Genomic DNA, 57,083 nt, shown 5'->3' on the forward strand with positions numbered 1-57,083 from the left:
TTGGGCTTCATGATTTATCCCCATTATGTCGTTTTACAGTCCAACATTATGGGTTCAGTCCATCGGCACCGGTCCGTTAAGGCAGACGAGTGAAGTGAAGGCACCGCGTAGCGGCGCGAGGACCGCCAGCCCCGGTGCGACCCCAGACGGCGTTATCGTCAGTCGCTTAACTGACGAGTAATTTGCCATAATTGGCGGCCCGACAAGCAAGGATACGGATTTCTGGGGTGTGCATTCATGCGCACTAGCAGAAAGCCAGTCAGTTAATCCCCCAACTTCCGCCCACCTTGTGAGATTTTCTCACACCTCATCTATCTCAAATTTACATCTTGAAACACAGCCTACTAAAAGATAATAATTATCACTCTAATATCGACTCTTATTCTCACATTTGAGGTGGTGCTTTTACATGTGCTGCCATTTTGCCTGCTTTCAGTTAAAGGATTTCTGATGTCGCTTTTTACCCTCAATCGTGGCCGCGTGCTGTGTGCGCTGGCTTTAGCCCTGCCTGGAGCCACCTTCGCTGAAGAGTCCATCGTGGTAACGGCACAACCGCAAGAGAGCGCCAACTCACCGACACAAGGTTATCTCGCCACACGCAGTAGCGGCAGCAGCAAAACCGATCAGCCCTTAATCACCACGCCACAGTCGATTTCAGTGGTAACGCGACAGCAAATGGAAGACCAGGGTGCCCAGGATCTTAACCAGGCGCTCAACTACACCCCTGGCGTGTTTACCAACTTCGGTGGTGCGGCAACGCGTTACGACACTATCGCTTTACGCGGCTTCCACGGCGGCGATGTGGATAACACCTTCCTTGATGGCCTGCGCATCATGAGCGATGGCGGCAGCTTTAATATCCTGCAGGTCGATAACTGGTTCCTGGACCGCGTGGACGTGATTAAAGGCCCCTCCTCCGCGCTGTACGGCCAGACTGTACCGGGTGGATTGGTAAATCTGGTCAGCAAGCGCCCGCAGTTTGCCGAGGAGGGTCACTTCCGCCTGTCGACTGGCACCAATGCCACCAACAGCGCCGCGTTTGATTACACCAACGCCATCAACGATCAGTGGGCATTTCGTCTGACCGGCATCACGCGCAACAGTGATACCCAATATGACCATACCCGCGAAGAAAAATACGCCATTTCACCGCAGCTGATGTGGCAGCCGAGTGAAGACACCAACCTGGTGCTGCGCGCCTATCTGCAAAAAGATCCTTCCGGTGGGTATCACGGTTCCGTACCTGCAGAAGGGACGCTTTATAGCCACAATGGCCGTAAACTGAGTGACAGCTTCTATGAAGGCGACAGTGCGCTGGATCAGTTCAAACGTAATGAACAGATCTACAGCTACGACTTCTCACACCGCTTTAATGATGTGTGGTCGTTCTACTCCACCGCCAGCTATAGCCACTCGAATGTCGATCTCGATCAGGTGTATCAGATTGGTTGGGATGCCACCAACCCCGATTTGCTGACGCGTTACTATTCTGGCGAACGATCATCACTCAGCGCCTGGGCCAACGACAACCGCCTGCAGGCCGATTTTTCCACCGGTGCAGTGCAGCACCGTGTGATTTTAGGTGCGGAGTACCACCGATATAAGAACGATCTCAGCAACGCCAGCGGCTACGCCAGCTCACTGAATCCATGGACGGGCGAAGCTGTTGGCACCATGCCGGATTACAGCTGGACAGAATCGACCCGCCGCTACTATCAAACCGGGATTTATCTGCAGGATGAGTTACAGCTGGATCGCTGGCATTTGGATCTCTCTGGCCGCTATGATCGCATCGTGTCGAATAATGGCACCAGTCGCCGCCAGGATGACCATATCAGCGGTCGTGCTGCACTGCTGTACGCCTTCGACAGTGGCATCTCGCCTTATGTCAGTTGGAGTCAGGCGATCACTCCCGCCTCACTCACTGACCCGTACGGCAATCAGCTGAAACCCACCACCTCGGAACAGTATGAGGCCGGCGTGAAATACCAGCCGGTTGGCACGCGCGATATGTATTCAATTGCGTTGTATGACTTGACGCAGAATGATGTCGCCAACCGCAACGTCATCGACAGTACCTTCACCCCTTCTGGCAAAGTGCATTCGCAGGGAATTGAGCTGGAAGCGCGTAATCAGCTGACACCGCGCCTGAGCACCATCGCGGGTTACACCCTCAACCACCTGCGCTTCAAAGACTCGGTGGATGGTAACGAAGGTCATACTCCGTATGTCACCCCCAATAGCATGGCGTCCTTCTGGGGACATTATCAGTTCGATTACGGCTTGAGTGCCGGTGCCGGTGTGCGTTACATCGGTAAGCAGTGGGCGGATAATGAAAACACCACCCGTTTGCCGTCAGTGACGCTGTTTGATGCCTCGGTGCGTGCCGATCTGGGTGCCTGGAATTCACAGCTGAAAGGCGCGTGGTTGCAGGTGAATGCCAATAACCTGACCGATAAAAAGTATCTTACCGCCTGTTATGGCACTGGATACTGTTATCGCGGTGCAGAGCGTACGGTGATGGCGACAGTGGGTTATGATTTCTGATAAGACGGGAGGCCTAAAGGCCTCCCGCGCATAAAAAAACCGCACCCCATGAGGTGCGGTTTTCTTTAAATCAACGCGTGTTATCAGGCACGCACTTTGCGGTAAATCCACAACACCACAATGGCACCAATTACCGCCACCACGAAGCTGCCAAAGTTGAAACCGTCAACTTTACCGAAGCCAAACAGGGTACTGATCCAGCCGCCGACGACCGCACCGACGATACCCAACACCACAGTGATGATAAATCCGCCGCCATCTTTACCCGGCATGATCCACTTAGCGATAATCCCGGCAATCAAACCAAAAATAATCCATGAAAGAATACCCATTTACTGCTCCTTACGTTATGAATCAAGGTGTTCACTGCGATTAGTATAGCCTGGAATTTTCATTGTGCCGGGGGAGCGCAACGGTAAAATAATCGTTAGCACGCTAAAGCTTTTTTAGGCCAGGCCGATAACAAATCGGTAGCATTGGCACTCGTGATAATAACAATCGGATAAGTGGAGCAGGACGTGAAAGACGCCGATAAAGAACAATACCTCAAACGAGGCACGCTGGCAGTATTGAACGTAATGAAGGACTTGCTACGTTACCAGACCCCGCTGATGGTGAGCTTTGCGCGCGGACAGTTTATTAGCCGCTTACTGGCTGCCGACGAAGACCAGGTGATCTTCGATCTTGGCAGCAATGCGCTGGATAATGATTTAGCCTTACAGGGTGGCGAATTAAATATCGCCGCCGAAACCCAAGGAGCCAAAGTGGAATTTGGCCTGACGGGATTACAACGTGTCGAGTTCGAAGGCTTACCTGCTTTCTCCGCTCCCCTTCCGGAACTGCTGTGGCAAATACAACGCCGTGAATTCTTCCGCGTGAATGCTCCAATGGAACCGGTGTTCTATTGCCACAGTGAATGGCCAGATGGCAGCAAAGCGCGCTTCCGTTTACAGGATCTGTCGCTGGGCGGCGCAGGTGTGCTGCTGGATGGAGCGCTGCCAGAAGGCTTGAATCGTGGAGATACCTTTAAAAAACTGCGCGTGGAGCTGGGTGAATATGGCCATTTCGAGGTCACCGCACAGCTGCTGCACATCGGTGAACGCAGCACCATCACCAGCAAAAATGAAACCCGCACCACACCCCGTTTGAGCTTCCGCTTTACCACTATTGAACCGGTGCAGGAGCGTCAGTTACAACAGGTTATCTTTGCGCTGGAGCGTCTGGCGCGGGATAAGGCGAATCGTTTTCAGTGATGGGCAAAGGTCGCTTAAATGGCGTCATGCTCGTCAGTTAAGCGCCTTACAGTCGCCGTAAATGGCAACCCTACGACGATCGAACGCGGTTTTCGTAGGGTGCGCACTTGGGTTCTTCGTCCTTCAGTGAGGCTGATAACGGCATCGCGCCACCGCATCCAGCCAACCGCGATAAGTTTCCTGCATCATGACCGCCCGTTCTGTTCGCGGTTCAATCACCGAACCTCCTTGCAATGCCTGCATTTCACTGCCCTGCTGCCACCAGCCTAACAAACGCCCGGCCAGTAAGGCTGCCCCCAGCGCTGAGACTTCGGCTGTGGGAACACGTTTCAGCGGACGCTGTAACACATCGGCCTGCAACTGCATCAGCCAACCGTTCTCGGTGGCGGTGCCGTCGACACACAGCGCCGGGAGCTGCACACCGCTGGCCTGCTCCATGGCGAAAAACACATCGGCAATCTGGAACGTGATGGATTCGAGCGCCACCCGCGCCAGCACTTCGGGCGTGGCGGCATCGGTCAATCCACACACCATGCCACGCGCCTTTAAATCCCACCAGGGTGCGCCCAAGCCAGACAGCGCTGGCACAAAATAGATCCCCTGATTGTGCTCACTGCGCTGTGCCATTGCCGTCAGCTCACGCGGATCGCTGATACCGAGCATACGCCCCAGCCACGCCGCCCCTGAACCGGTGTGAGTAATATTGCCCTCAAACGCATAGCGCAAGGTGCCATCGTGCCATGCCACCGTGGTACTCAGGCCGTTTTCCGTCAGCAGTGGCGTGGCCATCGACATCATTAACGACGAACCCGTGCCGTAGGTGGCCTTCACCACTTCTTCACCGGCACTGCGCTGTGCCTGCAAAGCAGCGTGAGAATCGCCAATTCGCGACAAAATCGGCGTGCCGGGTTTCAGACCCGCAATATCATTAACCGTCACCACACCCTGCGCACTCGCGGAAGGCACAATCTGCGGCAGTGCCGCCCGTGGGATATGGAACAGCGCGAGCAGTTCATCATCCCAATCGCCGCTGTGCAGGTTATAAAGTTGGGTGCGCGCGGCGTTGGCATGGTCGGTGACAAAGGATTCACCACCGCTTAATTGCCAGCTCAACCAGCTGTCTACCGTGCCGATACACAGTTCACCGGCTTGTGCACGCGCCAGGCCATCGGGCAATGTCGCCAACATGCCGGTAAGTTTTCCTGCCGGGAACATCGGGTCGACCGCTAACCCGGTTAGACCGGTAATGCGCGGTGCTTTGCCCGCGACGCGCAGATCGCGGCAAAACGCTTCGGAGCGGCGATCTTGCCAACTCACCAGCGGTGTCAGCGACTGCCCATCCGCACGCTGCCAAATCAGCACCGATTCGCGCTGGTTGCTGATGGCTACAGCCGCCACCTCCGCCCCGGCACACTGAGCCAGACAACTTTCAATCGCCTGTTTTACGGCATGCCAGATGGCTCGCGGATCTTGCTCCGCCAGACCCGGCTGCGGGTGCGCCAGCGTTAACGGCTGGCTGCCACGTGCCACTACCTGACCTGCACCATTCACCGCAATCGCTTTGGCGTTGGTGGTACCTTCATCAATTGCCAGTATTAACGGTCCCGCCATGTTTATGCTCCTGCCACCATGCCCACTGCGCTATTCACTACGCTGGCGGCATCAATTCCGTGATGCGCCCGCGTCGAGGCGCGATCGCCCGCTATCGCATACTGCCCATCCGGGATGCCCAAACGCTGCAACGGAATACCACAGCCACCTTCCGCCAGCACTTCGGCCACCAGGCTACCGACACCACCGTTAACGTTATGCTCTTCTACGGTTATCACCGCGGAGTAATGATTTAGCAGCTCTCGCAGCCGTTGGGTATCACAAGGGCGAATCGATGGAATGGCGATCACACCTGCGTTGATGCCCTGCTCTTTAAGCTGCTCTGCAGCCTCAACCACCTCGTGTACCGTCGAACCCATCGCCACCAGCGCAATCTCTTTGCCTTCGCGCAGAACATCAATTTGTCCTGGACGGAACTGGTAGTTTTCATCGTGCAGTTGCGGCAGGTCTTTACCATCCAGACGGATATAGACCGGCCCAACGTGTGCCAGGGCGTACTCGATGATTTGCCGGCACTCTAGCGGACAGGATGGTGCATAAATTTCGATATTGCCGAAGCCGCGCATCACCGCAATGTCATCAATACTGTGGTGGGTACTGGCCAGCGGACCATAGCTGGCACCGGCATTCAGGCCAAACAGTTTGACGTTGGTGTTGTTGTAGCAAACATCGACTTTGACCTGCTCATTCGCACGGGAAATCAGGAAAGGTGCGGCGTTGCAGGTCACCGCCACTTTGCCACCAATCGCCAGGCCTGCCGCCGTGCCGACCAGGGTTTGCTCAGCGATGCCAACGTTGATCAGTCGATCGGGGAATGCCTTGATAAAAGGCGCAATTTTGGCGGTTGAGGTGGAATCTGCCACCACCGGGACTAAATCGACACCCCGATTCACCGCATCGATAAAGGCTTCCACCATCACCGTCGCCAGATGTTTTGCATTACTCATCTTTCAATTCCTCCAGTGCCAATGCGATCTCTTCCCCTTTAGGTACACGGTGATGCCACTCCGGCTTGCCTTGAATAAAGGAGATGCCAAAGCCCTTCTCGGTATGCGCCACAATCACCTGCGGCTTGCCATTGCGTGGCAGGCTCTCTATGGTTTCCACCACCGATGCCATATCGTTACCGTTGCATTCGGTGACCTCTAAACCAAAGGCACGCCATTTATCCGGTAGCGGATCGGTATTCATGATGTCGCGCGTATGGCCCGCCAGTTGCAGCTTGTTCTTGTCGTTGATGATCACCAGGTTATCGAGGCCGTAATGCGCCGCCACCAGTGCGGCTTCCCAGTTACTGCCCTCTGCCAGTTCACCGTCGCCCGTCACCACAAAAATACGGCGATTGCTGTTGTCCTTCTTCGCCGCCAGCGCAATGCCCACCGCAACCGGTAAGCCATGCCCGAGCGCGCCGGTGTTTAACTCCACGCCTGGCGTTTTCTGCCGTACCGGATGGCCAGGCAGATGTGAGTCAGAGTGCTGATACGTCGGCAGCCACTCGGTTGGGAAATAGCCCGCCTCAGCCAGCACGCAGTAATAGCCGCCCACCGCATGACCTTTCGACTGGATATAGATGTCGCGCTGCGGATCGTTAGTGCGATCCGGCGCGCAGTTGAGAATGCGGAAATAGAGTGCGGTGAGGATCTCTACCTGAGAGAGATCGGCCCCGGTGTGGCCGCCTGCCGGGCTACCCGCATTAAGCTGGATAATACGGCGGCGTACGGCTCGCGCTTTCGCTGCCAGATCGGCTACCGAATATTTGAAAGGATTCATAGACACCTCTGAATTTTCAAGCGTTATTGAATATATATTCAATCTGGATAAAAAAAGAGGGAGCAAGCAAGTGTGGCTCGCTCCCAACCGATTAACCTTTGGTATCAGCCTCCTCGATCAGCGCCTTTTGCGCTACAACGGCGGCCTTCTGCTGCATACGGCTCTGCATTTGGTCGATGATCACCGCCACAATGATCACGATGCCCTTGATCACCATCTGCCAGAATTCACTGACGCCCATCATGATCAACCCGTCGGCAAGGAACCCGATGACGAATGCCCCCACCAGTGTACCTAAGATGGTGCCGCGACCGCCTGCGAGTGAAGTGCCTCCCAGTACCACCGCAGCGATGGCGTTCATTTCAAACGAGGTGCCGTTAGCCGGATGGCTGGCCACAAGTTGTGAAGAGACCACGATGCCGGCAATGGCAGCGCAGAAACCGGAGATGGTGTAGACCCAGATTTTCACCGACTTCACTTTGACGCCCGAAAGTTCAGCCGCCCGCTCGTTGTCACCAATCGCATACACCTGGCGACCAAAAGGCAAGCGCCGTGCGACATAAGCAATCACCAGCGCCAGCACCACCATCATCCAGATGGCCCACGGCAGGCCGAGAAAATAGCCCGCGCCAATTTTGTCAAAGCCGGTATTGCCAAGTAACTGATTGCCCTGCAAGCCCGGGAAAGTCTCACCGCCAGAAGTCAGCATCGCCGCACCACGCAGGATGTACATGGTGCCCAGCGTGCAGATAAACGGTGCCACATTGTATTTGGTGATAATCCAGCCGTTGACCGCACCAATCAGCCCACCAATCACTAACACCAGCGGCACAATCACCCAGACACTGGGGAAAATGGCGATGCCAAACATCGGCAGGACAATCCCTTTGGTAATCAGCCAACCGGCAATCATGCCGCACAGCCCGAGTGTCGCTCCGATCGAAAGATCAATTCCGGCGGTGATGATGACAAAAGTGATGCCCAGCGCCAGAAAGGCATTGATGGCGATATGTTTCACCATGATCACCATGCTACCCACCGCGAGGAAATCCGGCACCGTGATGGCAAAGAAGCCAACAATCAGAAACAGCGCGATAAAGGTACGCAGTTTGAGCAGCAGCAGAATCAAGCCTTCGCGTGAGTTAAAGGCTTTACCTGGTGTCGCGAGCGCCATGGCGCCTTGATTTTTCATGTTCAGAATCCTTGTGCGCTTGCTTTCACCAGCGCCGCTTCTTCCGCTTCTGCTCGCGGGAGATCGGCGGTTAATTTGCCGCCAGACATCACCAGGATGCGATCGGCGACAGCCATAATTTCTTTCAGATCGGAAGTGGAAAACACCACCGCAATGCCCTGCTCTGATAACCGCACCATCATGCGGAACACCTCGGCTTTGGCCCCCACGTCAATGCCGCGACTGGGTTCATCCAACAGCAGCAAACGCGGATTGGTGAGCAAAGAGCGACCAATCACCACCTTCTGCTGGTTGCCGCCGCTCAAGGCGCTGATGGCGACATCAGGCGAGGAGATTTTAATCGCCAGATTGCCAACCGTACTGGTGACGGCCTCGCGCTCTGCCTGTTCAGAGATCACTGTACGGTGAGATAAACGCCGCCACAGGCTGGCGATGGTGAGATTGCTGGCCACTGACGACACCGGAAAAATGCCCGCCCGCTTGCGGTCTTCTGGCACCAGACTCATGCCCATGCGGATGCGTTCGGCGGTAGGCAGGCGCGTCGGCAAGGGTTTGCTGTCCAGCCACAGTTTGCCGAGATAGTTGCGCTGGCTGCCGAGCAGGCACTCAAATAATTCGGTACGCCCGGCACCCATCAAGCCATAAATGCCGACGATCTCCCCTGCACGCACGTTGAAGCTGACATCGTCCACCAGCGTATTGCCATTGGGACTGACGCAGGTGATGTGCTCAGCCTCCAGCACCGCGGCACCAAACTGGCGGTTCGGCGGCAGGAAATTACTGACCGGTTCGCTGCCGAGCATCTCGCGCACGATCCACGGCACATCAATATCGCTGACCTTGGCCTCCGCCTGAAAACGGCCATCACGTAGGATGGTAATCACATCGCCAATTGCCATCAGCTCTTCCAGCCGATGTGAGATATAGATGATGGAGACACCCTGACGCGTCAGTTCGCGGATCACCCGGAACAGGATTTCGACTTCGGTTTTGCTCAACGCAGAGGTCGGTTCGTCGAGGATGAGAATGTCAGCGTTTTCCGCCAGCGCTTTGGCAATTTCGACCAACTGCTGCTGGCCGACTTTCAGGTTGCCCACCGTCTCATCCGGCGAAATCGGTTGGTCGAGACGTTGCAGTAAGGCGGCGGTACGACGCTTCTGTTCTGCCTCATTGATCGGGCTGATACCGCGCTGGATCTCGCGACCCAGAAAAATATTCTCCGCCACGCTGAGGTTTTCAAACAGGTTAAGTTCCTGATGCACCATACCGATGCCGTGGCGGGCCGCATCACGCGTGCTGCTAAACGTGACCTTCTGCCCATTAAGGAACATCTCTCCGCTGGTGGGTTGCTGTACCCCCGCCAGGATTTTCATCAGCGTCGATTTTCCCGCGCCGTTTTCACCGATAATGACGTTCACTTTGCCGCGCCATACGCGGTAATCCACCCGATCCAGCGCCAGTGTGCCAGGGAACAGCATCGACATCTGGTTCGCCTGCAAGATGATTTCATCGCTCATCATGGATTCCCCTGCTGCAACTGAATCGCTACCACGTCATCCACCTGGTTTGGTTTCATACTGACCGCCAGCAGCGCCTGCACGGGTTTGCCCACCCAGCTCGCATCTACCGCAGGTAACTGCTGCACGGCATGGCGGTTCAGCGCTTTGGTCAGCTGCGCGTACTGCACCTGGTTGGTAAACTCCTCGAAGCGGAATCCGGCCGCATCACGAATCGCATTGCTGCGCAGCACCGGGCCAATCAGCACCTGAACCGGCTTGCCGTTGATGGTCATGGTTAAACTGCGCTCACGATCGTTACTGTTATCAAACGCCGTCACGGTTCCAGCCGCACGCACAAACACACTTTCACTGGTGCCGGCTTTCACGGTATGGCTTTTGGTTTCCATGTCCGCCCAGCTCAGTGCCTGTTTTTCTGCCGGTTGTTGCACGCGACTGGCCCAACTGGATTCGGCAATTTGCTGCGGGGTTTGATCGCTGTAGCCCGGTTTCGCGTTAGGATCTTTCGGCATGATGGGATTGCCATTAGCATCGAGATCCACCACGGTGCAGGCGGTTAACACCAGCGTCATCAGCGCAACCACTAGCCCGCCAGCTGTTTTTCCCTTCATGCCGACCTCCGTCTTATTTCGCCAGGTTGAAGTTTTTCAGCTTTGAGGCGTTGCTGTCGTCAATCAGCACGCAGTCCATCAGCTGCTTCTCTTCTTTCTGCGCTTTGCCGTTTTTCAGGTAGTAATCCACCTGCTCAACGGCCATTTGCGCCTGGGCCCAACCCGGCTGCAGCACAGTGGCTTTGATGTTGCCTTTATTGAGGATGGAATCACGGGTGTAATCACTGCCGTCGAAGCCCACCACGATGACGTTGGTTTTACCGGCCGCTTTCAGCGCGGCTTCAGCACCGAGCGCCATGGTGTCGTTGCCAGAAATCACGCCGACGATATCGGGGTTTTTCTGCAGAATGGTTTCCATACGGCTGAAGGCTTCGGTCTGGCTCCAGTTGGCACTCTGCTGAGCCACCATTTTCATGTCTGGATAATCATCCAGCACGTCGTGATAGCCCTGAGAACGCACGCCCGCATTGGTATCAGACTCTTTCCCCAGTAATTCAACGTAGGTGCCTTTGCCTTTTAACAGCTTGGCGAACTTCTCTGCGCCGAGCTGTGCACCCTGATAGTTGTTGGAGACGATCTGCGCCACGGCGACGCCGGTTTTGTTGATCTCACGGTCAATCAGGAAGGTCGGGATACCCGCGTCTTTAGCTTTCTGTACCGGACCCACGGTGGCGTCAGCGCCGGCATTATCCAGAATGATCGCTTTGGCTTTACGCGCAATCGCGGTTTCGATCAGTTGGTTCTGCTTATTCACGTCATCATCGTGTGAAGCCACCAGCGTGGCGTAACCGAGCGCTTTGGCTTTTTCCTGCGCGCCATCCGCTTCGGCTTTAAAGAAGGGGTTGTCGTGTGAGGGAGTGATGATGGCGATCAAGCCTTTATCTGCAGCCAGTGTCGCCGCCGATGCCAACATCATTGAAGCCAGTAGGGTAACTTTCAGGACAGATGCTTTCATTGATTTTTCTCCGCTTGAATATATATTCAATTGCGATTTTATATGCATAATGACTATGCGCTGGCTTATCGAGCACGTCCATCACCCGATCCTGAAAAAGCGAAAACGATCACAAAATGTTCTGCGTTGTTATTTATGACAGGCTGATTAACAATACCAGGCAGCTTAAGAGAGAGAAAAAACCATGGCAAAACAGGACGAACAGCGGCTGATGGTGAAAATCGCCACGCTTTATTATGTGGAAGGCATGAAGCAGTCCGACATTGCGCACTTGCTGAAGCTGTCGCAATCCTTTGTCTCACGCATCCTGAACCGCAGCGTGAAAGAAGGCGTGGTGAAGATCAGCGTGGTGCCGCCCGCTAATGTGTTTCCCGAACTGGAGAAAGCCATTGAGCAGCAGTATCAGCTGCCGCAGGTGATCGTGGTGGATGTGCCGGATCAGGCTTCGGCGTTGCAAATCAAGCAATCCATCGGCTCGGCCGCCGCGCACTATCTGGAAACCCGTGTGCGCGCGGATGAGTTGATTGGTATTTCGTCATGGAGCGGCACGATTCGCGCGATGGTTGATGCCCTGCATCCACTGAGTGCGCCCTGCAAAGGCGTGATTCAGTTATTGGGCGGTGTGGGTGCAAACGGCAACGTACAGGCCACGATTCTGACGCAGAATCTGGCTGCGCTGCTGGATTGCCCGGCGTGGTTGCTGCCTTCGCAGTCAATTGAGCATTCAGTACAGGATCGTCAACGTCTATCGGTGAACCCCGACGTGGCGGTGGTGCTGGAGAAATTTGATCAGGTGGACTTAGCGATTGTCGGCATTGGCGATCTGGAGCCATCTGCGTTGCTGCGTAATTCTGGCAACTATTACGATCAAGAGATGTTACGCACGCTAGCGGAACGCGGTGCCGTGGGCGACATCTGCCTGCATTATTTTGATGCGGATGGAAAACCAGTGTTAAGTGCGGAGGAAGATCCGGTGATTGGCATGGAGCTGGCTCAGGTGAAACAGTGTTCTCAGGTGGTGGCGCTGGCGGGAGGCAAAGAGAAAGCGCAAGCTATTCGCGGCGCCTTGCGTGGCGGCTACGTCAAAGTGTTGATTGTGGATTACCCCACGGCGCGGCTGTTGGTGGATTGATACGGCCAGGCGGGTCGTTATTGCTTTCGTGCGATGATTGACTGGTCGCCATAAATGGCGACCCTACAGTGTGTGGTGTGCTTTCGTAGAGTGCGCATTGATGCGCGCCAGGACCTGTTAACCAATGGTGCGGTACGCGGTGGTGACTTTCCACAAGTAACGCGGGGCCTGCGCTGCCGGATGTTTATCCTGCACGTGCTGATAAAACTCATCTGGCGTCATGGCGTTGATCATGGCAATAGCCCGGTCACGGTTACGTGAGAAGGTGCGCAGCAGTGCCCCCGCCCCGTTAGCATAAGAGACAATCGTGGCATAACGCAGCGTCAGTGGATTGCGAATTCCTGCCAACTCGGAGTCCTGCAACAGCTTCAGGTAAGCCGCACCAATATCAATATTCTTCGCCGGATCGCGCAGCTCAGAAGAGGTTGGCTGACCATGACGCCCTTGAGTGCGATAGACCGCTCGGCCCGCAGTCGACGCCTTAATCTGCATCAAGCCAACGGCATTGGAACGGCTGGTCACAGTGGGATTCCCACCCGATTCGACACTAATAATGGCGCTGATTAACTTCTCATCAACGCCATAATGACTGGCGGCATCTTCGGTAAACATCGACCATGCATCATTCACTTTCGACGGCGGCGCCTGGGTTAACGGCGTATTTTTTTCGGGTACAACCGTTTTTTCCGGCTCGCTGGCACAGCCAGCCAGCAACAGCGCTGATAGCATAAGTAGGCGAATTTTCACTAATTTTTGGTTCCGCAATAAGATTGGCGCAAGCTATCATACCTGGCGCAGCGCAATGCAAAATTACCGTTTATCCTAATTAAGTAAAAAACCTTGTGCTGTCGTGACATCAGTAACGGATTTCGCCATCATCGGCAGGCCACTTTATATCAGGATGAACGCTATGCTCGCCTCTCGCTCCATTCGTCTGATCGCCCCTTCCGGCTATTGCCATAATCAGGATGCTGCGCAACGCGCCGTAAGTCGTTTAACGGCCGAAGGCCACCAACTGGAAAACCTCTCCGCAATTACGCGCCGTTTCCAGCGATTTGCCGGCGAGGATGAACAGCGTCTGAATGATATGAATCAGTTGGCCGTGTTAGAGACTTTGCCTGATATCGTTCTTGCCGTGCGCGGCGGCTATGGCGCGTCACGGTTACTTGACCAGATTGACTACGTTGGCCTGCAACGTCATTTACTCAACCAACCGATCGCACTCTGCGGTCACAGTGATTTCACTGCCATCCAGCTCGCCCTACTGGCGCAAACTGGATTGATCACCTTCAGTGGACCGATGCTGGCGGGAAATTTTGGCGCAGAGACATTATCTGAATTTACCCTGTCGCACTTTTGGCAAACGCTGACATCACCTACAGTCAATATAGGCTGGCGCAGCCTCAGTCCTGATGTGGGCCGCTGGCAAGGCACTCTCTGGGGTGGCAATCTGGCGATGATCTGTTCGCTGATCGGTACACCATGGATGCCGCAGATTGAAGGCGGGATTTTGGTGATTGAAGATGTCAACGAACACCCTTTCCGTATCGAACGCATGCTGATTCAGCTGCAACAAAGCGGTATTTTGGCGCGTCAGCAGGCGGTTATTACCGGCAGTTTTACCAGTACTGCCCTGTCGGCCTATGACAACGGCTTCGACTTTGCCACCGTGTGGCAGCGCATCCGCGACCAGTATCAAATCCCGGTGATCAGCGATTTGGCATTTGGTCACGATGCCGATACCGTCACGCTGCCACTGGGTGCCAGTGCCACCTTACAGCTTGAAAATGGCGAAGCCCAACTCGCCTTCACCGGCCACCCGACATTGCGCTAACGTCTTGCCGCAGGAGACCGACATTGAAGCCACTGTACGAAGATTTGTGGATCTCCACGCCGGAATTTCCCGCAGAAGAAACCGCAAGCGATGTGATGATGCATGGCTTCATGCTGCGCCACCCGCGCGGTAACTTGCTGATTGGTCGGGTTGAACACCCGCTGGATCATGAATTTCTCAATGATGCCGGTGGCGTGATTCGCCATTACCTTACGCACTCGCATGAAGCCGCCCCCGGCGCGGTGGCGATTCAGCAGCGCTTTAACAGCGCGCTCTATTGCCATAGCCGTTCGCTGGGTGCCGTCAGCCTGATCATCGAACCTGATGAGACCTTTACGCAACAGGAAGCCCACTTTGGTGATTTTCATCTGCTGCCCACGCCGGGCCATACACCTGGCAGCAGCAGTTTTCTCTATCACTCGCCACTCGGACAAACCTACCTGTTTGTAGGTGACACCCTGACCTGCGATTACAACCGTTGGATCAGCGTGCTGGTCCCGGAAAGTAATCCCATGGAGCTGCAACAGTCACTGGAGCTTTACCGCGCGCTGCGACCTGATGTGGTGCTAATGAGTACCACGCGCGGTCATCTCTCCTGGGCAAAGGTGGACTTGCCCGGCTGGCTGGCGGCGATTGATGAGGCGGAGCAGTCGCCGCTGGATCTGCGCCAGCAGCAACTGATTTGATATAACGCTGAGGCGCCGTTAAGAGTTAGGCCGTTGGCTGTCGTCGTAGCGTTCCAGTGAAAGGATCTCCGTATCGCGTTTTTCCGTGCGATTACACGGCAGCAGCTTATCGCTATTGGCGTAGACAAAGAACGTATCGCCATTGTCCTTGTTCACAAGCAGCTGATCGCCGTTACGAAAACGCGTAATGGCCACCTTGTCCCCACCTTTTATACTGGTGCGCTGTTGTCCAGCGGCTATCTGGAAGTGACGCGTCGGCCACATCAGAGTGCTTAAGCCGTATTCCGCACGGGAAACAGTCATGGTCGCGCGTCCAGGACAGGTGATTTGAAATTCGGTATCGCTCCAGGCTGGCATGATATGGCACGCCGCTAAGCCAACGGCAATCGCTATCGCCTTCATGGGATTCTCCACTGCGGTTAGATGATGATTTTGTTGGGATTTTGTGGAGAGGAGCGTAACACAGAATGGCGCAGAGTGACGTTTAATGGCCCGCCAGATGCGGGCCAGTCAGGATTGAATCAGGAAAAAACGTTAGTTCACCGAATTCATATCCTTGATTTGATTACGGTTTATTTGCTGTTGCTTACCATCAATATCTTTGTAAGTAATCATGCCGGTATCTTCATCTACCACCGGTTTGCCTTGCGCCACGATGGTTTGCCCGTCAGTGGTATGGATTACATGGTCAGATGCACAACCCGCCAGCATTAGGCCGAGGCTAAAAGTACCAATCAATAACAGTGTCTTTTTCATCTCATCCTCCTTTTGGATTCACTCTCAGGTTTAGCACAACCCACAGGAAAGTGAACCAGGAGAAAGACTAATGCGAATTTGCACAATCGCTGCGCGTCAGCCGATATCGACTGAGCAGCAGCTATATTGCATGGATTTTCCACCGCAAACGGGTGGGAAGAAAGGTTTGTCTTGGGGATTACTCTGCCGCAACCTGCGCAGCGACCAGCATTAATGCCAGACCCGCTGCTTCTGAGTCGAAGCGTTGCATCACTTCTTGCAGGGCCGCTACGCAGTTCATTACCTGCTTTTTCTTGTCGGCTTCTAGTTTGTCGATCGCGTGTTGAAGAATCATTAAACTGGCTTCTTCTTCTCTCATAGATTTGCCCTTGTTTTGCTTACCTGATGCGCAACGCTGGCAAGAATAACGTTTATCTGCTACCAAAGTCACCCCTTTACATTCTTACCGCTTAACGATTAAGCAAATGACAAATGGGAAGCGGCGCCAGACCTGCTATGATCAGCGTATCAGTGTGCATTTATGGGCCACTGCAAACCAGGGAACGAACCAGGACAGGATCATGTTGCGAATCACGGCGTTACTTACCCTCTTATTTTTACTGGCTGGCTGTAGTTCAACGCCGAAAGGTGTCGACTGCCCCGGCGAAGTGTCGACCATTTATGGGCAGTCGATGGGCCATACGGAAGCGCGTATTTTCGATTTAGTTAGCGCCTTCACGGTGACGCGGGATGGTGTGGCCGTTAAAAGCGGTACCCTGCACTCCAGCGACCGATTCCAGTATGTGCCGTCTGCCATCACCTCCGAGGGATTCACCGCCCAACGACTGTCCGATAAGCAGTTCAGGCTAATTAACCCTTATCAGAACACCATGATTACCTGGACGTGTCCTTAAACGTGCTTAGCAGTGCGAGATGGTTTATTGTCAGGCTTCCTCACGCTGCGGACCTGCATCATGGAAAAGAGTCTGGATAATAACGGCTATATCGAGTTTCCCTTCCCCGCCACCACCAACGCCGATGGTTCGGTGAATCCGTGTGGTTTTGACCTTACGGTAGAAACCGAACGTATTGATGAGATCGCAGCGGGAGAACATTCCGAAAATTTGCGTCGCTTACTGGAAGAGGTCAATTTGCAGGATGGCGTGTTTATGACGCTGGCCTGTGACTGGCAACAGCGCGAGGACGGTGTTTGCGGTTTTATTGACATTGCCTTCCGCCCTGCACTGTCCAGCGGCAGCAGTGAAGAGACGCAAAGTCTCGACCAGGCTTTTGAACTCTATCTTGGACGCCAGGAGAAGCAACACAATATGCAGAGTGGCACTTTGGTGAACTATGCCCGCGCCGTGCTTGATTGGGGCTGGTCGCCACTGCATCAGCGCCATATGCGCTATGAGAAAGTCACGGTTCGCTATTACTGCCAGCAGGCTGAAGACGCTGAATGGTGTTTTGACCATCTGCGCCATTTTTTAGTGACCTGGTATCCAGCCTATCGCGGCAAATCTTAATGGCGTTATGGTTTCACCAGACGAATCGCATGTTCCAGCATGCGTTGTTCGTCACGTTCATCATGGGCGCGATGATGGCGGGTGCGCTGCAACAAATCGGTGATCTCCGCCCGCTTGGTTTCATGGCCGCATTCGGAAAGAACAATGACGGCATCACCAATGACCCGGCACACTTCATCGTAATCATCTTCACTCAGTACATCGCGTTTCATTGTTCCCCCAGGACCCATTTGGCTGGCGTGATAGCCATCGCAGGTTACCCTTCAAGCCTGGACAGAATTCCCACATCCTGCAAACCGCTGTTACAACCTGGTCTGAGTCTCAGTTGCTGCACTGAGATTATGTGACTACGCTGAAACGTAACATTCACAACCATCAGGGAGTCATTATGACTGGAAAAGCGGAAGCAAAATTGAATGAAGCAGCGGGTGCAGTAGAAGAGAAAATCGGTGAGGTCACCGGTTCGCGTAAACATCAAGCCCGTGGCGCAGCACGTCGTTACCCTGCGCAGGCCAGCTACGCAGTGCAAGATGCCGCAGATTGTGTGGTGAAGTCGGTACGTGAAAATCCCGCCACCGGTCTCGCTGTAGCGGCCAGTATTGGCATCATTGTCGGTTTTCTTTTGGGAAGAAAATAAACTGAATTCGGGGGCCATCATGGCCCCGTCATGAATGAGAGTGCCCTACGTCGTCCTGCCGTTCCTTTATATGCTCGTCTGGCGTTTCAGCCACATCAGCCGTGTTGTTTTCCACATCCAGATGACGACCATGGTGAAAGGTGATGTTCACAGGGATATTCGGTAATTGTGCACAGCTGCCGAATGAAACCAGCAGAAAAAACCACGCCACGATAAATTTGCTACCCATCTCTTCAACCGCCCGCTCTGATTTCGTCGGCTAAGATTGCCTGAGCGAGTGCAAATTAGCGTCAATATCACGCAAAGCTGTGTGGGCAGATGTGAGCAATCAGGCTTGGGTACGCCGTGCTTTGTAGCGCGCCACCATGGTCATGAGTGCCTGATAAATCAGCCCCGCATACAAGCTCTTCACCACCACCATGCTGATTGCTTCCCCTTGTGCTTGCCATGACATAAACCACATGAATACACCCCACAGCAACGAAAACAGCAACCAGCCTTTTACAAACTTGATGACACCCTGCATACCACCTCCAGAATCTGAAGCGCTGAAGATAACGGTTTCACCGGCAAAAGACACGGTTGATAAAGCCTGAGTGTTAACTGTTTCAAAGTTTTGCTGAATGTGTTGCTGAGCCTCTCCACTTTCCGTGAAACAAACTCGCACAGAGAGACTTTGCGGTATTCAACTCCCTTTACGAGATGGCTAGTGTGGCCATCACCACGCTCGATGACGTGCCAATCAGATTGCAAAGGTGTGTATCGTGTGTATAATCCCCATTCAAGGACAGCCATGAAAAGCGCAGAGTTGATAAAGCTGTTGAAGCGCAACGGATGGATTCTGGAGAGAATTAAGGGTAGCCATCATCAATTCTCACATCCTGATTTCGTCCACCTTATTACGGTGCCGCATCCGCAAAAGGACCTTAAGAAAGGCACCCTGCTGCAGATACTGAAAGACGCCAACCTCAATGATCGGCACTAATTGCCCCATCACCCAGCAGGAGAGATTATGCTATTTCCCGCCTTTGTAGAAATCGATGCTGATGGCTCCGCAAGCGGTTTTTTCCCCGATGTAACCGGGTGCTATTTTGCAGGTGACACCCCGGAGCAGACGCTGCACGATGCACACAGCGCATTACACACGCACTTCGAATTAATGGCAGAAAAAGGTCTGTTGATCCCAGAGCCCTCGAACCAGTGGATGAACAATCTTCCTCAGCCGGGAATATGGATATACGTGGAGATTGATATCACGCGCTACCTCGGTAAATCCGAGCGCATCAATATCACCATGCCTCATCTGTTAATCGAGAAGATTGATCGTGTTGTGGGTCATGATGCGCGTTATAGCAGCCGCAGCCACTTTCTGGCGGAAGCAGCACGCAAAGCGCTGTCGCATTCGTGAGCTGAAACCCAGAATGCGCACGCGTCGCTTATAGTCCCTAGAAGGAATATGTTTGAATTCCCGCCAACGTTGTCAGGCCTGTGGTTGAAATGAATTATTTAAGTGATATCCAGAAGTTTATTGAAGGCAATTCCCTGTTATCTACCCCGTTTAGCCTGCTGCTGTTAGTGATTGCCGGTCTGGTAACCCATCTAATCTGTAAATTCTTACTGGTGAAAGTGGTGCGCAAGGTGTTTTTCAGCGCACACAAAAATCAAGTACCGTTAGATAAGGATGTGCGTCTTTCTGAGAAACTGTCCAACTTTATCCCGGTGATCACGGTTTATTATCTGCTGCAGTTTATGCCGGATTTGCCCGAACATTTGCAGATTGCGATAAAAACCATCTGCGGCATCCTGTTCTTTATTTATCTCTCGCTGTTCTTTACCGAAGTACTGGAGATCGTTAATAACTCCTACTCCCGCAAATCAAAACGTAAAAACCACTCCATCAAGGGCTACATTCAGGTCGGTAAGATTCTGGTGCACATTATCTCGGCGATCATGATTCTGGCAATCATGTCGAATAAATCGCCGGTGATCATTATCTCCAGTCTGGGTGCAGTGGCAGCGGTCTTGATGTTGGTGTTTCAACATACTTTACTTTCACTGGTGGCAAATATTCAGGTGTCATCCAATGATGTTCTGCAATTGGGTGACTGGATTGAAATGCCCGATAACGGCCTCAGCGGTGAAGTGATCGACATTGCGCTGCACACCATCACCATTCGTAACTGGGATAACACGCTTTCGCGTATACCGACGAAAAACTTCCTGACCGAAACCTACACCAACTGGCAAGCGATGTTCGCCTCAGGGGCACGCCGAATCATGCGCAGTTTTCATCTTGACCAGACCTCAATTCGCTTTGTCGATCAAGAGATGGTGCAACAGATGAGTCAGGTGCGTGGCGTGAACGAACAGCTGTCGGCGTTAATGGATGGACGTGACAGCAGCGTGGTGGGTGATCGCTGGTTTGCGGAAAATGGCATGACCAACCTAACGGTATTTCGCAAATATCTGACTGCCTGGCTGGCACAGCGTGATGACATCAAGAAAGACATGTACCTGGTGGTGCGCACGATGAAGCCCTCACCTGAAGGGTTGCCCGTCGAAGTGTACTGTTTCACCTCATCGGTGCTGTGGGTCGATTATGAGAACTCACAATCAGCGATCTTTGAATATATTTACGCCATCCTGCCACAGTTCTCACTGCGAACGTATCAGCATCCGACTGGCCATGATTTTTGGCGGCTGTCGCAGCCGCGGGAAAAATCATCACTTTCGCATGACAGTGACGGCCACTAATCAGACTTAGCAGGCGCTTCCGCGTCTGCTACTTCTCGACCAGCCCAGTCAGATAGTTTTTTCCCTACCTCAATTCTGGTAAGATTTATCCCAATTAACACCCTGATTGTTATCTTCATTTCACTGTTGCTTATATTCGGCGATAGCTTTGCCACCGATGAGCAATCAAAAATAATCGATTTATTGTCAGGATTTAACTGACCGTCAATGATGCTAAAACTTTTTGCGCGATACTCTTCGATTGGAGTGATCAATACGCTCATACATTGGGCACTGTTCGGCCTGCTATATGCCTTGGGCTCGCCGCAGTCGCTGGCAAATTTCCTCGCTTTTTGCGTTGCCGTTACCTTCTCTTTCTTTGCCAATGCCCGCTGGACCTTCAATACCCAGGCTACCCATTTAAGATATCTGCTTTATGTCGTTTTTATGGGAGCACTCGCTTTGGGAGTGGGTCGGGCTGCCGACCGGTTCGCCATCAACCCGCTGGTTACGCTTATTTTCTTCTCTCTGCTAAGTTTGCTGGCCGGTTTTTTCTACTCACGCTTCATCGTTTTCAGGATTAAAAAGTGAAAATTTCTCTGGTGGTCCCTGTTTTCAATGAAGAGGACGCGATACCTATTTTTTACCGCGCCGTTAAAGAAAAACTCAGCCAGTATGAGATTGAGATAATTTTTATCAATGATGGCAGCAAAGATGCTACCGAACGCATTATCAACGCGTTATCAGATGCTGACTCAGCCGTTAACGCGATCAGTTTTGTGAGAAACTTTGGCAAAGAGGCGGCATTGCTGGCTGGGCTTGAACATGCTAACGGCGATGCGGTGATCCCGATTGACGTCGATTTGCAAGATCCGATTGAAATCATCCCAGACATGATCGCCAAATGGCAGGAAGGCTGGTCGGTAGTGCTGGCAAAGCGCAGTGACCGAAGTAGCGACACTAATTTCAAGCGTAAAACAGCGGAATGGTTTTATCGTCTTCACAATAAGATTAGCCATCCCAAAATTGAAGAGAACGTGGGTGATTTCAGACTCCTGTCGCGCGAAACCGTTGAGAACATAAAACAGTTACAGGAAAGAAACCTTTTTATGAAAGGTCTTCTCAGCTGGGTGGAAGGTGAAACAGCGATTGTTGAATATGCGCGTTCAGAACGCATCAGCGGCACAACAAAATTCAATGGCTGGAAATTATGGAACCTCGCACTTGAGGGACTGACCAGTTTCTCAACGTTTCCGCTACGGATGTGGACTTACATCGGCTTTACCGTCGCTGCACTGTCATTCATTTATGGCATATGGATGGTTATCGATAAATTGGTGTGGGGAAATCCCGTTGCAGGCTACCCTTCCTTGCTGGTTTCCATCCTCTTCCTTGGGGGGGTGCAGTTGATCGGTATCGGTGTACTTGGCGAATATATCGGCAGAATTTACATTGAGAGTAAACAAAGACCACGTTACTTAATTAAGAGTATTAAAGGGAATACAAAATGCTAAATGCACCACGCTCGCAAAAAATAGCCTGGATAGCCATCACGCTATTTACGCTAGCAGTCTCATGGTTCTTAACTTTTCGTTATTTCCCGTATGAGCCTGATGTAGCTAACAGCCCGATTGTTTGGCGTGCCTTCCTCAATGAGGGGTTTTCCATCTTCCGTGACTGGCTCCCGACCCCAGACAACTGGTACTTTACCGTTTATCCGGTGAATTTTATCTTCTTTACCTTGCTGTCGGATGATGGTCGATTTGCTCTCACCTTATCCACGGTGTTCTTTGTTTTCCTTACTCCATTACTGATTGCGGCGGTCAATAACGGGGCAAATCGCAAAAACACCTTTATATTAGCGCCCATCTTGATTGTGTGCTTACCCGCATATTGCTACGTCAGCGGTTTTATCGCGCATCCCTTTTCACATTATTCCACTCAATTTTTTGGCGTACTGGTTTTCACCCTTTGCTTCTTCAACTTGCAAAAACGTTCTACTGGCATGGTGCTGCTGTATAGCTTGATATCGATACTGTCTGCCGTTTCAGATCCCTGGTTTGCTGCCACCTTCTTCTTGCCGCTGTTACTGGTTCATTTTTATTTCTCATGGAATAAAACCATCAGTAAAAAGGCCACGGCAATCTTCCTGATCGCATTTATCTTCACCATGATTCATGCAGTACCGCGCTGGTTACATATCCCTGTGCAACGTTTTACCCTTGTGCCCGTGGATCAGTGGTTCATTAATGCAGAGTGGGTAGTGCATATCCTGGGTCGTGGATTGAATCTGTTCTTTATCGATAACAGTATTGCCTATGCCGTGTCGCTGATACTTTGGGTGGCTCTCTTTCTTCATGCGATGGTAATTTGCTGGAATAAAGGTGAAAAGGCACGTTTTATTGCCCTCTTTGCTTTCCTCAGTATCGCGGCCATCATAACCTCGTTTATCATCGGTTATGATATGCCTTATGAGGGCAGTGCACGCTTCTTTGTCAATGCATTTTGTTTCGTCATGATGCTGGTTGCTCTTCGGTTATCTTTTAAGGGGAATATGTTTATTGGCTGCATCTTAGCCTTATTCTTAGCCTCTTCGGGCTACTCCTGGTATAAAAATACTGGCCCCTTCGCAGACCATGAAGCACAAACCAGAGCGTATATCGCGTTCCTGCAGCAAAACGATCTGACTTTTGGCTACGGTGATTTCTGGAAGCTCTCCAATAACGTTAACTGGCTTTCAGATAACAAAATCCATATCACCCCCGTTCTGTGGGAAGATAATTATCAGATCATGTTCTCCAGCTCACGCGGGCAAACACTGCGCTCATGGTTGCAGCCAGCGTTTATTGCGCAATCACCTGAAAGACAGTTTGTATCCATTCCCGCTATTGCGACGTCAGATGCAAACAGTGAAGCTAACCGACGTGTAGCGGCCATTCGTCAACAGCTTGGTGAGCCCGATGAAGTAAAAACTTTCGCCGGGATGACTTTCTTTATCTATAACCACAGAATTACGTTTAATTAATTCGAAGTAATGGACAAATAAAAACGGGAGCCCATTGGCTCCCGTTATGCATTCTGCCTGAAGGCAAATTACATATTAGCGATGATCGCGTCACCAAACTCTGAACATTTCAGCAGTTTAGCGCCATCCATCAGACGCTCGAAGTCATAGGTCACGGTCTTAGCGGCGATTGCGCCTTCCATGCCTTTAACAATCAGGTCTGCAGCTTCGAACCACTCCAGGTGACGCAGCATCATTTCAGCTGACAGGATAACCGAACCTGGGTTCACTTTATCCTGACCGGCGTACTTAGGCGCAGTACCGTGGGTTGCTTCGAACAGTGCGCACTCGTCACCGATGTTTGCGCCCGGTGCGATACCGATACCGCCTACCTGTGCCGCCAGGGCATCAGAAATGTAGTCGCCGTTCAGGTTCATACAGGCGATAACGTCGTATTCTGCTGGACGCAACAGGATCTGCTGCAGGAAGGCATCCGCGATCACGTCTTTAACGATGATCTCTTTACCGGTGTTCGGGTTCTTGAACTTCATCCATGGGCCGCCATCGATCAGCTCGCCGCCGAACTCCTCTTTCACCAACTGGTAGCCCCAGTCTTTGAAAGAGCCTTCGGTGAACTTCATGATGTTGCCTTTGTGGACCAGGGTCAGAGAATCACGATCGTTGGTGATGGTGTACTCAACCGCTGCGCGTACCAGACGTTTAGTGCCCTCTTCAGAGCACGGCTTCACGCCGATACCACACTGCTCAGGGAAGCGAATTTTCTTCACGCCCATCTCTTCGCGCAGGAACTTGATCACTTTATCCGCTTCTGGCGTACCCGCTTTCCACTCGATACCTGCGTAGATATCTTCAGAGTTTTCGCGGAAGATCACCATATCGGTATCTTCTGGACGCTTAACCGGGCTTGGCGTACCGGTGTAGTAGCGAACCGGGCGCAGACACACGTACAGATCCAACTCCTGACGCAGCGCAACGTTCAGAGAACGAATACCGCCACCGACTGGGGTTGTCAGCGGGCCTTTGATGGCAACGCGATATTCTTTAATTAAATCGAGGGTTTCTTGCGGCAGCCAGACGTCCTGACCGTAAAGTTCTACTGATTTCTCACCAGTATAAATTTCCATCCAGGAAATTTTACGCTCGCCGTTGTAGGCTTTCTTCACAGCGGCATCAACCACTTTCAGCATGACAGGGGAAACATCAACGCCGATGCCATCACCTTCGATATAAGGAATGACTGGGTTATTCGGAACGTTCAGTTTGCCCTGATCCAGGGTGATTTTTTGACCTTCCGCCGGAACAACTACTTTGCTTTCCATCAACCTCTCCTTCGAGCGATTTTTTGTTAATGATTTGTAAGATGCGGGTCAATACTACTTGAATATTTACGCTACGCCAATCACCGTCGTTTCGCGCTATAATGCGCCGATTGTTTCCGACTGCAAAGATCATGCGAAAAACTTCTCAACAAATTCACCAGGATAAACGTCCAAACACCGCCGCACGCAAGCCCGTGCGCCGAGACACGCGCCCAAAAGGGCCGCGCCGCGTCATACTCTTTAACAAACCTTTCGATGTCTTACCGCAGTTCAGCGATGAGGCGGGCCGCCGCACGCTGAAGGATTTCATTCCCGTTAGCGACGTCTATGCCGCAGGCCGACTCGATCGTGACAGCGAAGGGTTGCTGGTCCTGACCAACGACGGCGCGCTGCAGGCGCAGTTGACACAACCGGGCAAACGCACCGGGAAAATCTATTACGTGCAGGTGGAAGGCGCACCGCAGGAATCAGATTTATCCCCATTACGCAGCGGCGTGACCTTGAATGATGGCCCCACGCTGCCCGCTGGCGTGGAGTTGGTGGATGAGCCAGCGTGGTTATGGCCGCGCCAACCGCCGATCCGCGAGCGCAAAGCAATTCCAACCTGTTGGTTAAAAATCACTTTATATGAGGGCCGGAACCGCCAGGTGCGTCGGATGACCGCACATATTGGCTTTCCGACCCTGCGCCTGATTCGCTATGCGATGGGTGGATACAGTTTGGGCGACTTAGCCTGCGGCGCGTGGCGCGAAGTCGAGGCGTCAGTCTAAACTGGATTTTTTAATAACTTTTAGTTAACAAATTCGGAGGAAGGATGTTTAAACCTCATGTAACCGTGGCCTGTATTGTGCAGGCACAAGGTGAGTTACTGGTGGTTGAGGAGCGCGTCCACGGCCGCATCACCTGGAACCAGCCCGCTGGACACCTGGAAGCAGACGAAACCATTATCGAAGCCGCCCAGCGCGAACTGTTTGAAGAAACCGGCATAGACGCGAAACCGGAATATTTCCTCGGCGTCCAACAGTGGATCGCCCCGGACGATACACCTTTTGTGCGTTTCCTGTTTGGCCTTGATTTGCCCGAAAAATGCGAGACCTCCCCACAGGATCGTGACATCGATTGCTGCTGGTGGCTGCCGCCAGAGCAGATTCTCACGGCTAATCGCCTGCGTTCACCGCTGGTCGCCGAGAGCGTCAGATTGTGGCAACAAGGTGAGCGTTATCCGCTGCAACTGGTCGCGCCGTTCCAGTGGCCTTTTCACGAGGGTGCGCGCCCGGCTTCTGCATGATAGAATGCGCCGCCTGTTTTTATCGTAATCATAGAGTGCGTCATGTCTGACAACAGCCAGAAAAAAGTGATCGTCGGGATGTCCGGCGGCGTCGATTCTTCCGTATCCGCCTGGTTACTGCAACAGCAGGGCTATCAGGTTGAAGGCCTGTTCATGAAGAACTGGGAGGAAGACGACGGTGAGGAGTATTGCACCGCCGCAGATGATCTGGCTGACGCACAAGCCGTGTGTGACAAACTCGGCATCAAACTGCACAAAATCAACTTCGCGGCTGAGTACTGGGATAACGTCTTCGAGCACTTCCTTGAAGAGTACAAAGCGGGCCGTACACCGAACCCTGATATTCTGTGCAACAAAGAGATCAAATTTAAAGCCTTCCTGGAATTTGCCGCAGACGATCTCGGTGCCGACTTCATCGCCACCGGGCACTACGTGCGCCGTGCCGATGTCGACGGCACCAGCCAGTTACTGCGAGGCCTCGACGGCAATAAAGATCAGAGCTACTTCCTTTACACCCTGAGCCACCAGCAGATCGCGCAAAGCCTGTTCCCGGTTGGCGAGCTGGAGAAGCCAGAAGTTCGCCGTATCGCTGAAGAACTGGATTTAATCACCGCGAAGAAAAAAGACTCCACCGGTATCTGTTTCATTGGTGAGCGCAAATTCCGCGACTTCCTTGGTCGTTATTTGCCCGCGCAGCCAGGTGAAATCGAAACCGTTGACGGTGAAATTGTCGGTGAGCACCAGGGCCTGATGTATCACACCTTGGGTCAGCGCAAAGGGTTGGGCATCGGTGGCCGTAAAGAGAGCAATGATGATCCTTGGTATGTCGTCGATAAAGACGTGGCGCGCAACCGACTGGTGGTCGCCCAAGGCGGCGATCATCCGCGTCTGATGTCTGTTGGCTTGATTGCGCAGCAACTGCACTGGGTTGATCGCCAGCCCATCACCGCACAGCTGCGTTGCACGGTGAAAACCCGCTATCGCCAGACCGATATTCCTTGCCAGATTATTCCGCTGGCAGAAGACCGTATCGAAGTGCGTTTTGACGAGCCGGTTGCGGCCGTCACGCCAGGCCAATCGGCCGTATTTTATCTGGGTGATGTTTGCCTCGGCGGCGGCATCATTGAACAGCGCCTGCCACTGGCAGAAGCCTAAGGTCGGCGCTGCCGACGCGATGACAGGAGTTAAGCGTGGCTAAGAACTATTATGAGATTACGCTTGCGTTAGCGGGTGTTTGCCAGGCCGCCCATTTGGTGCAGCAATTAGCGCATCAAGGAAACTGCAACACTGCCGCGCTGAATGTGTCCCTGCGCAGTGTGTTGGATCTTAATCCCGGTTCGACGCTTGCCGTCTTCAGTAACGATGAAGCCAATCTGCATTTGGGATTAGAAACACTGATGGCGGTGCTGAATAGCGGCAGTCGTCAGGGTGCGGGCGCTGAACTGACGCGTTACACCCTGAGCATGATGGTGCTGGAACGCAAGCTGGAGAGTAACAAGTCGGCGCTGAACACGCTGGCACAGCGTATTAGTCAACTCGATCGCCAGTTGGCGCATTATGAACTGGAGTCAGACACCATCACCAGCGCGATGGCAGGCATTTATGTCGATGTGATCAGTCCATTAGGCCCGCGTATCCAGGTGACAGGTTCGCCACAGGTTTTACAGAATTCGCAAGTGCAGAGCAAAGTCCGCGCCACGCTGCTGGCCGGTATTCGCGCTGCCGTGTTGTGGCAGCAGGTTGGCGGTGGCCGCCTGCAGCTGATGTTCTCACGTCAGCGCTTGCTGCGTGAAGCCAAAACCATTTTATCCCGGCTGGGCCCGGCGTATTAAGCGCCGCCCTGCCCTTAATTGTTAACGATTCAGGAGTTGCACTGATGGAATTATCCTCTCTGACCGCCGTCTCACCTGTCGATGGTCGTTACGGCGATAAAGTCAGCCCACTGCGCGCCATTTTCAGCGAATACGGTTTGCTGAAATTCCGCGTTGAGGTTGAAGTTCGCTGGTTACAGAAACTGGCCGCGACCGCAGAGATCAAGGAAGTTCCTGCATTTGATGCTGACGCAAACGCTTTCCTTGATGCGATTGTCGCTAATTTCAGCGAAGAAGATGCTGCGCGAATCAAAACCATTGAACGTACCACCAACCACGACGTGAAAGCGGTTGAGTATTTCCTGAAAGAGAAAGTGGCCGGTGTCGCAGCGCTGCACGCCGTTTCCGAGTTCATCCACTTCGCTTGTACTTCCGAAGACATCAATAACCTGTCGCATGCGCTGATGCTGGAAACGGCACGCCGCGATGTTATCGTGCCGTTCTGGAACAAAATCATCGATGCGGTGAAAGGTCTGGCGCACGAGTATCGTGATATTCCGCTGCTGTCTCGCACGCACGGTCAGCCAGCCACCCCGTCAACCATGGGTAAAGAGATGGCTAACGTCGCTTACCGCATGGAGCGCCAGCTGCGCCAGTTAGGTAAGATCGAAGTGCTGGGTAAAATCAACGGCGCGGTCGGTAACTATAACGCCCACATCGCCGCTTATCCGGAAGTGGACTGGCACCAGCTGAGCGAGCAGTTCGTGACCTCACTGGGTATCACCTGGAACCCGTACACCACGCAGATCGAGCCACACGATTACATCGCTGAATTGTTCGATTGCATCGCACGTTTCAACACCATTTTGATCGACTTCGACCGTGATATCTGGGGTTACGTTGCGCTGAACCACTTCAAGCAAAAAACCATTGCCGGTGAAATCGGTTCTTCTACCATGCCACACAAAGTGAACCCGATTGACTTCGAGAACTCTGAAGGCAACCTCGGTCTGGCCAACGCGATGATGCACCACTTGGCCAGCAAACTGCCTGTTTCCCGCTGGCAGCGTGACCTCACCGACTCCACCGTGCTGCGTAACCTCGGTGTCGGCGTAGGCTATTCACTGATCGCCTATCAGGCCACCCTGAAAGGTATCTCTAAACTGGAAGTGAACCGCGATCGTCTGTTAGATGAACTGGATCATAACTGGGAAGTACTGGCAGAGCCGATTCAGACCGTGATGCGTCGCTACGGAATTGAGAAGCCTTACGAGAAGTTGAAAGAGCTGACGCGTGGCAAGCGCGTGGATGCCGCCGGTATGCAGGCGTTTATCGACAGTCTTGAGATGCCGGAAGAGGAAAAAGCGCGTCTGAAGCAGATGACACCAGCCAATTACCTCGGCCGTGCTATCCAGATGGTTGATGATCTGAAGTAATCCTCTGCGGGCGGTCATCTGGCCGCCCCTGCTGTGACAATCTTGCCCTACTGCAGACGCATGACGGGCAAGCGTTGTTATGCTGTTTAATTCGCTTCGCATATACTCTTGCCATCATCACTGAGTTTGAAGGTAAGGAAATACTATGCGTGTTCTGGTTGTGGAAGATAATGCACTGCTGCGCCATCACCTCGCTGTGCAGTTACGTGAGATGGGCCATCAGGTGGATGCCGCCGAAGATGCGAAAGAAGCCGACTATTTCCTTCAGGAACACATTCCCGACATTGCACTGGTCGATTTAGGTCTGCCCGATGAAGATGGCATGTCATTAATTCGCCGCTGGCGCGGTGATGCCATCCGTCAGCCGATTCTGGTATTAACCGCGCGTGAAGGCTGGCAGGCCAAAGTCGAAGCGCTGGAAGCCGGTGCCGATGACTATGTCACCAAGCCTTTCCATATTGAAGAAGTCGCGGCTCGCCTGCAGGCATTGATGCGTCGTAACAGCGGGCACGCCTCGCAGATCATCTCCATGCCGCCGTTCCAGGTTGACCTGTCTCGCCGTGAAGTCACGGTAAATGATGAGCCGGTCAAACTGACCGCTTTTGAATACACCATCGTGGAAACGCTGATCCGCAATGCCGGAAAAGTGGTCAGCAAAGACTTGCTGATGCTGCAACTCTATCCCGATGCCGAACTGCGTGAAAGTCACACCATTGATGTCTTGATGGGACGTCTACGCAAAAAAATTCTCGCGCTCCACCCGACCGAAGTGATTAACACCGTGCGCGGCCAGGGCTATCGATTTGATCTCTGATTTATGAATTGGTTACGCCGTCAACGCCCCTTCTCTTTACGTGCTCGCTTTTTGCTGGCAACAGCCGCCATCGTCCTGTTTCTGTCGCTTTCCTACGGCATGGTGGCGGTGGTCGGTTATGTGGTGAGCTTTGATAAAAACACTTATCGCGTGATGCGTGGTGAGAGCAACCTGTTCTTTACCCTCGCACAATGGCAGAACAATAAGCTCACCATCGCGCAACCCGAGCGCATGACGCTGAACTTCCCGACGCTGGTGTTTATCTACGATGAGCACGGTAAATTGCTGTGGCAACAGCGCGACGTGCCCGACATCCGCAACAATATCCGTCGTGAATGGCTGCTGAAGCCCGATTTCTATGAAATCGACACCACCAATCGCACCAGTCTGGCGGCCATCGGTAACAACTCCGAGGTGAAAGAGCGGCTTCAGCAGTTGGATAGTGATAACAACGACACCTTCACCCACTCTGTTGCGGTGAACCGTTACGATGCCACCACCAATCTGCCAGCTTTGACCATTGTGGTGGTGGATTCGATCCCGCAAGAACTCCAGCACTCTGATGTGGTGTGGTCATGGTTTAGCTATGTGCTGGCGGCCAACCTGCTGTTGGTCATTCCACTGTTGTGGTTGGCTGCGCACTGGAGTTTGCGTCCTATCGGCCATCTGACGACGCAAGTCCGTGAACTCGAAACCGGGCATCGTGAAAACCTTGATGATAATCCACCGCAGGAGTTACGCAGTCTGGTGCGTAACCTCAACCTGCTACTGACCAATGAGCGTCAGCGTTACACGCGCTATCGCACCACGCTGTCGGATTTAACCCACAGTCTGAAAACACCACTGGCGGTGTTGCAAAGTACGTTACGCTCACTGCGCAGCGGTAAAGAGCTGACCGTAGAGCAGGCAGAACCGGTGATGCTGGAGCAAATCAGCCGTATTTCTCAGCAAATCGGTTATTACCTGCATCGCGCCAGCATGCAGGCTGACCACAACCCATTGCAACGCGATCTGCACTCAGTTTCGGCCTTGCTCGATAGCCTGTGCTCTGCCTTGAACAAGGTTTATCAGCGCAAAGGGGTCGACATCACGCTGGATATCTCGCCAGAGCTGACCTTTATCGGCGACCAAAATGATTTTATGGAAGTGCTCGGCAACGTATTGGATAACGCCTGCAAATACTGCCTCGAATTTATTGAGGTTAGCGCACGGCAAACAGATAAAGCCCTGCATCTGTTTATCGATGATGATGGTCCCGGCATTCCTGAGAGCAAACGCGACCTAATCTTTTTACGTGGTCAGCGCGCTGATACCTTACGCCCCGGACAGGGCTTGGGCCTGGCAGTGGTGCGTGACATCCTCGAACAGTACGCTGGCCAGGTAATCGCCACCACCAGCCCACTGGGCGGTGCGCGCATGGAAGTGATTTTCCAGCGTCAGGAAGTTGAACATCACCGCGAGTAGAAAGGCCTGTGGGCTGTTATACTTGCCTGCATTCATGGCCCCAACCGGAACACTCGTATGGACTATCAGCTCGACATCAACTGGCCCGACTTTATTCAGCGCTACTGGCAAAAACGCCCAGTGGTGCTCAAACGTGGTTTTAAAAACTTTATTGATCCTATTTCTCCTGATGAGCTTGCTGGTCTGGCAATGGAAAACGAGGTGGATAGTCGCCTTGTCAGCCATCACAACGGCAAATGGCAGGTCAGCCACGGTCCGTTCGAAAGCTATGATCATTTAGGCGAAAGTAACTGGTCTCTGCTGGTTCAGGCCGTCAACCACTGGCATGAACCCTCTGCTGCGCTGATGCGCCCGTTCCGTTTTCTGCCTGACTGGCGCATCGACGATCTGATGATCTCCTTCGCCGTACCTGGCGGTGGCGTGGGTCCCCACTTCGATCAGTATGATGTGTTTATCATTCAGGGCACCGGTCGTCGTCGCTGGCGTGTGGGCGAGAAAGTGCCGATGAAACAGCACTGTCCGCATCCCGATTTGCTGCAGGTTGAGCCTTTCGACGCCATCATCGACGAAGAGATGGAACCCGGCGATATTCTTTATATTCCGCCAGGATTCCCGCATGAAGGGTATTCGCTGGAAAATGCCATCAACTACTCGGTTGGCTTCCGCGCGCCCAACGGCCGTGAATTGATCAGTGGTTTTGCCGACTTTATGTTGGCGCATGAGTTAGGCAGCTATCGCTTCAGCGATCCGGATGTGCCCTCACGTGATTGCCCGTCGCAGATCCTGCCTTCCGAAGTAGAGGGCATTCGCCAGGTGATGCTGGATGTGATCAATCAGCCGGAACAGTTTGAACAGTGGTTTGGTGAGTTCATTTCCCAGTCACGCCACGAGCTGGATATCGCGCCACCTGAACCGCCGTACCAACCTGACGAGATTTATGATGCGTTGCAGCAAGGCGATGCGCTGACGCGTCTCGGTGGGCTGCGCGTGCTGACCCTCGGCGATGGCGTGTTTGTGAATGGCGAACGCGTGGCATGCAGCCATCCTGAAGTGCTGGCTGCACTGGCGCATAATCAGGTGCTGACGCTGGAAGATTTTGGCGATGCGCTGGATGATCCTTCTCTGCTGGCGCAGCTTGCCGCGCTGGTGAATAGCGGGTATTGGTTTTTTGGTGAGTAATAGATAGCTTGCCATGGCACTGATTGTAGCGGCGCGATTCATCGTGCATTTTGGCAACGGCACTGCTGTTGAATGCGCAATAAATTGCGCCGCTACAGAACGTGCTGAGGAAAGACCAAGTGCGCACAAATGCGCACACTACGTAAACCCCGCACGTTCGTCGTAGGGTTGCCATTTATGGCGACCACAAAGCGTTTAAGTGACCCGTGTTGCGCCATCCATGGCGTCCGCCAAGGGCTTAAAGGACAAGCGTTACTGCGGTGCAGGCCTATTTACTACTCTTTCTTTTCTGCTGCCAGCGCCGACAAGCGCACAATCACGTCTACTGCTTGCGACATCACATTCAATGATGCGAACTCGTGTTTACCGTGATAGTTATATCCGCCAGTGAACAGATTCGGGCACGGCAGTCCTTTCCATGACAGTGCTGAACCATCGGTTCCTCCGCGAATCGGCTTCACCACTGGTTCGATGCCGCAATCACGAATCGCCTGCAGTGCCAGCTCAATAATTTGCGGATGCGGTTCCACCTTCTCGCGCATGTTGCGATAGCTGTCGCTGATTTCCACTTTCACGCCGCACTCATTCGGCAAACCTTTGCTGATACGTTGCCCGATCTCTTCCATCATTTTTTTGCGCTGCTCATAGCTGTCGGCGTCAAAATCACGGATCAGATACATCAACTCAGCGTGTTCCACCGTTCCCTTAATGGTGTGCAGGTGGAAGAAGCCTTCGTAGCCATCGGTGAACTGCGGTTTTTCTTTGGCAGGCAATTCCGCATGGAAACGCATCGCCAGGTCCAGAGAGTTGACCATCACGTTTTTCGCGCTGCCGGGATGCACATTGTTGCCGGTGATTTTCACCATCACGGTGGCGGCATTGAAGTTTTCAAACTCAAATTCACCGAGGTCACTGCCATCCACGGTGTAGGCCCAATCGGCGGCAAAACCTTCCACATCAAAATGCGAGGTTCCGCGTCCAATTTCTTCATCGGGGGTGAACGCCACGCGGATCGCGCCGTGGGGAATATCCCCTTTCGCCAGACGCGCCATGGCCGTCATGATTTCAGCGATGCCGGCTTTGTCATCCGCCCCAAGCAATGTCTTGCCATCGGTGGTAATCAGCGTATGACCAATCAGCTTATGCAGGATGGGGAACATCACCGGTGATAAAATCTCATCGCCATTGCCCAGCGCAATGTCACCACCACGGTAATTTTCGATAATCTGCGGATTGACGTTTTTAGCGGTAAAGTCCGGTGAGGTATCCATATGCGAGATAAAACCAATCACCGGGGTCGGCCAGTCAACATTGGCGGGCAACGTACCCATCACGCAACAATGATCGCTCAGGGAGACATCGACGAATCCCAGTGCAATCAGCTCTTCTTGTAACTGGCGCGCCAGCGTCCACTGCCCTTCACTGCTGGGTACCTGTCGCGCCTGCGGTTTTGACTGAGTTTCTACTGCCACATAACTGAGAAAACGCTCAAGTAATTGATCCATTTGTCATCCCTCTAAAGAACCTGCGTTATTATCATGGCGCTTGAAGCCCGCCATGTTGCGTCAAATCATTATCCCTTAGGTTAGCGTTCTCAGCGCGAATTGCTTAACCGGATACAGCCTACTTATAAAGTCCGCGTAAAAAGGTATGCACAAACTCCGGCACCACTTCGCTGGCCAAGCCGTAGTGGCTTTCCGCGAACTCATTGCCGACCTGGCTCGGTTCCAGATTGAGTTCAACGGTGTGAGCACCTTGCAGTTTTGCTTCATGCACAAAACCGGCCGCCGGATAGACATGGCCAGAGGTGCCAATTGCGATAAACAGATTCGCTTTCTCTATTGCCTGATAAATCTCTTCCATGCCCAATGGCATTTCACCAAACCACACCACATGTGGGCGCAGCCTCGCCGGAAACTGGCAACAGGTGCAGCGATCGTCTGGCGTGACATCTTCAGTCCAGTCCAACACCTGACCGCTGCTCTCACAGCGCACTTTTAGTAGCTCGCCATGCATATGCAGCACGCGTTGGCTGCCCGCACGCTCGTGCAGGTTATCGATGTTTTGCGTCACCAGCAGGAAGTTATCACCTAGCACCTGCTCCATCTCTGCCAGCGCTTTGTGAGCGGCATTCGGCTGGATCTCTGGCAGCTGCAATTGACGGCGGCGCGAATTGTAAAACCCTTGCACCAAGGCCGGATCGCGATGAAACCCTTCGGGTGTTGCCACATCTTCCACCCGATGCTCTTCCCAGAGTCCGTCAGCGGCACGGAATGTGCGAATCCCGGATTCGGCGGAGATGCCCGCTCCCGTCAGCACCACCACGCGCGGTTGCGGATGCGCAGCCAGTTCAGCTTTGCGATCGCGTTCAAAGATGCGCTGGCGAAAGCGCTGATGCACTTTGCGGCGGTTTTTCTTGTCGCGGGCGAGTCGTAGGCGTCGGCGCGGTATGCGCATAAAGGCTCCTTAATCTGCGGCGGTTAACGCTGCACGTCGGGTGTTTTGTTCGGGTTAATGGTTCCCGATAATAGCGGCTACGCATGACGGCTGCATGCCACTGATGCTGAAAATGTGCGCAGCCGCGAGGGCGGCTGCGTTTATCGCTTTACTGACCACTGAGTACGCGTGCAGGATCGATACGGCTGGCACGTCGTGCCGGATACCAACTGGCGATCAAACTGAGCACAATCGCCGTCACCAGCACCGAAATCACGTCAAGCCAGTGCAGTTCAGAGGGCAGGAAATCAATGAAGTAGATATCCCCGGCCAGTAACTGGTGTCCGGTCAGATGCTCCAGGCCGCGGATAATCGGCGTGAGATTGATTGCCACCAGCACCCCGACTACTACACCGCTAATGCTGCCGAGCAGCCCAGCCAGTAAGCCATACCAGATAAAGATAGCGCGGATCAGCCCATCTTTAGCACCCAAGGTACGCAGCACCGCAATATCACTGCTCTTATCTTTGACGGCCATCACCAGCGTCGAGACGATGTTGAAACAGGCCACACCAATCACCAGCACCATCGCCAGATACATGATGGCGCGGATCATCTGGATATCGCGGTACATGTAGCCATAAGTGCCGATCCAGCTTTTGATGTAGACATCAGAGTGCGTCACTTCACCGGCATCGCGCACCAGTTTCTGTGCCTGGAACGGATCGCTCATTTTCAGTGCAATCCCGCTGACGCTGTCGCCCATGTCCAGATACTTCTGCGCATCAACTATGGGAACCAGTGCCAGGCTGTGATCGAGCATGCCGCTAAGCTGGAGAATGCCTGAAACCTGCAAGCGAATACGCTTCGGCTGCAGCAGCTTGTTCTCACCGTCGTTGTTGGGGATCATGATGGTGATCCAGTCGCCCTGCTTCACGTTCAGCGATTTCGCAATGCCGCCACCGAGAATGATTTGCTGTTTACCCGCGGCGAACTGTTGCCAGGCATCACCGTCCACAAAGCTTGGCAGCGCACTGAGGCGCGACTCCTGCTGCGGATCAACGCCCTTCACCTGCAGCGCCTGCATCTTCGCCCCGCTTTCGATCAAACCGGTAAAGTTGACGTACGGTGCCGCCGCCGCAATGCCTGGGACTTTTTCAATCGGCGCGATCATCGGCTGCCAGTTGCGGAATGGCTGATTCACGGGCTCGATCTCCCCGTGCGGCACCACGGCCAGAATGCGTTTGTTCAGTTCGCGTTCGAAACCGTTCATGGCACTCAGGCCGATGATCAATACCGCCACGCCTAATGCAATGCCAATAGTAGAGATGATGGAGATCAGCGAGACCATGCCACCACGTCGCCGACCGCGGCTAAACCGCAGTCCAAGCAACAGGGATAATGATGAAGCCATTAGATCGCTCCCAACGTCAGTTGGTCGTTCAACTGACCGTCTCGCATCTCCATCTGGCGGCTGAGACGCTTAGCCAGGTTGAGATCGTGCGTTACCACTAAAAATGCCGTGCCCTGCTGGACGTTGAGTTCGCCAAGCAGTTCAAAAATTGCATCCGCATTGCGCGCATCGAGGTTGCCTGTCGGCTCATCGGCCATTACCAGACGCGGACGATTCACCAGCGCACGCGCAATCGCCACACGCTGACGTTCCCCGCCTGATAGCTCAGATGGACGGTGCGCGGCACGTTTTTCCAGCCCTACTGCCGCCAGCATTTCACGCGCGCGTGAGGCGGCTTCATCTTTACCGGTTTTGCCAATCAGCAGTGGCATCGCCACATTTTCCAGCGCGCTGAAATCAGGCAGCAGATGATGGAACTGATAAATAAAGCCCAGCTCGCGGTTGCGCAGTTCAGCTTTGGCAGAAGAAGACATGGCGTTCAGTGACTTGCCATCAAACACCACATCACCTGAGGTTGGCGCATCCAGGCCACCCAGCAGATGCAGTAAGGTACTTTTACCCGAACCCGAACTGCCAACGATGGCGGTCAGTTCACCTGGCTGCAGGCTAAAAGCCACATTGCGCAGCACATCGGTCTGCACGCTGCCTTCCTGATAGCGTTTGCACAGGTCACGACACTGCAACAAAGGGGTATTACTCATAACGTAAAGCCTCAGCGGGTTGTACGGCGGCAGCGCGCCATGACGGATAAAGGGTAGAGAGCAGCGCCACGATCATAGAGACCAGCGCAATGGTAACCACCTGCCAGACATTGATGTCCACCGGCAGCGCGGCGCCGTCCAGGAACAGGCCAATGACCGGCATTAAATTGTTAAGCTGGCTGGCGAGCAACACCCCCAGCAGCGTGCCGAGTAAGGTACCGATAATGCCCGCACTGGCACCCTGCACCATAAACACCGCCACAATCTGCCGACGGGTTAAGCCTTGGGTTTGCAGAATCGCCACTTCGCCCTGCTTTTCCATGATCAACAGGCCGAGCGAGGTGATGATATTAAACGCGGCCACCGCAATGATCAGACTCAGCAGCAACCCCATCATATTTTTCTCCATGCGTACCGCCTGGAAAAGATCACCCTTACGCTCGCGCCAGTCTTTCATTGTTAGCCCATCGGGCAAATGCTGTTCACTGAACGCATCAATGTTCAGCGGCTTTTCCAGCCATAAACGCCAGCCCGTAATGTTACCCAGCGGATAGCGCATCACGCGTGAGGCGTCCTGCTGGTTAACCAGAATCTGGTAGCCATCCACCTCACTGTTGGCCGCATAGGTCCCGGCAACGGTAAAGATTCGCTGGCTTGGCAGACGCCCTACTGGCGTGAACTGACTGACTGAAGGCACCATCAAACGCAGTTGGTCGCCGCGTTTCACCGCCAACTGCGACGCCAGTTGTTCACCGATGATGACGTTATATTGGCCGGGTTGCAGCACGCTCTGCTGGGTATTGACGAGATACGGCGTCAGCGGGTCCTGTTCGTCAGGGTTGATGCCCAGCATCACGCCGACAGAAACATTGCGCGCACTTTGCAACACCACATCCGCGGTGGTGAGCGGCGCCATGCGCGTCACACCTTGCAATTCAAGGTCCTGCGCAGGGATCTGCTGCGGATTGATGCTGCCTTTATCGCTGGTCACCAGCGCTTGCGGCATCAGGCCGAGGATATTGCCCTCCAGCTCACGCTCGAAGCCGTTCATCACTGACAATACCGTGACCAGCGCCAGCACGCCGAGCGTGATGCCGATGGTCGAAAGCCAGGAGACAAAGCGACCAAAGCGGTCTGAGGCTCGTCCACGCATGTAGCGCAAACCGATGAATAACGCGACTGGTTGATACATGAGATCCGTCTTGGCAGTTGCCTGAAAATAAGTAGTGGGATGATAAAGGAGCCGTCTGCTTTATGAAACCTCTAACCCTCTGAGTCTGCGGCAAAGTTACGTCTAAATACGTCACGATCTGCGTCAATGCATAAAATTTCGACAAAATAATGATACTTATTGTGCGTTTATTAGACATCACCTGGCGTAGACTGCTTTAAAAGAAGTAGTTTTTACAACCGGCACCGCAGCCAGCCCAAAGATTTCGTGCTGTGGCAAGGCGGCAAGTCTGCTAATCCCCAGGAGCTTACATTAGTAAGTGACTGGGGTTAGTAGGCGCAGCCAACGCCGCCACGGTGCGAAAGATTTCGTGCGGTGGCAAGGCGGCAAGCCTGTGAATCCCCAGGAGCTCACATCAGTAAGTGACTGGGGTTAGCAGGCGCAGCCAACGCCGCCACGGTGCGAAAGATGCCGGGCGAAAAGGAGTACACCCATGTTCAGATTTCCGAAGGGCAGTATCGTTAAACACAAATCGGGAGAAATCAGAGGCGAGATCGTTAACGTCTTTGAACAGGGAGATGCGCCAACCGGCTATTACGTGAAGTGGGACGACGGCAATCACAGCTACCATCTGGAGAAAGAGCTGTCATGGGCCAATATCGATCGTCCGCGCATGCACTATACACAGCAATCCAGTAAGTGACTGGGGTTCGCAGGCGCGGCCACAGCGCGAAGTATGAAGGGCGATGAGAAATAGCACCGCGACAGATGATCCTCAAGGCAGATTGTGGAATGATGACGCCCTGGAATCCAAGGAGAGAATGTCGAGTCCTTATGTCGGAACAGCGTCGTTATACCCTGCCTGCGAAAGCGGGCGATCATCGTCAGCTCGGCGAACTGATTGGCGCCGCGCAAGCGGTGGAGTGCGCCAGCATCACTGAACGTCATCCCGGTCCGGTGTTGATGATTACCCCGGATATGCAGTCTGCCCTGCGTTTGCAGGAGGAGATTCGCCAGTTCACCGATCTGCCGGTCACTAACCTCGCCGACTGGGAAACGCTGCCCTATGACAGCTTTTCCCCGCACCAGGACATTATCTCTGCCCGTCTCTCCACCTTATACCAACTGCCCAATTTAACGCGCGGCATGCTGATTATGCCGGTTAACACGCTGATGCAGCGCGTTTGCCCGCACAGCTTCCTGCACGGCCATGCGCTGGTAATGAAACAGGGGCAAAAACTGTCGCGCGATGCACTGCGTGACCAGCTGGAGCAAGCGGGTTACCGCCATGTCGATCAGGTGATGGAACACGGTGAATATGCCACGCGTGGTGCGCTGCTGGACCTCTATCCGATGGGCAGCGATCAGCCTTATCGCATTGATTTCTTTGATGACGAAATCGACAGTCTGCGTCTGTTTGACGTTGACAGCCAGCGCACGCTGGAAGCGGTTGATGCCATCAATTTGCTGCCCGCCCATGAATTTCCGACCGATAAAACCGCCATCGAGCTGTTCCGCACCCGCTGGCGTGAAATTTTTGACGTGCGCCGCGAGCCGGAACACGTCTATCAGCAGGTGAGCAAAGGCACCTTGCCTGCGGGCATCGAATACTGGCAGCCGCTGTTCTTTGAGCAGGAACTGCCCACGCTGTTTAGCTATCTACCCGCTAACACGCTAGTGCTAAACAGCGGCGATCTGCACGGCAGCGCCGATCGGTTCTGGCAAGATGCCAATGCCCGTTATGAAAATCGCCGTATCGATCCGATGCGTCCGCTGCTGGAACCCGCCAGCCTGTGGCTGCGCCCGGACGCTCTGCTGGGTGAACTGAAAGCCTGGCCGCGCATGCAGTTAAGCAATGAGACGCTGCCAGAGAAAGCCGCCAACACCAACCTGGGCTATCAGCCCCTGCCCGAACTGGCGGTGCAAGCACAGGCTAAAGCCCCGCTTGATCTTCTGCGCCAGTTTATCGAGCAGTTCGATGGGCAGATTATCTTCTCAGTGGAGAGCGAAGGACGCCGTGAAAGCCTGCAAGAGCTGCTGGCACGTATCAAGCTTCGCCCACAGCCGATCGAGCACTTTGATCAGGCGAGTCAACACCCCCACAGTTTGATGATCGGTGCCAGCGAGCGCGGCTTCATCGACAGCACCCGTCACCGTGCACTGATTTGCGAAAGTGATTTACTGGGTGAACGCGTCAGTCGCCGCCGCCAGGATAATCGTCGCACCATCAACCCTGATGTGCTGATCCGTAACCTGGCTGAGCTGCATCCCGGCCAGCCAGTGGTGCATCTGGAACATGGCGTGGGACGTTATATCGGCCTGACCACGCTGGAAGCCGGCGGCATTGTTGCCGAGTACCTGATGCTCTCCTATGCAGGTGATGCCAAGCTCTACGTGCCGGTTTCCTCACTGCACCTGATTAGCCGTTACGCCGGCGGTGCGGATGAAAATGCCCCCTTACACAAACTCGGCAGTGATGCCTGGTCCCGCGCGCGGCAGAAAGCCGCCGAGAAAGTGCGTGATGTCGCGGCAGAATTGCTGGATATCTACGCCCAGCGCGCCGCCAAAACCGGCTTCGCCTTCAAACATGACCGCGACCAGTATCAGCTGTTCTGCGAAGGTTTCCCGTTTGAAACCACGCCGGATCAAGGCCAGGCCATCAATGCCGTGCTGAGTGACATGTGCCAACCGCTGGCGATGGATCGTCTGGTGTGTGGTGACGTAGGTTTCGGTAAAACCGAAGTGGCAATGCGTGCCGCTTTCCTCGCCGTTGAGAATGCCAAACAAATCGCGGTGCTGGTGCCGACCACCCTGCTGGCGCAGCAGCACTACGACAACTTCCGCGATCGTTTTGCCAACTGGCCGGTACGTATCGAAATGCTTTCACGCTTCCGCAGCGCCAAAGAGCAGAGTCAGGTGCTGGAGCAGGCGCGCGAAGGCAAAGTGGATATTTTGATCGGCACACATAAGTTGCTGTCCAGCGATCTGAAATGGCACGACCTTGGTCTGCTAATTGTCGATGAGGAGCACCGCTTTGGGGTGCGACACAAAGAGCGGATTAAAGCGATGCGTGCCGATGTGGACATCCTGACGCTCACCGCCACGCCGATTCCACGTACCCTGAATATGGCAATGAGCGGTATGCGCGATCTGTCGATTATCGCCACCCCGCCAGCCCGCCGACTGGCGGTTAAAACCTTTGTTCGCGAATACGATAGTTTGGTGGTGCGTGAAGCGATCCTGCGTGAGATTTTACGCGGCGGTCAGGTTTACTACCTGTATAACGATGTCGAGAACATCGAAAAAGCCGCGCAGCGCCTGGCGGATCTGGTACCGGAAGCACGTATTGCCATTGGTCACGGCCAAATGCGCGAACGCGACCTGGAACGGGTGATGAACGATTTCCACCACCAGCGTTTTAACGTGCTGGTGTGTACTACCATCATCGAAACCGGTATCGACGTACCCAGCGCCAACACCATTATCATTGAGCGTGCCGATCACTTTGGCCTGGCGCAGTTGCATCAGTTGCGTGGCCGTGTGGGGCGTTCGCACCATCAGGCCTACGCCTGGTTACTCACGCCGCATCCTAAAGCGATGACCACCGATGCGCAGAAACGTCTGGAGGCCATCGCCTCGCTGGAAGATTTGGGTGCGGGCTTTGCGCTGGCAACACACGATCTGGAGATCCGCGGTGCTGGTGAATTGCTGGGTGAAGATCAAAGCGGCCAGATGGAAACCATTGGCTTCACGCTGTACATGGAATTGCTGGAGAACGCTGTGGATGCGCTAAAAGCCGGGCGTGAACCTTCACTTGAAGATCTCACCAGCAATCAGACGGAAATCGAACTGCGCATGCCCGCTCTGCTGCCAGATGATTTTATCCCGGATGTGAATACGCGTTTGTCACTGTATAAGCGCGTGGCTTCGGCCAGCGATGCGCAAGAGTTGGCGGAACTGAAAGTGGAGATGATTGACCGATTTGGTAAGTTGCCTGATGCGGCGCGAAATCTGCTGGATGTCGCAGGGCTGCGCCTGGAGGCGCGTGAGCTGGGCATCCGCAAAATTGAAGCCAGTGAAAAAGGTGGCTTCTTCGAGTTCGCACCACAGAACCATGTCGATCCAGGCTGGCTGATCGGCCTGCTGCAAAAAGATCCCAAGCAGTGGAAGCTGGATGGCCCAACCCGCTTGAAGTTCACGCGTGATTTAGAAGAACGCAAAGTGCGCATGGAGTGGGTACAGAGCTTTATTGGCGAGTTGGCGAAGAACCGGGTTTAGTGTGATAAAAAAAGCGCCTTACGGCGCTTTTTTCGTTACTGCTGCTGTGATGTGTCTTTGCCCAATTAGGCCTGATTCGAATTCAGGATCAGCTGACCATTACGGTCGAGCGGAATGCGGGTGCCAGGGTCATTTTCCATGCGGATTTTGCCCTGCTGGTCGCCTATTTTATAGGTCACATCATAACCCAGCATTTTTTCCTGCTTGTCGTAGACGGTTTTGCAACGCTGTTCATTGGTGGTGTAAGTGTCACGATCCTGCAATGCACCCTGCACCTGATTACCACCGTAACCGCCTGCCAACGCGCCCGCTACCGTCGCGACATCGCGCCCACGACCGCCACCGAACTGGTGACCGAGCACACCGCCCGCCACGGCACCCAGTACCGAACCGGCGATGCGGTTCTCATCCTGTACCGGACGACGATGCGTTAACGTCACATTGCGACACTCCTGTCGCGGTTGTTTAATACTCTCTTTGATCGGCGTTGCCGAGAGAACCTGAGCATACTGCGGGCCACGATCAAAGACATCCATGCTGGCGACGGCGGCCACACCTAATGCGGCTGCCACGCCGATACCGATACCCGCTAACATTGATTTATTCACAGGAATGTCCTCCTGAAGGTTGTTACCGCGCAATCCTGCCGCTACCGAATCCTGTGTAGCCGAGGCATAAACGGCGTGCGCGCCGCGCCGTGTTTGTGGATATAAGTTTTACAGATGGTCCGTAATTGCAACATCAGATTAATGGAGGAAACGAGGCGGAAACCGGTCAGGGCCAGTTTTTCAGAGAGTTCTGAGAGCAGCTGAAATACCGCCGTAACCTTAAGCTGAACTGTCTTTTTTCAGTGGGTTACGGCAGGAGTAAGGCTTGAGGCGGTATTGCACCGCCCCGAAATCATTAGTGTAGCTTGAGGCGCGGGCGCAGCACGCGGTTCAGGCTACCCACCAGCATCATCAGGCCGGTTTTGAAATATCCGTGGAGCGCAATCTGGTGCATACGATATAGAGAGATGTAGACAAAACGCGCAATGCGCCCTTCTACCATCATCGAACCGCGCATCAGGTTACCCATCAGGCTGCCAACGGTACTGAAGCGGGACAGCGACACCAGTGAACCGTGATCTTTATAGACATAGGCTTTCAGCGCGTTGCCTTTACGCTGCGCCAGGATGTTCTCCAGCGCGCGTGAAGCCATCTGATGGGCAGACTGCGCGCGTGGAGGAACAAAACCGCCAGTTGGCAATGCGCATGAAGCACAATCACCAATCGCGTAGATATCATCATCCAGCGTGGTTTGCAGCGTGTCCTTCACCACCAGTTGGTTGATACGGTTGGTTTCCAGTCCGCCAATGTCCTTCATAAAGTCCGGCGCTTTGATCCCTGCCGCCCACACCATCAAATCCGCGTTGATGAACTCTCCACCTTTGGTGTTCAGCCCCTCTTCAGTGGCGCTGGTGACCATGGTTTGCGTCAACACACGCACGCCAAGCTTGGTCAGTTCCTGATGTGCCGCCGCAGAAATGCGGGGTGGCAACGCGGGCAGAATGCGCTCACCGGCTTCGACCAGCGTAACATTCAGCGCGGAGCTATCCAGACCTTTATAACCGTAGCTGTGCAACTGTTTGACTGCATTGTACAGCTCAGCCGACAGCTCAACGCCCGTGGCACCGCCGCCGACAATGGCAATATTGACCTTTTCCAGGCTGCCTTCACTGGCGGAGAAGCGCAGGAACAGGTTGAGCATTTCATTATGGAAACGACGGGCCTGATGCGGGTTATCAAGGAAGATGCAGTGGTCTTTCACGCCCGGCGTACCGAAGTCATTGGACGTACTGCCCAGCGCCATCACCAGACGGTCATAGGCCAGCTCACGCTGCGGCACCAGCAACTCACCGTTAGTATCGCGGATCTCTGCCAGTTCAATGGTTTTGGTTTCACGATTGATTTGCGTCAGCGATCCCAGCTGGAACTGGAAACCGTGGTTACGCGCGTGCGCCAGGTAACTCAGCGCATCGATACCTTCGTCCATCGAACCCGTCGCTACTTCATGTAACAACGGCTTCCACAGATGACTGTGATTGCGATCGACGAGAATGATCTCGGCTTTCTTTTTGCGGCCAAGCTTATGACCGAGCTGTGTTGCCAGCTCTAAGCCACCAGCACCACCGCCAATAATGACGATTTTTTCCATAGATGTAGTCAACAAAGACCCCCTCAAAGTTGTAAACCAATAGTTAATTAATGGTTACTAAAAACCTTAATAAACATAGGGTTGGCGACGTTAAATCGCGAGCTGAGGGCAGAATATCACGGCGCAATCGTCAGATCATAAGAAAATTGATGTACATCAATCTTTCAGCTGCATTATCAGAATGTTAAACATTCTGTGCGCCGCATCACACGGCGCGTTTTCGCTCAGGCAAGGGATTTGAAGGCTTTGATGCGGTGCAAATGAGGGGAAATATTCTTAAATTTATGGCTGGCGTCTTCGTCCCAGACAATCTCATAAAACGGATGTAACAGCGCAGCACTGCGTTGATTGTCCAGCGCCTCATCATGGCGTGAAAGGATTGTCAGGCAACGGTCACGGTTCTTTTCACGAAAATCGTTGACGCACTTAGTGGCGATATCGAGATACTCTTCCGGGCGATCGATCTTGCCTTCCATGTTCTCAAACGGGAACAGGTTGGGGTTAAACATCACCTGCCGCATGCCACAGAGAAAGCCAATACGCTCGGCCCAGTAACCGCCCAAGCCTACACCGCAAATCAACGGGTGCGCATCGCCTGCTTGCTGCAGCAGCTTGTCACTCTCTTTCAGCAAAAACTGCATGTCGTGTTTCGGGTGAAGCGTGCTGTAACTGATTAGCCTGACATCCGGGTCAATAAACTGCAGTTGCAGCACCTTTTCATGGTTGCCCGGACTACTGGAATCAAAACCGTGCAGATAGATGATCATGATTATCCTCAGCGTGGAATGAAATCCGGGCAGCGGCGCTTATCTGCCCGACGCTTTATGCTCCAGCCAGCGGTCCTGCAATGCGCTGAGCTGGTGGTGGTTCTGCTTCCAGCGTTCACTGGCTAACAGAGTCTGACGGGTGTATCGACCTTGATGGTATAACTGCGTCACACGCTCCGCCTGGATCGGCGTCAAGTTATCTAACACACTCACCGCGCCGGCACGTTGGTTGCACACCAGGATCATGTCGCATCCGGCATTGAGGGACTGCTGGGCGCGCTCGGCGTAGCTGCCCATCACCGCGGCGCCTTCCATTGACAGATCGTCAGAGAAAATTATCCCGTTGAAACCCAGCTCTTTGCGCAATACCGTTTGCAGCCAATAGGGTGAGCCGCTGGCGGGTAAAGGATCTACCTCAGTATAGATAACGTGGGCAGGCATCACCGCATCCAGTAACTGCTCATCAATCAACTGCTTGAAGATGGCCATATCGTGCTGACGCAGCGTGGCGGCATCACGGGGATCGCGCGGGGTTTCTTTATGTGAATCAGCACTCACCGCACCGTGCCCAGGGAAGTGCTTACCGGTGGTTTTCATTCCCGCTTCGTGCATGCCATTGATAAATCGGCGTGCGATTTGCAGTGCAATTGCCGGATCTTCATGGAATGAACGGTCACCAATCGCCGCGCTAATGTGACCGATATCCAGCACCGGCGCAAAGCTGATGTCGATGTCCATCGCAATCATCTCGGCCGCCATCTGCCAACCCGCCTGCTGCGCCACTTCACCGGCGGTAGCCATATCGTGCAGGGCCGCAAAAGATTGCATGGCGGGTAGCTTGGTGAAACCTTCGCGGAAACGTTGTACGCGCCCGCCTTCCTGATCCACTGCTACCACCAGACGATTGCGTGAAGCCGCACGAATCTGGCGCACCAGTTCAGCTAACTGTTCGACATCGTGAAAATTGCGGGCAAACAGAATCAGCCCGCCCACCAGCGGATGTTGCAAGATCTCGCGCTCTTCTGCATCGAGTTCATAGCCTTCGACATCCAACATCAGCGGGCCGGGGGTATTCATGGTCATGTTGACAATCCTGAGTTAAAGATGCTGCCAGCTGGATCGGGCCAGCTGCTGCAAAGTGTGATCATGGCTCTGCTCGGCGCGCAGTTGATACCAGCTCGCCATCAGCAGTTGCAGCCATGGCTGCCAGCGGCGCATCTGACGCGCCAGCACCTGTTCGTCAAGCTGACTGTGTTGCGCATATCCGGCAATCCAGTCCGCCTCATGTTCTCCATCGACCGCGCACAGCGCGGCGAGTTCCAGCGCCACATCGCCGTCGGCGGCGTACTCCCAGTCAATCAGGCGCAGGCCACCGTGCGTCGCCACCAGATTACCGGCGTGGATATCCATATGCAGCGGCGCGAGGCGTAACGGCTGCGGTTCGCCCTGTTTGATTAAGTGTTGCAACTGGTGCTGCCAGCGCCAGTGGCGTTGCTGACACAGTTGCCAGTAACGCTGTAGCAGGGGCGCGAGACGCAGACGATAGCCAGTCAGCGGTTGCTGATGCAGGCGATGTATCAGTGCCAACACAGCTGGACGCTGTTGATTGAATTGCGTCGGGGTTAACACTTCCCCTGGTAACCAGCTTTGTAAAAGCCAGGGTTCACGCCAGCTAAGTGGCGCTGGCCCTAACTGCGTATGGCGCATCTTGTGCAGTATGCGATATTCACGCTGACGATCGACAAACGGAATCGGTTGTAACGGAGAACGGCGCGCCAGCAACTCGCCCTGCTCTGTTTGCACATGCACGCTGTTGCCACTGAGTCCCGGCAGCGCGAAAAAATGACCGGCAGCTTGCGCCGTCGGCCATTGTTGCTGAAGCAGTTGTTGCAACTGGGGATCAGGGTTGTGCAATACCATTGCCTGACCAGATGATTTCACCGGTCTGCACCAGCATCAGCTGCATTTGCAGTGTTGGAGACTTCACATCGCCCTGCGCATTGCTGTAAAGCACGTACTGAGCGTTAACGTTACGCGCCAGGCCAATCGCTTTGCTGCGCGAATTCAAACTGTCATCCGCTGACAGGCCGAGTGCCTGCTTGGCCTGCGCCAACTGATCTGGGGTGACTAAGGTGAATTTGCCATTGTTTGCCAGTGCGCTTTGAATCGCGTCAGTGGCTTTATCACTCTGCAACGCGCCGTTTGTACTGTTTTTAATGCGATCCACCAGCAGCACGCTGCCAGGATTAACGCCTGCTGACTGCACCATATTCGCCACTAACGGCTGCACGCTGGCACTCCAGTTTATGGTTTTCAGTTTTGGCGGCTGCGGCACGTTTTCCGGCGGTGGCACCGGCGGCGTTGGCGGCTGCTCGGGTTGCGTTGGGGTAGTCGGCTGGGTCGGTTCAACCGGCGCCGGGGTTTGCTGTTTCACCACACAACCGGTGAGCATCAGCGCAAATAACAGCGCGCTGGAACGTTTTACACTGCGAATCACAGGTTACTCCTCAGAGAAAGAGATACAGACGCACCTTGCTGGCGGTCAAATTACCGATTTGCGAGACAACTTCAGTGCTGCCATGCGCGGGAACGGTCTGGGTTTGTGCCGGTTCTTCAGGCGTTATCTCAAGGCCTTTATCGTCATACCAGTAGAAACGATAGTGCACGGTCACCGGTGTTTCACGCTGATTATAGAGCACACTTGACGCACGCTGCTGGCCGTCACGGCTTGCAAGCGTGGGCTCATCGGTGATGATACCCGCAGACAACACGGAAGACTCCATCACCAGCGATTGCGAGGTATTGATCATCGGTTTGTTACTGCTGCAACCCGCCAGGGTCAGTAACAGCATGCCACACAGCCATTGACGCATCACAAGGTCCGCCTGAGGTTAGATGGCCAGCATCGGGCCCAGCGGCTGTCCGCCAACCAGGTGCATATGGATGTGGTAAACCTCTTGGCCGCCATGACGGTTGCAGTTCATGATCAGACGGTAGCCATCTTCGGCAATCCCTTCATCCTTCGCGATTTTCGCCGCTACCGTGATCATGCGGCCCAGCGCATGTTCGTGCGCCTCTTGCACGTCATTAGCGGTGGGGATCAATACGTTAGGAATGATCAGAATATGCGTCGGCGCTTTGGGCGCGATATCGCGGAAGGCAGTGACCAGTTCGTCCTGATAAACCACGTCGGCGGGGATTTCGCGACGGATGATTTTACTGAAAATCGTTTCTTCAGCCATGGTGCATTTCCTTAAGCCTTAAGTTCAGTCCGCCAGTATGCGTGAGGAATTCTGTTTCTTACAACCTCAGGACCACTTTTCTTGCATTGAATGACTGTCTTTGCACCATTTTTTCTTTTGGTTTAACCGCTGTGCGGCACCTCGCATTTCTGCATCGCCAATCAATACAAAAATGAAACGCTGTTTTATAAATTAGAAATATCGCGTCGATTTCTTTGTGTTTTTGCCACTATCCCGCCAACCCTTGCCAAATGACGAAGGTTTGCCGGGTCACAGCGCTCTACTTTCTATCCAATCCGGGCAAGCAGTACGGAGTAATGAGGGATGTGCAATCCGTCGATTTCAAGGAGAACCTGCCATGCAGTCTCGTAAGATTGGTCTGGGCCATTATCTGGCTTACGGTTCCGGGGATTTCCTCGGAGCAGGCACCACGGCGCTCACTGCCGCCTGGTTGCTCTATTTTTACACCACCTTCTGCGGACTTTCGCCGATAGAAGCCACCTTCATTTTTGCTGCCGCCCGCGTACTGGATGCGCTGGTCAGCCCCTTGATGGGCTTCCTCACCGACAACTTCGGTTCCACCTGGCTGGGTAAACGCTTTGGCCGCCGCAAATTTTTCATTCTGCTCGGCATCCCCTGCGTGTTCAGTTATAGCCTGATGTGGATTAGTGACATGAGTTTCTGGTGGTATCTGCTGACCTATCTGCTGTTCGATGTGGTCTACACCATGATTCTGGTGCCCTATGAAACGCTGGTACCGGAAATGACCGATGACTTTAAGCAGAAAACCCGATTTTCCGGTGCGCGTATTGCTCTCGCACAACTCTCCTCGATTCTCGCCGCCTTTTTACCCGGCGTGCTGATTGGCTGGTTTGGCAAAGAGAACCCGGTCTCCTTCTTCTATGCCAGTCTGGTCTTCTCGGTGATCTGCGCCCTGGTGTTGACGCTGGTATGGCGTTTCACCTGGGAACGTGCACCCGAAGATTTCTCCGCTGAGTCGCGTCGGGCGGAGGAGCAAAAGTCGCAGTTGTCGTTGCTGCAAAGCCTAAAGCGCTTGTATGTCGAACTGGCCTCCACGTTGCGCATTCGCATCTTCCGCCAGCACCTTGGCATGTATCTGGGCGGCTACATCGCGCAGGACGTGTTTAATGCGGTGTTCACCTGGTACGTGGTGTTTGTGCTGATGCAGAGCGCGCAGATCGCATCTAATCTGATGGGCACCATGGCGGTACTGCAGTTTATTGCCGTGATGGCGATGATTCCGCTGTGTATCCGCATTGGACCTGCCCCGGCCTATCGCATGGTGGTGGTGCTGTTCGGCCTCAGCGCCCTCTCTTACGCCGGGCTTTGGTACACCGGCATGAATGATAACCTTGCGCTACTGGTACTGATTTCCGCCTTAGCCGGTCTGGGCCGCGGCGGCATCAACTACGTTCCGTGGAATACCTATACCTACATTGCGGATGTCGATGAGGTGATCACTGGACAGCGCCGCGAGGGGATTTTCGCCGGCATCATGACCTTGACTCGCAAAGCCTCGCAAGCCGGTGCCGTCATGATGGTGGGTATTGTGCTGCAGTTAGCCGGATTTACTTCCGGGAAAGCGGAGCAGGCCCCAGCCGTAGGCCATACCATCCTGTTCATTCTCAGCGTCGGTACGCTGTGTGTGCTGACCTGCGGCTTTATCGTGTCATTGCGCTTCAAACTGAACCTGCACACCCACACGGTTTTACGCCAGGAAACGGTGAAAATGCGCGCGGCTGGACGCGTCGTGCCGGAACAGATTACACCGCAAGCGCGCACCATCGTCGAAACGCTGGCGGGCATGCCGTATGAAAATTTGTGGGGCAATAACAATGTGGGCTATCTCAATCGCCACAAGTCTGCTGCACCGCCGCTCCCCACGCACCGTAGCCCTTTGCAACCTCTCCCTACCCTGATTAACGATAGGAATGAACCATGACCGTATTTCCTGTAAAGCACAGTGCTTTGCTGCGCCAACCTGAGTTTTTGTTACCGCGCAGCGAACTGGTGCAGCTAATCCATAAGTTGACCGACAATCTAGTGAATATCACCGATCACAGCGGCGAGTTTTTACTGCGACTGGATGATGGCCGCGTGATAGACACCAAAGGCTGGGCCGGTTGGGAGTGGACGCACGGTATCGGCCTTTACGGCATGCTGCACTTCACCCAGCAAACCGGCGATAAGGCTACGCTGAAAATAATCGATGACTGGTTTGATGCCCGACTGGCGGAAGGCACCCCCACCAAAAACGTCAATACCATGTGCCCCTTCCTGACGCTGGCTTATCGCTACCAGGAGACCGGGAATGCCGCCTGGCGTCCGGTGCTGGAGCGCTGGGCCGAATGGGTAATGTATGAAATGCCGCGCACCGAACAGGGTGGCTTGCAGCATATCGTTTATAACAATGAGAATACCCAGCAGTTGTGGGATGACACGCTGATGATGAGCGTGATGGCGCTGGCGAAGATAGGACAGCTGCTTGATCGCCCTGAATTTGTCGAGGAAGCCAGTTATCAGTTCCTGATTCACACGCAATATTTGATGGATCGCCAAACTGGCCTGTGGTTCCACGGTTGGACGTTTGAGGGTCGCCACAATTTCGCCAACGCCCGTTGGGCGCGAGGAAACAGCTGGTTAACCATCGTGATTCCTGACTTCCTCGAGATGATGGACTGGCCTGAGCATCACGCCACGCGCCGTTTCCTGCAGCAGGTGCTGGCCAGTCAGGTGAAGGCATTGGCGGAATGCCAGCATAGCAGTGGGTTATGGCACACCTTGCTCGACGATCCACAAAGCTATCCAGAGGCGTCAGCGACCGCGGGATTTGCCTACGGCATTCTCAAAGCCGTTCGTAAGCGCTACTTACCCGAGGAGTATCGCCCGATAGCAGAAAAGGCGCTGCGTGGCGTGATTGCCAACATCGATGAACAAGGGGAGTTGAAACAGGTGTCGTTTGGTACCGCGATGGGCAGCGATCTGGACTACTATCGCCAGGTGCCCCTGACCTCAATGCCTTATGGTCAGGCCATGGCGCTGTTGTGTCTGACGGAGTATTTGCGGGTTTATCTCTGAATGTGTTGGGGGCAGCCATCTGGCCGCCCCCCTATCTCAATCCGTTACATATTACGGATATAGTCATCCATTTCGGTTTTCAGGTTATCGGATTTGGTCCCGAATATCGCCTGAACACCGGAACCGGCCACCACCACGCCGCGTGCGCCGAGGGTTTTCAGTTCTGCCTGATCAACCTTCGCCACATCCGCCACGCTCACACGCAGACGGGTAATACAGGCATCAAGGTTGGTAATGTTTTCTTTACCACCGAAGGCTGTCACCAGTTTGCCCGCCATTTCGCTGCCGGTTGCGCTGCTCTGTTCCATTGCCGTGTCCTCACGTCCAGGTGTTTTCAGGTTCAGTTTCACAATCAATACACGGAAAACGGTGTAGTAAATCAGGCCATAAATGATACCCACGATCGGGAACAGCCAGATTTTGCTGCTGTTACCGCTCAACACCACGAAGTCGATCAAGCCGTGTGAGAAACTGGTGCCGTCACGCATGCCCAGCAGAATACAGATTGGGAACGCCAGGCCAGCCAGAATCGCGTGGATCACGTACAGAATCGGCGCGACGAACATGAACGAGAACTCGATCGGTTCGGTAATACCGGTCAGGAACGAGGTCAGCGCAGCGGAGATCATGATGCCGCCCACTTTGGCGCGGTTCTCTGGTTTAGCCGAGTGCCAGATAGCAATCGCTGCAGCCGGTAAGCCATACATTTTAAACAGGAAGCCGCCAGAGAGTTTACCCGCGGTTGGATCGCCCGCCATGTAGCGCGGAATATCACCGTGGAACACCTGACCTGCTGCGTTAGTGAACTCACCAATCTGCATCTGGAATGGAACGTTCCAGATATGGTGCAGACCAAACGGCACCAGCGAACGCTCCACCACACCGTAGATACCAAACGCCACAACCGGGTTCTGATAGGCAGCCCATTGTGAGAAGTCCTGAATCGCCGTACCAATAGGTGGCCAGATAAAGGAGAGCACAATACCGGTGAAAATCGCGGTCAGACCCGAAATGATCGGCACAAAGCGTTTACCGGCGAAGAAGCCGAGATACTCAGGCAGTTTGATACGGTAGAAACGGTTGAACATGTAGGCGGCAATCGAACCCGCAATAATGCCCCCGAGCACCCCAGTATCCGCCAGGTGCTTGGCATCAATCTCCGCTGCAGGCAAATGCAACACCAACGGCGCAACCACCGCCATGGTTTTCACCATGATGCCGTAAGCCACCACGGACGCGAGTGCCGAAACACCGTCGTTGTTGGTAAAGCCGAGCGCCACACCAATCGCGAAGATCAACGGCATATTGGCGAACACGGAACCACCCGCTTCTGCCATGACATGGGAAACCACCGCTGGCAACCAGCTGAAGTTTGCCGAACCAACACCTAGCAAAATACCGGCAATCGGCAGAACCGATACCGGCAACATCAGCGATTTACCTACTTTCTGCAGGTTCGCAAATGCGTTCTTGAACATAGAAACTCCTGAGTATGAGTGCGTTTTTTGCGCAGTGCGCATGGTAAAGGGGGAGGATCCTTTACCGGGGTGACGCTGGGCGTCTTTTGATTTATTACGAAGGGTAAAATAAATAGCGAATTGTTACTTTGACGGCTATCACGTTTCGCTGATGAAATTTTATTGCTTTCAGTCATTTCTTACTGACCTGCATGAATAAGCAGCAATAAAACACTGCCTGCACCGCATTAAACGCGGTACAAGACAGCAATAAGGAATTAATTCATGGTTCGAAATAAAACGAATTAGCCGCCGAGACGGCTCATTGGGACGTGGAACAGGCGGGAAAAGTTCTCGGTGGTTGCTGCAGCCAGGGTTTCAATGTCTACCCCTTTCAGCACCGCCATATAATCGGCGACATCACGGGTAAAGGCGGGCTGATTCTCTTTTCCGCGATGCGGTACTGGCGCCAGATACGGAGAATCGGTTTCCACCAGCATCCGGTCCAGCGGCACATAGCGCGCGGCATCACGAATTTGCTCTGCGTTGCGGAAAGTCAAAATACCGGAGAAGGAGATATAGAAGCCCATATCCAGCAATTTCGCGGCGGTGGCTTGATCCTCGGTGAAGCAATGCAACACACCACCACACTTTTCAACCTGCTCTTCACGCAGGATCGCCAGCGTATCTTCACGCGCATCGCGGGTATGAACGATGATCGGTTTGTTCAGCGCAATACCGGTACGGATATGCTCGCGGAAGGAGGCTTGCTGCTGCGCTTTGGTTTCCTGCTGGTAAAAGTAATCCAGTCCCGTTTCACCCAGCGCGATCACCTGCTCTTCTGCGGCTAAGCGACGAAATTCGTCAACATCATAAGGCGTTTCCTGATTGAGTGGATGGACGCCGCACGCGAGCGCGATATTTTCACGGTCCCCCACCAGCTGTTTGATTTTGTAGTAATCCGGCAGCGTGGTGGCAATGGCCAGCATGAACTTCACATCACGGGCCGCCGCTTTGGCGATCACATCGTCCAAATCGCGGTGCTGTTTTTCATAATCAAGACCATCAAGATGGCAGTGCGAATCAACAATAAACATACTTCTCTCTTTTTTACTTAGCCGACCACCGCGGGTGACATCAATCGTCCCCAGGCGAGCAAGCGGTCGGTCAGAATCAGTTCACGATTTAGCGCTGCAACATGCAGCAACTGTTCGCGGCACTGCATCCACTGCTGGGCACTCGCATTCAGCGCACTGCTGTTGAGATGTTGTGCCAGTTGCATAACGACATCGACTCTGTCGCCGTTGCCGAGCCATTGGCTGGCACCCTGCTGCACTTTCATGGCATCAACTAACATCGAAATCAGCCAACTCAGTCGCTCTGCCACATCATCGCTATTGAGTGCTGGCAACAGTTGCAGCACATCCCCATTTATGGCGGTGAGCAAGGTCTCACATAGCCTGGTGCGCGCCTGCCAGCGTTCGGGTTGCAACAGCGATAACGCCGCAGCGGGTGCGCCATTACTTAAACGCAGTGCAGCACGCAGCACGACTTCAGGCTGCGGTTGCTGTTTGTGCAACCAAGACAGACTTTGCACTTCTTCCGGCGGGGACAAATGCCACGTCATGCAGCGACTGCGCAATGTTGCCAGTAAGCGCGACGGCTCAAGCACGCTGAGGAAGAACCAACAGTTTGCCGGGGGTTCTTCCAGTGTTTTCAGCAAGGCGTTTGCCGCGGCTTCGGTGAGTTGTGCGGCATCCGGTAACCAAACAATCTTCGCACCACCCTGTTGGGCAAAATGGTAGAGCTTTTCAGTCACATCGCGCACGGCATCGATCCCCAGCGACGACTTGCCCTTTTCAGCCTCTAGCCGATACCAGTCTGGATGGGTGTGCGCCTGCATCAACTGGCAACCGTGGCAGTGACCACAGCTTTTTAACCCTTCCGGCTGCTGGCACATTAGCCAGCGGCTTACGCCCCAAACCAGCGCATCATCCCCCATTCCTTCGATGGCCTGGATCAATAAAGCATGATGCGCCTGACCGGCTTGATGTCGGGCAATAATCTGCCGATAAGGCTGGTTCAGCCATGGATACCAGTTCATGCCGCCTGACCTGCCAGCCAGTTGCGCAGCGCCTGCTGAAGTGACGATGTCACGTCTGCAATATTCTGCGTCGCGTCAATAGTGGTGATGGTAGGATCTGCGGCTGCCAGGGCCAGATAACGTTCACGTGTGCGCTCGAAAAAGCGCAGCGATTCCTGTTCAATACGATCCAGCTCACCGCGTGCACGCGCACGCTGCAGACCCATTTCTGGCGTGACATCAAGATAGAGCGTCAAATCAGGACGGAAATCACCCAGCACCGCATCGCGTAACGTGGTCATCAACTGCGTATCCAACCCACGACCTCCGCCTTGATAGGCCTGTGAAGACAAATCATGACGGTCGCCGATAACCCAGGCACCGCGCGCCAGAGCGGGCTTGATGACGTTTTCCACCAGTTGCACGCGTGCGGCATACAGCATCAGCAACTCGGCTTTATCCGTGACTTGCTCACCCTCGATGCCTTGCTTCACCAGCACACGAAGCTGCTCAGCCAGTGGCGTACCGCCGGGCTCACGGGTGAAAACCACGTCAGTGATCCCCTGCTCATGCAATACCGCGACGATGGCATCACAGGCGGTTGTTTTGCCTGCGCCTTCCAGACCCTCGATGACGATAAACTTACTTTTCATTTTTTTCCTTCATGGCCAGCCGGTAAACCTGTACCGCTTTATTGTGGCTGGCGAGGTTGGTGGTAAAGGTGTGACCGCCTTTACCATCCGCGACGAAATAGAGGTAATTGGTTTTTTCCGGATGCGCTGCCGCTTCCAGTGATGCCCTACCCGGCATGGCAATGGGCCCTGGCGGCATACCACTGATGGTATAGGTATTGTAATCGGTTGGCGTTTCCAGGTCTTTACGCGTCAGCGTGCCCGTGTAACTGTCACCCATACCGTAGATCACCGTGGGATCGGTTTGCAGTTTCATGCCGGTACGCAGTCGGTTTATAAACACCGATGCCACACGCGCGCGCTCTTCGCTGACGCCCGTTTCTTTTTCGATGATGGAGGCCATGGTCACCAAATCCTGCTCTTTCTTATAAGGCAGATTGTCCATGCGGCCTTGCCAAATCTCATCGACCAGTTTGTTCATGCGCGCGTGCGCACGCTCCAGTAGCGCCACATCGCTGGTATTGGCGGTGTA

General features: G+C 53.9%; 60 protein-coding genes (1 of these 60 running past the window's edge). 26 read left to right on the top strand and 34 right to left on the bottom strand.

Annotated features, from left to right (window positions below):
* The first annotated feature begins 450 nt into the window (after positions 1-450).
* Complete coding sequence (locus ACPUC8_RS04050) at positions 451-2,547, top strand: TonB-dependent siderophore receptor (protein WP_039330599.1); 2,097 nt, start codon at positions 451-453, stop codon at positions 2,545-2,547.
* An 83-nt stretch (positions 2,548-2,630) separates the two neighbouring features.
* Here the strand turns inward: ACPUC8_RS04050 and ACPUC8_RS04055 are convergent, their stop codons facing one another.
* Positions 2,631-2,879: a GlsB/YeaQ/YmgE family stress response membrane protein gene (locus ACPUC8_RS04055; protein ID WP_039330600.1), complete on the bottom strand. Its 249-nt coding sequence runs from the start codon at positions 2,877-2,879 to the stop codon at positions 2,631-2,633.
* Positions 2,880-3,065: 186 nt separating this feature from the next.
* On the opposite strand from ACPUC8_RS04055, the gene ACPUC8_RS04060 reads away from it, so the two are divergent.
* Entirely contained in the window at positions 3,066-3,800 is a 735-nt protein-coding gene (locus tag ACPUC8_RS04060; RefSeq protein ID WP_494925616.1) for a flagellar brake protein, read from the top strand.
* Positions 3,801-3,923: 123 nt separating this feature from the next.
* Here ACPUC8_RS04060 and ACPUC8_RS04065 read toward each other — a convergent pair whose 3' ends face one another.
* The 7 genes from ACPUC8_RS04065 to ACPUC8_RS04095 form a co-directional block, all read right to left on the bottom strand.
* Positions 3,924-5,411 carry an FGGY family carbohydrate kinase gene (locus tag ACPUC8_RS04065; RefSeq protein ID WP_494925617.1) on the bottom strand — a complete coding sequence of 496 codons (1,488 nt, stop codon included), beginning with the start codon at positions 5,409-5,411 and terminating at the stop codon, positions 3,924-3,926.
* Between the two features lie 2 nt (positions 5,412-5,413).
* Positions 5,414-6,358, bottom strand: coding sequence for a transketolase family protein (locus ACPUC8_RS04070; protein WP_039330603.1), 945 nt, complete (start codon positions 6,356-6,358; stop codon positions 5,414-5,416).
* A complete protein-coding gene (locus tag ACPUC8_RS04075) occupies positions 6,351-7,181 on the bottom strand; it encodes a transketolase (RefSeq protein ID WP_039330604.1) in 831 nt (276 codons plus the stop codon). Before ACPUC8_RS04075 ends, ACPUC8_RS04070 begins: the two co-directional genes overlap by 8 nt.
* Before the next feature lie 91 nt (positions 7,182-7,272).
* Positions 7,273-8,373 (bottom strand): ABC transporter permease, encoded by a 1,101-nt coding sequence (locus tag ACPUC8_RS04080; protein WP_039330605.1) that lies wholly within the window; start codon positions 8,371-8,373, stop codon positions 7,273-7,275.
* Positions 8,374-8,375: 2 nt separating this feature from the next.
* The gene (locus ACPUC8_RS04085; protein ID WP_283227775.1) at positions 8,376-9,890 is read right to left on the bottom strand and encodes a sugar ABC transporter ATP-binding protein; all 1,515 of its coding nucleotides are present in this window, start codon (positions 9,888-9,890) and stop codon (positions 8,376-8,378) included.
* The gene (locus ACPUC8_RS04090; protein WP_058973914.1) at positions 9,890-10,501 is read right to left on the bottom strand and encodes a DUF2291 family protein; all 612 of its coding nucleotides are present in this window, start codon (positions 10,499-10,501) and stop codon (positions 9,890-9,892) included. Before ACPUC8_RS04090 ends, ACPUC8_RS04085 begins: the two co-directional genes overlap by 1 nt.
* Before the next feature lie 13 nt (positions 10,502-10,514).
* Positions 10,515-11,456, bottom strand: a complete 942-nt coding sequence (locus ACPUC8_RS04095; protein WP_494925618.1) for a D-ribose ABC transporter substrate-binding protein — start codon at positions 11,454-11,456, stop codon at positions 10,515-10,517.
* A gap of 184 nt (positions 11,457-11,640) precedes the next feature.
* Between ACPUC8_RS04095 and ACPUC8_RS04100 the strand changes: the two genes are divergently transcribed.
* Positions 11,641-12,588: a sugar-binding transcriptional regulator gene (locus ACPUC8_RS04100; protein ID WP_039330607.1), complete on the top strand. Its 948-nt coding sequence runs from the start codon at positions 11,641-11,643 to the stop codon at positions 12,586-12,588.
* 117 nt (positions 12,589-12,705) lie between these two features.
* Here the strand turns inward: ACPUC8_RS04100 and emtA are convergent, their stop codons facing one another.
* The gene (emtA, locus tag ACPUC8_RS04105) at positions 12,706-13,335 is read right to left on the bottom strand and encodes a membrane-bound lytic murein transglycosylase EmtA (RefSeq protein WP_072214989.1); all 630 of its coding nucleotides are present in this window, start codon (positions 13,333-13,335) and stop codon (positions 12,706-12,708) included.
* Between the two features lie 163 nt (positions 13,336-13,498).
* Here emtA and ldcA point away from each other — a divergent pair, with 163 nt between their 5' ends.
* Together ldcA and ACPUC8_RS04115 are read left to right on the top strand one after the other, a co-directional pair.
* A complete protein-coding gene (gene ldcA, locus ACPUC8_RS04110; RefSeq protein ID WP_039330609.1) occupies positions 13,499-14,422 on the top strand; it encodes a muramoyltetrapeptide carboxypeptidase in 924 nt (307 codons plus the stop codon).
* Positions 14,423-14,445: 23 nt separating this feature from the next.
* Positions 14,446-15,108 (top strand): MBL fold metallo-hydrolase, encoded by a 663-nt coding sequence (locus tag ACPUC8_RS04115; protein WP_039330611.1) that lies wholly within the window; start codon positions 14,446-14,448, stop codon positions 15,106-15,108.
* A gap of 18 nt (positions 15,109-15,126) precedes the next feature.
* On the opposite strand, the gene ACPUC8_RS04120 is transcribed toward ACPUC8_RS04115, so the two are convergent.
* The 3 genes from ACPUC8_RS04120 to ACPUC8_RS04130 form a co-directional block, all read right to left on the bottom strand.
* Complete coding sequence (locus ACPUC8_RS04120; protein WP_039330612.1) at positions 15,127-15,510, bottom strand: hypothetical protein; 384 nt, start codon at positions 15,508-15,510, stop codon at positions 15,127-15,129.
* A 132-nt stretch (positions 15,511-15,642) separates the two neighbouring features.
* Positions 15,643-15,864 (bottom strand): YgdI/YgdR family lipoprotein, encoded by a 222-nt coding sequence (locus ACPUC8_RS04125; protein WP_039330613.1) that lies wholly within the window; start codon positions 15,862-15,864, stop codon positions 15,643-15,645.
* A 178-nt stretch (positions 15,865-16,042) separates the two neighbouring features.
* Positions 16,043-16,222: a hypothetical protein gene (locus tag ACPUC8_RS04130; protein ID WP_039330614.1), complete on the bottom strand. Its 180-nt coding sequence runs from the start codon at positions 16,220-16,222 to the stop codon at positions 16,043-16,045.
* Positions 16,223-16,424: 202 nt separating this feature from the next.
* Here ACPUC8_RS04130 and ACPUC8_RS04135 point away from each other — a divergent pair, with 202 nt between their 5' ends.
* The gene (locus ACPUC8_RS04135; RefSeq protein ID WP_058973030.1) at positions 16,425-16,757 is read left to right on the top strand and encodes a hypothetical protein; all 333 of its coding nucleotides are present in this window, start codon (positions 16,425-16,427) and stop codon (positions 16,755-16,757) included.
* A gap of 60 nt (positions 16,758-16,817) precedes the next feature.
* A complete protein-coding gene (locus ACPUC8_RS04140) occupies positions 16,818-17,369 on the top strand; it encodes a hypothetical protein (protein WP_039330617.1) in 552 nt (183 codons plus the stop codon).
* 5 nt (positions 17,370-17,374) lie between these two features.
* On the opposite strand, the gene ACPUC8_RS04145 is transcribed toward ACPUC8_RS04140, so the two are convergent.
* On the bottom strand, positions 17,375-17,581 hold the full coding sequence (locus tag ACPUC8_RS04145; RefSeq protein WP_034822002.1) for a DUF2767 family protein: 207 nt from the start codon (positions 17,579-17,581) through the stop codon (positions 17,375-17,377).
* Between the two features lie 176 nt (positions 17,582-17,757).
* On the opposite strand from ACPUC8_RS04145, the gene ACPUC8_RS04150 reads away from it, so the two are divergent.
* Complete coding sequence (locus ACPUC8_RS04150) at positions 17,758-18,006, top strand: DUF883 family protein (RefSeq protein WP_039330626.1); 249 nt, start codon at positions 17,758-17,760, stop codon at positions 18,004-18,006.
* Between the two features lie 28 nt (positions 18,007-18,034).
* Here the strand turns inward: ACPUC8_RS04150 and ACPUC8_RS04155 are convergent, their stop codons facing one another.
* Both ACPUC8_RS04155 and ACPUC8_RS04160 read right to left on the bottom strand, forming a co-directional pair.
* Positions 18,035-18,235, bottom strand: coding sequence for a hypothetical protein (locus ACPUC8_RS04155; RefSeq protein WP_039330628.1), 201 nt, complete (start codon positions 18,233-18,235; stop codon positions 18,035-18,037).
* A 99-nt stretch (positions 18,236-18,334) separates the two neighbouring features.
* A complete protein-coding gene (locus ACPUC8_RS04160; protein WP_058973029.1) occupies positions 18,335-18,532 on the bottom strand; it encodes a DUF6404 family protein in 198 nt (65 codons plus the stop codon).
* A gap of 267 nt (positions 18,533-18,799) precedes the next feature.
* Here ACPUC8_RS04160 and ACPUC8_RS04165 point away from each other — a divergent pair, with 267 nt between their 5' ends.
* The 6 genes from ACPUC8_RS04165 to ACPUC8_RS04190 all read left to right on the top strand — a co-directional run bounded on the left by ACPUC8_RS04165 (position 18,800) and on the right by ACPUC8_RS04190 (position 23,764).
* A complete protein-coding gene (locus ACPUC8_RS04165) occupies positions 18,800-18,991 on the top strand; it encodes a type II toxin-antitoxin system HicA family toxin (protein WP_058973028.1) in 192 nt (63 codons plus the stop codon).
* 27 nt (positions 18,992-19,018) lie between these two features.
* Positions 19,019-19,414, top strand: a complete 396-nt coding sequence (locus ACPUC8_RS04170; protein WP_039330634.1) for a type II toxin-antitoxin system HicB family antitoxin — start codon at positions 19,019-19,021, stop codon at positions 19,412-19,414.
* A gap of 89 nt (positions 19,415-19,503) precedes the next feature.
* Complete coding sequence (locus ACPUC8_RS04175; RefSeq protein ID WP_494925619.1) at positions 19,504-20,760, top strand: mechanosensitive ion channel family protein; 1,257 nt, start codon at positions 19,504-19,506, stop codon at positions 20,758-20,760.
* 210 nt (positions 20,761-20,970) lie between these two features.
* Positions 20,971-21,330: a GtrA family protein gene (locus tag ACPUC8_RS04180; RefSeq protein ID WP_058973031.1), complete on the top strand. Its 360-nt coding sequence runs from the start codon at positions 20,971-20,973 to the stop codon at positions 21,328-21,330.
* Positions 21,327-22,253 carry a glycosyltransferase family 2 protein gene (locus ACPUC8_RS04185; RefSeq protein ID WP_039330636.1) on the top strand — a complete coding sequence of 309 codons (927 nt, stop codon included), beginning with the start codon at positions 21,327-21,329 and terminating at the stop codon, positions 22,251-22,253. The genes ACPUC8_RS04180 and ACPUC8_RS04185 overlap by 4 nt, the downstream gene beginning before the upstream one ends.
* A complete protein-coding gene (locus tag ACPUC8_RS04190; RefSeq protein WP_494925620.1) occupies positions 22,247-23,764 on the top strand; it encodes a hypothetical protein in 1,518 nt (505 codons plus the stop codon). Before ACPUC8_RS04185 ends, ACPUC8_RS04190 begins: the two co-directional genes overlap by 7 nt.
* A 68-nt stretch (positions 23,765-23,832) precedes the next feature.
* Here ACPUC8_RS04190 and icd read toward each other — a convergent pair whose 3' ends face one another.
* On the bottom strand, positions 23,833-25,083 hold the full coding sequence (gene icd, locus ACPUC8_RS04195; RefSeq protein WP_039330638.1) for an NADP-dependent isocitrate dehydrogenase: 1,251 nt from the start codon (positions 25,081-25,083) through the stop codon (positions 23,833-23,835).
* A 131-nt stretch (positions 25,084-25,214) separates the two neighbouring features.
* On the opposite strand from icd, the gene rluE reads away from it, so the two are divergent.
* From rluE to ACPUC8_RS04235, 8 genes are all read left to right on the top strand, one after another.
* On the top strand, positions 25,215-25,853 hold the full coding sequence (rluE, locus tag ACPUC8_RS04200) for a 23S rRNA pseudouridine(2457) synthase RluE (RefSeq protein ID WP_494925621.1): 639 nt from the start codon (positions 25,215-25,217) through the stop codon (positions 25,851-25,853).
* A 44-nt stretch (positions 25,854-25,897) separates the two neighbouring features.
* On the top strand, positions 25,898-26,371 hold the full coding sequence (locus tag ACPUC8_RS04205; protein ID WP_494925622.1) for an NUDIX domain-containing protein: 474 nt from the start codon (positions 25,898-25,900) through the stop codon (positions 26,369-26,371).
* 42 nt (positions 26,372-26,413) lie between these two features.
* Positions 26,414-27,526, top strand: a complete 1,113-nt coding sequence (mnmA, locus tag ACPUC8_RS04210; protein WP_494925623.1) for a tRNA 2-thiouridine(34) synthase MnmA — start codon at positions 26,414-26,416, stop codon at positions 27,524-27,526.
* Between the two features lie 35 nt (positions 27,527-27,561).
* On the top strand, positions 27,562-28,203 hold the full coding sequence (gene hflD, locus ACPUC8_RS04215; protein ID WP_494925624.1) for a high frequency lysogenization protein HflD: 642 nt from the start codon (positions 27,562-27,564) through the stop codon (positions 28,201-28,203).
* Between the two features lie 44 nt (positions 28,204-28,247).
* Complete coding sequence (gene purB / locus ACPUC8_RS04220; protein WP_494925625.1) at positions 28,248-29,618, top strand: adenylosuccinate lyase; 1,371 nt, start codon at positions 28,248-28,250, stop codon at positions 29,616-29,618.
* A 145-nt stretch (positions 29,619-29,763) separates the two neighbouring features.
* The gene (gene phoP / locus ACPUC8_RS04225) at positions 29,764-30,432 is read left to right on the top strand and encodes a two-component system response regulator PhoP (RefSeq protein ID WP_494925626.1); all 669 of its coding nucleotides are present in this window, start codon (positions 29,764-29,766) and stop codon (positions 30,430-30,432) included.
* Positions 30,433-30,435: 3 nt separating this feature from the next.
* Positions 30,436-31,896 (top strand): two-component system sensor histidine kinase PhoQ, encoded by a 1,461-nt coding sequence (phoQ, locus tag ACPUC8_RS04230; protein ID WP_039330651.1) that lies wholly within the window; start codon positions 30,436-30,438, stop codon positions 31,894-31,896.
* 57 nt (positions 31,897-31,953) lie between these two features.
* Positions 31,954-33,075, top strand: coding sequence for a ribosomal protein uL16 3-hydroxylase (locus ACPUC8_RS04235; protein WP_039330653.1), 1,122 nt, complete (start codon positions 31,954-31,956; stop codon positions 33,073-33,075).
* Between the two features lie 275 nt (positions 33,076-33,350).
* Here the strand turns inward: ACPUC8_RS04235 and pepT are convergent, their stop codons facing one another.
* From pepT to lolC, 5 genes are all read right to left on the bottom strand, one after another.
* Positions 33,351-34,580, bottom strand: a complete 1,230-nt coding sequence (pepT, locus tag ACPUC8_RS04240; RefSeq protein WP_039330654.1) for a peptidase T — start codon at positions 34,578-34,580, stop codon at positions 33,351-33,353.
* Positions 34,581-34,698: 118 nt separating this feature from the next.
* Positions 34,699-35,532: a Sir2 family NAD+-dependent deacetylase gene (cobB, locus tag ACPUC8_RS04245; protein ID WP_039330656.1), complete on the bottom strand. Its 834-nt coding sequence runs from the start codon at positions 35,530-35,532 to the stop codon at positions 34,699-34,701.
* A gap of 148 nt (positions 35,533-35,680) precedes the next feature.
* Complete coding sequence (gene lolE / locus ACPUC8_RS04250; protein WP_494925627.1) at positions 35,681-36,925, bottom strand: lipoprotein-releasing ABC transporter permease subunit LolE; 1,245 nt, start codon at positions 36,923-36,925, stop codon at positions 35,681-35,683.
* On the bottom strand, positions 36,925-37,626 hold the full coding sequence (gene lolD, locus ACPUC8_RS04255; protein ID WP_039330660.1) for a lipoprotein-releasing ABC transporter ATP-binding protein LolD: 702 nt from the start codon (positions 37,624-37,626) through the stop codon (positions 36,925-36,927). Before lolD ends, lolE begins: the two co-directional genes overlap by 1 nt.
* Positions 37,619-38,818 carry a lipoprotein-releasing ABC transporter permease subunit LolC gene (gene lolC / locus ACPUC8_RS04260; RefSeq protein WP_039330662.1) on the bottom strand — a complete coding sequence of 400 codons (1,200 nt, stop codon included), beginning with the start codon at positions 38,816-38,818 and terminating at the stop codon, positions 37,619-37,621. The genes lolD and lolC overlap by 8 nt, the downstream gene beginning before the upstream one ends.
* A 472-nt stretch (positions 38,819-39,290) precedes the next feature.
* Between lolC and ACPUC8_RS04265 the strand changes: the two genes are divergently transcribed.
* Together ACPUC8_RS04265 and mfd are read left to right on the top strand one after the other, a co-directional pair.
* Positions 39,291-39,500 carry a hypothetical protein gene (locus ACPUC8_RS04265; RefSeq protein ID WP_494925628.1) on the top strand — a complete coding sequence of 70 codons (210 nt, stop codon included), beginning with the start codon at positions 39,291-39,293 and terminating at the stop codon, positions 39,498-39,500.
* Between the two features lie 131 nt (positions 39,501-39,631).
* Complete coding sequence (mfd, locus tag ACPUC8_RS04270; RefSeq protein ID WP_059109800.1) at positions 39,632-43,075, top strand: transcription-repair coupling factor; 3,444 nt, start codon at positions 39,632-39,634, stop codon at positions 43,073-43,075.
* Positions 43,076-43,140: 65 nt separating this feature from the next.
* Here mfd and ACPUC8_RS04275 read toward each other — a convergent pair whose 3' ends face one another.
* From ACPUC8_RS04275 to hinT, 8 genes are all read right to left on the bottom strand, one after another.
* Complete coding sequence (locus ACPUC8_RS04275; protein WP_034822117.1) at positions 43,141-43,683, bottom strand: glycine zipper 2TM domain-containing protein; 543 nt, start codon at positions 43,681-43,683, stop codon at positions 43,141-43,143.
* A gap of 295 nt (positions 43,684-43,978) precedes the next feature.
* Entirely contained in the window at positions 43,979-45,283 is a 1,305-nt protein-coding gene (locus ACPUC8_RS04280; protein WP_494925629.1) for an NAD(P)/FAD-dependent oxidoreductase, read from the bottom strand.
* A 212-nt stretch (positions 45,284-45,495) separates the two neighbouring features.
* Entirely contained in the window at positions 45,496-46,038 is a 543-nt protein-coding gene (ycfP, locus tag ACPUC8_RS04285; RefSeq protein ID WP_039333701.1) for an alpha/beta hydrolase YcfP, read from the bottom strand.
* A gap of 39 nt (positions 46,039-46,077) precedes the next feature.
* Positions 46,078-47,121 (bottom strand): beta-N-acetylhexosaminidase, encoded by a 1,044-nt coding sequence (gene nagZ, locus ACPUC8_RS04290; protein ID WP_494925630.1) that lies wholly within the window; start codon positions 47,119-47,121, stop codon positions 46,078-46,080.
* 15 nt (positions 47,122-47,136) lie between these two features.
* Positions 47,137-47,952, bottom strand: a complete 816-nt coding sequence (gene thiK / locus ACPUC8_RS04295; protein WP_494925711.1) for a thiamine kinase — start codon at positions 47,950-47,952, stop codon at positions 47,137-47,139.
* Positions 47,939-48,535: a penicillin-binding protein activator LpoB gene (gene lpoB / locus ACPUC8_RS04300; protein WP_039333697.1), complete on the bottom strand. Its 597-nt coding sequence runs from the start codon at positions 48,533-48,535 to the stop codon at positions 47,939-47,941. The genes thiK and lpoB overlap by 14 nt, the downstream gene beginning before the upstream one ends.
* A 10-nt stretch (positions 48,536-48,545) precedes the next feature.
* Positions 48,546-48,911, bottom strand: a complete 366-nt coding sequence (locus ACPUC8_RS04305) for a YcfL family putative periplasmic lipoprotein (RefSeq protein WP_039333696.1) — start codon at positions 48,909-48,911, stop codon at positions 48,546-48,548.
* Between the two features lie 18 nt (positions 48,912-48,929).
* Positions 48,930-49,280, bottom strand: coding sequence for a purine nucleoside phosphoramidase (gene hinT, locus ACPUC8_RS04310; protein ID WP_039333694.1), 351 nt, complete (start codon positions 49,278-49,280; stop codon positions 48,930-48,932).
* A gap of 358 nt (positions 49,281-49,638) precedes the next feature.
* On the opposite strand from hinT, the gene ACPUC8_RS04315 reads away from it, so the two are divergent.
* The gene (locus tag ACPUC8_RS04315) at positions 49,639-51,243 is read left to right on the top strand and encodes an MFS transporter (RefSeq protein ID WP_494925631.1); all 1,605 of its coding nucleotides are present in this window, start codon (positions 49,639-49,641) and stop codon (positions 51,241-51,243) included.
* A complete protein-coding gene (gene bglB, locus ACPUC8_RS04320) occupies positions 51,240-52,379 on the top strand; it encodes a beta-galactosidase BglB (RefSeq protein WP_494925632.1) in 1,140 nt (379 codons plus the stop codon). Before ACPUC8_RS04315 ends, bglB begins: the two co-directional genes overlap by 4 nt.
* A gap of 44 nt (positions 52,380-52,423) precedes the next feature.
* Here the strand turns inward: bglB and ptsG are convergent, their stop codons facing one another.
* The 5 genes from ptsG to mltG form a co-directional block, all read right to left on the bottom strand.
* Positions 52,424-53,857, bottom strand: coding sequence for a PTS glucose transporter subunit IIBC (gene ptsG, locus ACPUC8_RS04325; RefSeq protein ID WP_058973578.1), 1,434 nt, complete (start codon positions 53,855-53,857; stop codon positions 52,424-52,426).
* Between the two features lie 284 nt (positions 53,858-54,141).
* Positions 54,142-54,933, bottom strand: coding sequence for a metal-dependent hydrolase (locus ACPUC8_RS04330; protein ID WP_494925633.1), 792 nt, complete (start codon positions 54,931-54,933; stop codon positions 54,142-54,144).
* 17 nt (positions 54,934-54,950) lie between these two features.
* On the bottom strand, positions 54,951-55,940 hold the full coding sequence (gene holB / locus ACPUC8_RS04335; RefSeq protein ID WP_494925634.1) for a DNA polymerase III subunit delta': 990 nt from the start codon (positions 55,938-55,940) through the stop codon (positions 54,951-54,953).
* A complete protein-coding gene (gene tmk / locus ACPUC8_RS04340) occupies positions 55,937-56,572 on the bottom strand; it encodes a dTMP kinase (protein ID WP_494925635.1) in 636 nt (211 codons plus the stop codon). Before tmk ends, holB begins: the two co-directional genes overlap by 4 nt.
* On the bottom strand, positions 56,562-57,083 hold the 3' portion of the coding sequence (gene mltG / locus ACPUC8_RS04345; protein WP_039333679.1) for an endolytic transglycosylase MltG. The gene runs 498 nt beyond the window's last position; only the last 522 of its 1,020 coding nucleotides appear in the window; the start codon falls outside the window, past its right edge; it ends in the stop codon at positions 56,562-56,564. Before mltG ends, tmk begins: the two co-directional genes overlap by 11 nt.

The organism is Pantoea sp. CFCC18177, from assembly GCF_059412425.1.

Coding starts and splice junctions, on each gene's coding strand:
- ACPUC8_RS04050 (WP_039330599.1), top strand. CDS start 451: ATGTCGCTTTTTACCCTCAATCGTGGCCGCGTGCTGTGTGCGCTGGCT.
- ACPUC8_RS04055 (WP_039330600.1), bottom strand. CDS start 2,879: ATGGGTATTCTTTCATGGATTATTTTTGGTTTGATTGCCGGGATTATC.
- ACPUC8_RS04065 (WP_494925617.1), bottom strand. CDS start 5,411: ATGGCGGGACCGTTAATACTGGCAATTGATGAAGGTACCACCAACGCC.
- ACPUC8_RS04070 (WP_039330603.1), bottom strand. CDS start 6,358: ATGAGTAATGCAAAACATCTGGCGACGGTGATGGTGGAAGCCTTTATC.
- ACPUC8_RS04075 (WP_039330604.1), bottom strand. CDS start 7,181: ATGAATCCTTTCAAATATTCGGTAGCCGATCTGGCAGCGAAAGCGCGA.
- ACPUC8_RS04080 (WP_039330605.1), bottom strand. CDS start 8,373: ATGAAAAATCAAGGCGCCATGGCGCTCGCGACACCAGGTAAAGCCTTT.
- ACPUC8_RS04085 (WP_283227775.1), bottom strand. CDS start 9,890: ATGAGCGATGAAATCATCTTGCAGGCGAACCAGATGTCGATGCTGTTC.
- ACPUC8_RS04090 (WP_058973914.1), bottom strand. CDS start 10,501: ATGAAGGGAAAAACAGCTGGCGGGCTAGTGGTTGCGCTGATGACGCTG.
- ACPUC8_RS04095 (WP_494925618.1), bottom strand. CDS start 11,456: ATGAAAGCATCTGTCCTGAAAGTTACCCTACTGGCTTCAATGATGTTG.
- ACPUC8_RS04100 (WP_039330607.1), top strand. CDS start 11,641: ATGGCAAAACAGGACGAACAGCGGCTGATGGTGAAAATCGCCACGCTT.
- ldcA (WP_039330609.1), top strand. CDS start 13,499: ATGCTCGCCTCTCGCTCCATTCGTCTGATCGCCCCTTCCGGCTATTGC.
- ACPUC8_RS04120 (WP_039330612.1), bottom strand. CDS start 15,510: ATGAAGGCGATAGCGATTGCCGTTGGCTTAGCGGCGTGCCATATCATG.
- ACPUC8_RS04125 (WP_039330613.1), bottom strand. CDS start 15,864: ATGAAAAAGACACTGTTATTGATTGGTACTTTTAGCCTCGGCCTAATG.
- ACPUC8_RS04130 (WP_039330614.1), bottom strand. CDS start 16,222: ATGAGAGAAGAAGAAGCCAGTTTAATGATTCTTCAACACGCGATCGAC.
- ACPUC8_RS04135 (WP_058973030.1), top strand. CDS start 16,425: ATGTTGCGAATCACGGCGTTACTTACCCTCTTATTTTTACTGGCTGGC.
- ACPUC8_RS04140 (WP_039330617.1), top strand. CDS start 16,818: ATGGAAAAGAGTCTGGATAATAACGGCTATATCGAGTTTCCCTTCCCC.
- ACPUC8_RS04145 (WP_034822002.1), bottom strand. CDS start 17,581: ATGAAACGCGATGTACTGAGTGAAGATGATTACGATGAAGTGTGCCGG.
- ACPUC8_RS04150 (WP_039330626.1), top strand. CDS start 17,758: ATGACTGGAAAAGCGGAAGCAAAATTGAATGAAGCAGCGGGTGCAGTA.
- ACPUC8_RS04155 (WP_039330628.1), bottom strand. CDS start 18,235: ATGGGTAGCAAATTTATCGTGGCGTGGTTTTTTCTGCTGGTTTCATTC.
- ACPUC8_RS04160 (WP_058973029.1), bottom strand. CDS start 18,532: ATGCAGGGTGTCATCAAGTTTGTAAAAGGCTGGTTGCTGTTTTCGTTG.
- ACPUC8_RS04165 (WP_058973028.1), top strand. CDS start 18,800: ATGAAAAGCGCAGAGTTGATAAAGCTGTTGAAGCGCAACGGATGGATT.
- ACPUC8_RS04170 (WP_039330634.1), top strand. CDS start 19,019: ATGCTATTTCCCGCCTTTGTAGAAATCGATGCTGATGGCTCCGCAAGC.
- ACPUC8_RS04175 (WP_494925619.1), top strand. CDS start 19,504: ATGAATTATTTAAGTGATATCCAGAAGTTTATTGAAGGCAATTCCCTG.
- ACPUC8_RS04180 (WP_058973031.1), top strand. CDS start 20,971: ATGCTAAAACTTTTTGCGCGATACTCTTCGATTGGAGTGATCAATACG.
- ACPUC8_RS04190 (WP_494925620.1), top strand. CDS start 22,247: ATGCTAAATGCACCACGCTCGCAAAAAATAGCCTGGATAGCCATCACG.
- icd (WP_039330638.1), bottom strand. CDS start 25,083: ATGGAAAGCAAAGTAGTTGTTCCGGCGGAAGGTCAAAAAATCACCCTG.
- rluE (WP_494925621.1), top strand. CDS start 25,215: ATGCGAAAAACTTCTCAACAAATTCACCAGGATAAACGTCCAAACACC.
- ACPUC8_RS04205 (WP_494925622.1), top strand. CDS start 25,898: ATGTTTAAACCTCATGTAACCGTGGCCTGTATTGTGCAGGCACAAGGT.
- mnmA (WP_494925623.1), top strand. CDS start 26,414: ATGTCTGACAACAGCCAGAAAAAAGTGATCGTCGGGATGTCCGGCGGC.
- purB (WP_494925625.1), top strand. CDS start 28,248: ATGGAATTATCCTCTCTGACCGCCGTCTCACCTGTCGATGGTCGTTAC.
- phoP (WP_494925626.1), top strand. CDS start 29,764: ATGCGTGTTCTGGTTGTGGAAGATAATGCACTGCTGCGCCATCACCTC.
- phoQ (WP_039330651.1), top strand. CDS start 30,436: ATGAATTGGTTACGCCGTCAACGCCCCTTCTCTTTACGTGCTCGCTTT.
- ACPUC8_RS04235 (WP_039330653.1), top strand. CDS start 31,954: ATGGACTATCAGCTCGACATCAACTGGCCCGACTTTATTCAGCGCTAC.
- pepT (WP_039330654.1), bottom strand. CDS start 34,580: ATGGATCAATTACTTGAGCGTTTTCTCAGTTATGTGGCAGTAGAAACT.
- cobB (WP_039330656.1), bottom strand. CDS start 35,532: ATGCGCATACCGCGCCGACGCCTACGACTCGCCCGCGACAAGAAAAAC.
- lolE (WP_494925627.1), bottom strand. CDS start 36,925: ATGGCTTCATCATTATCCCTGTTGCTTGGACTGCGGTTTAGCCGCGGT.
- lolD (WP_039330660.1), bottom strand. CDS start 37,626: ATGAGTAATACCCCTTTGTTGCAGTGTCGTGACCTGTGCAAACGCTAT.
- lolC (WP_039330662.1), bottom strand. CDS start 38,818: ATGTATCAACCAGTCGCGTTATTCATCGGTTTGCGCTACATGCGTGGA.
- ACPUC8_RS04265 (WP_494925628.1), top strand. CDS start 39,291: ATGTTCAGATTTCCGAAGGGCAGTATCGTTAAACACAAATCGGGAGAA.
- mfd (WP_059109800.1), top strand. CDS start 39,632: ATGTCGGAACAGCGTCGTTATACCCTGCCTGCGAAAGCGGGCGATCAT.
- ycfP (WP_039333701.1), bottom strand. CDS start 46,038: ATGATCATCTATCTGCACGGTTTTGATTCCAGTAGTCCGGGCAACCAT.
- nagZ (WP_494925630.1), bottom strand. CDS start 47,121: ATGACCATGAATACCCCCGGCCCGCTGATGTTGGATGTCGAAGGCTAT.
- ACPUC8_RS04305 (WP_039333696.1), bottom strand. CDS start 48,911: ATGCGTCAATGGCTGTGTGGCATGCTGTTACTGACCCTGGCGGGTTGC.
- hinT (WP_039333694.1), bottom strand. CDS start 49,280: ATGGCTGAAGAAACGATTTTCAGTAAAATCATCCGTCGCGAAATCCCC.
- ACPUC8_RS04315 (WP_494925631.1), top strand. CDS start 49,639: ATGCAGTCTCGTAAGATTGGTCTGGGCCATTATCTGGCTTACGGTTCC.
- bglB (WP_494925632.1), top strand. CDS start 51,240: ATGACCGTATTTCCTGTAAAGCACAGTGCTTTGCTGCGCCAACCTGAG.
- ptsG (WP_058973578.1), bottom strand. CDS start 53,857: ATGTTCAAGAACGCATTTGCGAACCTGCAGAAAGTAGGTAAATCGCTG.
- ACPUC8_RS04330 (WP_494925633.1), bottom strand. CDS start 54,933: ATGTTTATTGTTGATTCGCACTGCCATCTTGATGGTCTTGATTATGAA.
- holB (WP_494925634.1), bottom strand. CDS start 55,940: ATGAACTGGTATCCATGGCTGAACCAGCCTTATCGGCAGATTATTGCC.
- tmk (WP_494925635.1), bottom strand. CDS start 56,572: ATGAAAAGTAAGTTTATCGTCATCGAGGGTCTGGAAGGCGCAGGCAAA.